Genomic DNA, 55,759 nt, shown 5'->3' with positions numbered 1-55,759 from the left:
GCCTCCTGTGCTAGCCGAGTGGAGATCGGCAGGCCGTATCGCTGTCGTAACTCGCGAATGAAGGCTGCGTCGCTCCGCCCTTCGCTCCTCTCACTTGACTTCTCGCGGACGAAAGTCCGCCATTTCAGACTCTCAGCGAATGACAAGCGCGGCTGCAACCAATGGTCAAAAACGCCGGCCTCATGGTCGAGCCGCATCCGATCAAATTTACCAATATCCACTTTCAAGAATCTGGCGGCTTCCTCACGGTTTATCTTGCCTTGACGCGAGAGCGAGAATAGGAAGCCGCCGTGCCTGCGCAGCACACCCCGCCGAAAGACGTCCCATTGCGGTCTAGGCGGCCAAGTCAGCGCGGCGACGCGCGCAAGCCGCCCTCGCCCTTCATCCGAGAGCTGGGGGCGCTCTGGCTTATCGGCACGGCGTGTCCACTGCTTGGCTTCCCCCGCGGGCGGCCGGGCAGTGTCACACCGCAGTTCCCAGTATTTGCCAGTGCTCAAATCAAAGAGTGCGGCAGCATCTTTGTGAAGAAAACTTTCCTCGGCTGCTCGGTGCAAAAGGTCGCTCTGGTGACGCAGATAGATCGCACGACGGTCGTTCGCCAGAATCTTGCCCTGACGGGACCGGCGCGCGTTTGCAAGATCTGACAACAGCGGATGATCGTCGGGCAATCGGCGCGCCAAGTCATTTGCTGGCAAGAAACAAGCAAGATATGCGTCGGGAAGCTTGGTGCCGAGTGTGCGCGCATGCTCCAAGGCGGCAGGCTCTGACCATGACCGAAGGCCATCCTCCGCGAAAGGATCGGCGCGTTCAAGCACGAGCCGCGTCTGCGCGGGTGAAAGAGGAAATTGTGCTCGGCGGGAGTCAAAGCGCCGCAAATAGCGCCTCAACGTCGTCCGTTCATTTCCATCGGGCTGCACGGAATCGCTTTGACGATACCGATAAAAGGAATCAATGAAAAACGAGCGCAGATGATCAGTGAATAGTTCCTCCACGCCGAGAGCCTTACCCAACTTCTTCAAATGTCTCGGTATGGTCTGGTAGTTGACTGGCTCTCCGTCCAACGTGATAAAGAAGCAACTTGAGCGCGCCGCAGGGCGTACGCGCTTCCACGCTAGAATAAGATGCAGGGCCGTTGGAGGAAGGGTCACAGTCTCTATTGCGTTCCCGATCGGAACGCAAATCGTTGGGGCTCCGTTGCAAAGCACCCTATCGAGCTCTATGCTGGCGAGACATGACGCGGGTAATCCAACGATAGCTTGCAGGGCTACCACAGCAGCCCACGCCTCCGGCTCCATATCTTTATCGCGAGTTGCCTGCGGCCAGAAGGCTTTGCGCAACAACATGCGGACGTCGCCAGCGAGCAATGCCCTTTGGCCGGCGAGAGGATGCCATGCGGACCAGCCGAATGGCTCACGCATGAGACCGGTTCGCCATTGGTGGACAAAGCCTCATCGGTTCGGGCTGGGAGGCACATACGTCTGAAGCAAGAGGCCGAACAGTCGCCATCGGCGATGATAGACGCCGAAGTGCCAACAGCTTCAGCCTGGCCGGATCGTACGATCGGACGGACGTGAGCCATGGCCTGAGGTGAACGTAGTAGGTCCAGAGCGTCATGGGAGAGGTCGAGAAGGCCTGCGACACCTCTCCCACGGACATGCCCGCTCGAACAGCGAAGGTGACGCCGGAATGTTTCAGCATGTGCGGTCGTGCATGGGGGAGACCAGCCAATTCCCGCACCTCTTGAAAGAGCACGGCCATTCGCTTGCCAACCTCCTTTGACGATTTCGCATCTACGTTGGCAATCGGAAAGCCTTCTTCATCGTGAATTATATGAACGTAGCGCCCAGGATACCGCTGCCGCATCAGTTCATCTTCTGCATGCCAGCGCGCGGCAAGCTCGCTCAATGACCCAATGAGCCATGAAGTGCCCTTGTCCTTACAAGTGCGATCGGCGCGCGCCCCCTGACGTTCGATGATGCCCAATTCGGGATTAATGTGGCCCAACATGAGATCTTGGAACCAGGTCAGCAGTAAGATATTCGCGTGCCTCGTTCCTCCGTATAGATAGATGATGATGAACCTTATGATGCACTCATATCGACCGCGCTTCCCATGATGCCCGATGATCTCGCCAGTCTCATTGTAGACCCGACCTCGCGCCGCGGAGATCAGACGGATGATTTCGGCGAAGGACAGGTGAGCCACAGCCGGCCTACGAACATGCGGTACCTTGATCTTGGTGGAATCGATGTTGTTCTGTTCGCAGTACCATCGTTCGACCATAATGAGCGTCTGAACGTGGTTTCTTGCCGTGGTTCGAGCGATGTAACGGATTTCGCGCGGATCGTCTTGAGCTGATTGCGACTTGATCTGTCGTGCGGAAGCCCACTCCAAGTACTGAACGCCTGTGCTCCAGCCTAACTCGGCCATCGTGTTATTGCCCATGAATTCTTCGAGGTGCTGAAGCTCATTGGCGATGGCATCGAAGCGCTCGCTGGACAGCGAGTCCGGGCGCAGTCCCGGTTTGTTGTGGAGAAGCCACGAGGCGAACATTGTGGAGATTGAGACATCGCGCTTGAGCACGCGACCGAGAATTTGTCGGACGCGCTTCTCAACCATGACGGAAAGTTTCGCATTGGCGCCGAGATGCTTCCTGTAGTCTTTAACTTCATCGACCAGATAGCCAGTGGTCTTGCGCTCCTTGCCGTCGGTCATCCAGATGAACTTGCCACGTGGGTAGAGATGCGGAGGCTGTCGCTTGCGACCGCGCCGATTGCTGTGAAGTTCGGACAACGCCACGGAGACGTCGGCAAGCGAGCGGGCTTGCGCGATGGGATGCCCTTGCCAAACCAATAAGCGCGTGATCGCCTCGACCCAATCAATTTCTCCTCTATCGACCTTCAGCACATTGGCTGGAATTAGGTCGCGAGGCGGCTGTTCCGGCATGCGCGGACACTGCTCGTTTAACGGGGAGGCGTATCTCTGCACCAACTCCATCTCGGTTGTGGACAGCAGTTGACCAATCGAGACGATGTTGCTTGGTGGGGCATTCAACACTTGTACTGGGGCGAAGCCTTTGATCCCGGAAAAATGGCGTCCCATTTCTCGTCACTCCCCGTTTCCGGCCGAGGACCTTGGTTTGGCCCCCGCGGCGCATTCCTTGAATTGGCTTAGCCGGTCGCGCTCGCTGTGCCGCAATCGGCCTTCCGGCATCCGAGTTAAACTGCTGGGGCGTTGGGGCGAGCACAATTGAGTTTGCTTGGGGCGGCGCTGTCTTATCTCTGAAAATGACAGCGGGGGCGCTTCCCCAGCCGCGTTGGTCTCTGGGAGGCGCACTCTGGAGAACCCCGAAAAGCAGGCAAGGGCTTCGAGACCATCTGTTTCGCTGAGGCCAACCCGAGCCGCGCGCGCCGACGCTGACGACGTGAGATGGCCGAGCAGGCGGGCCGTTTTGCCATTGGAGCTGGTTACCCGGGACGTTGGCGTCCCTGCCAGGGGTTTCCCTGAAAAAATTTGCTTCATTCCAAGTTACTCCTTGTCGCTTGCCGGTGGGCGTGCGCGAGTAGGCACAGACGCACGTGCTACACATAGTACCTATGGATAGTACTGTACTACAGAGGAGTCAAAGGACTATAGGATGAAAAAGGACCTCGAAAAGCGGTTGCGAGAGGCACGTGAAACCGGCCAGCCCTGGCATGTGGTCGGTTCCATCTTGCAAGAGTGGACCGCAACGCAGCTCCACGGCACCAACGTCTGGCCGGTTGCGACCAAGGCAACCGACCTATCTGAGCTCATGCTGCGTCGATACATCGCCGCCTTGGACCGTTTGGGCGAAATCGAAACTTCGCACGCACTTCCGCCAGCGTCGCTTCTTCCTCCTACCTTCGGTCCCACTGAACTCGCGATCCGGCTGTACGGCCGCGACCCTGTCGCGGGGTTGAAGGCTCTTCACGCGCTCAAGCAGCGCAAGATGACGTTGCGTGACCTTCGGGTGGAACTGCGAAAATCTGAAGGTCACGCGTACGAAGGCAATAGAGCCCGGGAGCGTACGGTTCTTGTCGCCACCTGCACCGAAGCGATCTCGATCCAAGCCAAGAAGCTCTTCGGGCGTGGCACAGTTGCGCAACGCCGGCCGTCCATTCAATACTTCAACACCATAGGATTCGAATTCCGCAACTCGCAAGGATTCATCGTCGGGGGGGCAGACCTGTATGTTGGATCGCCGCTGTACGGGTCTAATCCTCTCAGCACGATCGCTCAGTCGGTGCTGATGGCTACCTACTTGCCAGCGTATTACATCTTTCTCGGTCCGGAGCTGCGGATGAGCGACGCCGAACACGCAGTACGCGTGCTGGAAGTCCTGCAAGGCCGCTCTGTTGGAGTCGTACTGCTTCCTGAAGAGGGAGGCGCCGTGGTCCTCCGCCGACCCGAGTCCTCCCGAAAGGCGGATCGAGCCAAGGATTACCTTTCTATCTTGGAGCACCTCTCGATCGAGCGTGGGCGCACGGTCACAGGGGCGGCGTAGGTGTCGGACGAAAATCAATGGCGTCCCCCTCAAAGCCGACCTTCAGCCATCATGCGGCGGAATTCCGCAACGGAGCGCGGGGCACCGGTCTCGGTCTCGGGAGGAGGCTGATGCCCGGCCGGGGCGGCAGTTGCGGCATCCGCGCGCACAGTGCATTGGGCCATCTTCCTGATCGATGTCTTGCTCGTGAGGAGTTTGCCGGCGATTTCGGCGACTTCAAGCTTGCCGTCGCGCACGGCGGTTCGGAGCGAGGTGCAGGTCAGCGGGCCCATCGGCCAAAACAGGGCGGCCGCTTCACTCAGTGTCATTAGCTCGTCGTCGCTCCACTGGGACGGATCTGGGCGGGCGCACACCCGTGCTGGTGGTGCACCCATATTACGCTGCGTCATCTGAACCTCCCGAAGGATCATAAGCTGATTGAACCTCGTTTTTGCGCTGGGGACGGGTCTTTGCTAGACTACGACTGGCCGGGGGTTTGCGGCGGGCGCAGCCAGCGATGCCGGTCTTGCGCCGAGACTGTGCCGATTGATGATGATGTGCCAGCCACGAATCGGCCAGCCGCGTGCGCTGGACGCGAGCAAGGTGCGCGCGCCGCAGAGCATACGACAGCACCAGCGCGGCGCTGGCGTTTTCGAGCGCGCAGTTGAGCAGCAGGCTCATCGCGAGGTCCACGCGCCCCGAAACGCGGAACGGCTGCCTCAGGCGTAGTACAATGCCAACTGCGGCGCCGGCGTCGCCTGCAATTGCTGCCTGCCATTCGGGAAGGATCGATCCTATCTTGGAAATGCCGTCTGCAAGATTTGCGCGTCGACGGCGATCGAAATCTTCTGGCGGCAGCCTGCGCCAATAGCTGAAAGGGTCTTCCACGCCACGGCGCTGACGACAGCGACCTTGGCGCGAGGTGCATCCCTGCTTTCGCTGCATCGTATGAGCTCCCCAAAAGAAGTTGAAGCTAAGTCGGGCCATGCCATGCCAGGCCGGGCCACGCCCCGCCACGTGCGGTCCGTAAGGGCTAACTTGCCGCGATCTCTTCGACGCGAAAGCGCCCGTAGTCCGGACGACGGTCGCCTAGTCCGTGCGGGCCAGCGAGCCGGAAGAATTCGATCAACTCGCCTCGGTTGATCATCGAAGGCAGGTAGCTGCCATCAACACGCGCGCTCCATTCCGGAAAGCACGGGCGCGTCCTCGCTGTGAGTGCATCTCGCACGCGGACCATTTCGCGATGACGAAAGCGGGCGTCGGCCCAAAGCTCGCTCAGCGTTGTTGGGCCGTCGTATTCGAGCAGCGCAGGGCCGTCCGCCAGAAAGGCCGCTTTCGCGATCATCCCCTTCTTGCGCCGTCTTGCCCCCTCGACCAGCACCGCCTTGAGGCAATGTGGCGGCAGGCAGGGCCGGCCTTCAGCGAGCCACATGCCGCCGCGCCATTCTAATTCCGCGATGCGATCGTAATCGGCATCGGTCTTCACCCGCTTGGAGGTGACCGCGGCGAGTGCCTTCGTCATCGGATCAAGGGGATCGGCGAGCCTCGCCGAGTGCATCAGCATGGGGCCGACCCCGATAAGCTTCAATGAGATACGTTCGACGCTCATAAGATGTCTTCTCCATCGAACAGGGGTTTTGCGAGCTGCACCCAGTTCTCGCTCACCTCGGGGATTGAACTGGCCGCGTAACGGCGCGCCCGCAGCATCGACGTCACGCCAAGGTGGCATTCACTGCAAAGTGCGGTGAGATCACCGTCAACCTCACGGCCAAGACGCTCATAGGTGCGATGGTGGACCTCAATCCGCGCACCGGTCGCCGCCGCATTCGGACATAGACGGCAGGCGAAGTTTGCCGCGGTCAGCTCACGCAAGCGCGCCGGATTGTTGCGCCAAGCGGCGCTCGTGATGTAGGCGACATAGTCCATTGAACAGCTTAGCGCTCGGTACTTCTGTTCACGCCGACGGTCGTTCGGATCGGATGGGCTTTCAAAAGCTGATCGATTGCTGCGCGATTGAGATATCCGGTGGTGCGGAGCCGATCCGCCACGGCTTGCGCAGTATTGCGATTCTCCGTGATCAGGTCGCGCGCTCGCGCCATGCAGCGGTCGAGGCGCTGCCGGATCAAGCGGGTCATGGCGACATCGTGCGGAAGAATCTCGGTCACGCTGTTTGGAAAATGCACCACACCGAGTGCGCCGAACCCGAAGCGTAGCTCAAGGTCGATCGCAGCTTGTGTGGCGCGCGCAAAATCGGAATCCTCGCCGATGCCGCTGCCGGCTGTGACAGCGGATGGCCCCAAAATGATCTCCTCGGCGGCCCGCCCAGCCAGCAATGCGGTGATGTAGTTCTCAATTCCCGCTTCTGTCGCCCCGTTGGCTCGCAAGAGTTTGAAGCCGGTGGTGCCCCTGTGATCGAGAATTGCCAGCATCCTGGCTTCGAACACGGAAAGCGCATGCCCCACCACGAAATGGCCGGCCTCGTGAACCGCACAAACGAGCCGCGTTGTGTCAGGCATGACATCGCGGCCCGACCGGATCTCGAGCATCAAGTCATCGAGCGTTAGATCGCGTGCGGCGCGTCGCGCGCGTGACTTCGCACGCCGGACCCAGGCCTCGACGTCCGCCCCGGTCTTGCCCAACGCCAACAGTGTCGCGGGCGTCAGATCGATCCCGATGAGCAAGTCGGGTCCGATGTGATAGCGGAAGATCTCGACCAGGGCTTCGACGTCGGGGAGCTCAATTTCAATCGTCTGATCGAAGCGGCCTGCGCGCTTCACGGCTTGGTCGATTTGGTCGGGATGATTGGTGGTCGAGATCAGCGCGACACCGGGCCTTTCCTCCGATAACTTCTCTAGTAGCAAGTTTACAATCTGCAACCAGTATTCGCGGTATTCCGATCCGAGCTTTGCTCTATCCGAAATTCCGTCAAGCTCATCGATCAGGAGCACGCAGGGACTGAGCCGGCGCGCCTGTGAAAAAGAATCTTTGAGTGCCGAGAGCGTGCCTGACAAATAGGGGGCTGAGTTCCAATCAGCGACAGAGGTTGACACGAGCGGTACGTTCGCACTTTTTGCGACCGCGCGTGCGAACTGCGTTTTGCCAACGCCGGGCGGACCGACCAGCAGCAGACTTTTTTCGATGCTTTCCCAGGCGAGGCGTCCGGCGCGATATTCGCGCAAGTCGGCCGCCAGATTAAGGCCCCATTGCCGCGCCGCGCCGTAGCCCGACAATTCCTCCAGGCTAGGGCCACGGTGGTCGAAAAAGGACTTGGTGGCGATCGTCCTCTTCAGCCGCTCGATGCAATCGTCCGGATCTCGATCGGCACGGATCGCCAATGTGAGGTCCGAGAACTCGAGGGCTCGTACGAGTTGCTCGTCAATGGGGGCGGCGGGCGCGCGTCCGGTCACGGCTTCGATCACGAGCGCGATGGCGGAAGCGTCAAGCGCCGCCAGACTGAGATGATGGTCGGACGCACGAAGCAGATCGCGCGGCAGATGGCGGCGCGGGTCGGGAGCGACCCCGAATACGGGGACGCGCGCGTGCAGGGCGTCGGCGACGATATCGTTGCCGCGTTCGGCCTTGTGATCGTTTGCCGTGCCGTCCCTGGCGATCAGTAGGACTGGACGCGTATGACGGTCATTGAAAGTCCGCTCATCCAGCACACTTGCGCTCGCTCCGAACGCACAGGTTTCCAAGACACGCTGCACTAGCGCAACAGTTTCAGCTCCCAGAACCGCCAGCGATACGACCGGCGAACCGCGCCGCAGGTCCCGAGTCAGCTCCTGGATCGGCTCGATGGCGCGCGCGACAAGGATGGCAGCGGCAGCCAGATCGGCCCGGATCGACGACCGCGCGTCCGAGGCCGGTTTGGCCGCCAGTTCGTCGATCAACCGCTCGATCGGGTCGTCGGGGTCGCCGCTGCGCAGAAGCGGCCGCGACACAGCGCCAGCCTCGGTGGCCAACATGTCCAGGTACGCACGGCCGAGCAGGTCGCGTGGATGCTGTAGATGCAGGTTCATCGATCGCTCCGGTATGGCAAAAGGACGAGTGTTTCCGGCTCCGCGGTCGACGCGGAGTTCAACAGGGCGCGTGGCGGACCGGCATCCGGCCCGCCGGATTCAAGGCGTTCAGTGCTGGACTGGCGCGTCCTAGATCGGTCGCACCATGGTTTGCTCGCCGAGGAGGCCTTCGCGAACGTCGACGGACAGGAGACCTTCACAACTCAAGGCGCAGACGGCCGACAGAGGATGGCAGTCTGGACGCGCACGCAGATGCAGCTCGCGAACAGTTTGCGGGCCCTTTTCGCAAAGGGCCGCCCCGATGCGCAATCGATCAACAATCGGGACCAGATAATGCTGGTGGGACCAGACCTCGTGCACGTTGGAGTATATTGGCTCGCGCCTTATGTCGGCCGCATCCCGTTCCAGCAGCCGTAGCCCCGTTGCCGCCAGTTGCTCGGCAAGGCGCGCGTTTGCAGCTTCAGATCTACGCGGCCGAACCTGGCAAACGTCGAGCAGGAAGTCGCCGTCGAGTCGTCCCAGCACCACGCCCTTCAGCGTGGGCGGCGTGCCATAAGGGTTCGGAGCCGTCCGATAGTGGATCGCGCAAACCGCCGGATCAAGGCTCGCCTCCCTGAGCGCGTCACGCTGCAGGAAGCTTTCGAGGGGAATGGCGACGGTGCATTTCGCGCCGAGAAACAGGGATGGAGTCTCGTTGTACAGAAATTGCCTATGGAGAGCTGGGCCATGCATGACGCGGTGTCCTGAACACGTTGCTGCGGGGACGGATGGCTGTGTTCGGGACGACGATGATGATCGATGAACATGAGACGCTCCTGCTCTGCCGTTTGGCGACGGGCAATCCTGCGGCGGCCGACCAGCGCACGACGCTCGCCGCGATCGCTCTAACTGAGCGTCGCGGCCAGAGTGAGAAAGGCATAGACACGTGATGACGTCAGTTCCGGCGAAAGGTCGGCTCGCATGCCGCTATTGCGGCGACGGGAAGTTCAGGACGGCTGCTGCCAGACTTTTGATACGTTATATAGTATCGGAAAAAAATACGCCGAAGATATGGCGGACGAAGGCTCGTGCCACAAAAAAGATGCCAGCTGATGCCTCGACGGGCCGAGCTAGTGCTTAGGTACGGCGCGGCAGCCGGACAAAACCGTCATAATTGCAGCCGAGTATCTCGCAGTGGGCGCGGTACTCGGCCTGGCACTCGTTCTCGTCGCGCTGCAGGCGATAGAGGTCGTCGTCCTCGATCTCGATCTGTGGCGTCGCCTGTGTCGTTCGGACAATCCGGCCGAGGGACGGAACGGCACGCAGGCGCTGCGCGAAAGCATAGCGTTCCAGCTTTCTGAAGGCATTTTTGAAGGTGCGGGCGCGGCCAGATTAGCCCGGGGCGTGGGCTGCACGCTGCCAGAGATCATCTCGACGACCGAGCTCGCGCGTCACGCCGCGATGCATGGTAGCGACGTCGCCGCTGTTGGTCACCAGAGTGTCTGCGTCGAACCGGACCCGGTCGATCACGCGGCCATTTTCATTGACGACGACTTCAATCACATCGTCCTGGGGGCTGAAGGGGCCAGCTTCGAGCAGCCCGACCGTATTCGGTTCCCATTGCGCTGCATCGTGCGAACACTAGGGATACGGTATAAAGTATCAATGTACTGGATCAAAAAGGCCCGGTCATGGTAAATGACGGGGCTGCGCCTGGGCTGCCCCGTCTGGGCTTGTCCCGGCGTCCGCTGCGAATAGGGCGTCGAAGTCGACTTCGAGGGCGATTGCGATCTTCAGCAGCGAGTCCAGCGTGAGGTTGGCTTCACCAGCCTCGATTTGGCTGATCAGTGCCTGTCGCACGCCGGCCCGGTCGGCGAGATCACGCTGGCTCAGCCGCAAGGAAACACGCAGCTGTCTGATCCTGCGTGCCAGGCTATCCCGGAGCAAGGATTGGTTCTCAAGGAAGGACTCAGATTGCGCCACTGTCCGCTCCGAAGCATTCCGCCCATGGCTCGGGCCATCGGCAGCCACAGCCCAGTTTGCCACTTGAGACGGATGGTTACCATTGCGACCCGCAAGGATTCGCGCTCGCAAGGGTCCAGGGCGTCGGCTGCGGCAAAAATGCCTAATTTCGGGAAGCCGACCAGAGCAAATCGCGATGACGGGTCGCACAGCCCGATAGACCGTACTGGACGAACAGCTGCGGGGGGCCGCAGCGGACGGGTTAGCGGCAACCAACAAGTCGTCCGTACGTTGACGTTGGGCCAATTAGTTTGCGGAGCTGCTCATGGACGAAACGCAGATGCCGGCTGATTGGAAGGTCGGCCCAGCAGGTGGCCATTTCCTCGAGACCGGAGTATTCCGACTCGAGACGTTCTTCTACGAAAACGTCTGGCGATGGTGCGTCGTGTCCGGAACGGATGACGTAGAAGCGCAGGGTATTGCGGATGACCAGGAACGTGCAAAGTCGAATGCGGTGGCCTGGGCACGCGAGCGGTTGACTACTGCGCTGCGGCGGCTTCCCTAGCGCGCGCACCATTCGCCCATGGCAGCCTAGAGAGGGGAGGCAAACTATGCAATGGCGTTGCACAAATTGGCGTCTCCGAGCCACCATCGTCGGTTCGGCGGCGCGTGAGCGCCGCAATCATCCTTGAAATAAGCTGTCATGCGTTTTTAACATTGCAGTCAGTCTCCGGTGGTTACCATCATGGTCGCTATCACCATCCGCAACCTCTCCGAGAAGGCGCACCGCGCCCTTAAAGTCCGCGCGGCTCAGCACAATCGCAGCCCGGAAGCGGAAATGTGCGCCATTCTGGAGGCTGCCGTGTGTCCCGAAGGCCGGCTGCGGCTTGGCACCGCCCTTTCGGAGATGAGCCGGAAGATCGGCCTCACCAATGCCGATGTCGAGGCACTTGAACAGGGCCGCGACGCCCGCTCCGATCAGCCGATGCACTTCGAATGATCCTACTCGACACCAATGTGTGGTCTCCGAGGCGATGAAGCCCGATCCGCACCGAAGTCCGTGACTGGCTCGCTGGGCGAGACTATTCGGAAAAGCGTCGGTTGATTGTTGCCGTTGATGTGTTCCGCGACCGTCTGCAGAAGCTGCGGAAAATCCGCGCTGCCATGCTTGCCCGCGCCGGCAGACTCAATCTAAGCAGTAACGAGTCAGCAAGCTTCGTACGTAAGACGGTGATGGTAAAGTTGAACCGAAATCTGCCCACCAGCGGTCATGCAATCATCATCGATGGCGTTGTGAAGACCGAGTTCGCGACGAGAGATGGGGTGGAGGTCGGCGCGTGGGATCTGAAGCGGCGATTTCCGATGTTGGAGGTCAGGATCTACGATGCAGCGGCTCGCGCTGATCAGAAGGTTAGCGCCTCTTAGGGGCGCATTTTGTACGCGGAATAGTCCTTTGGGGTTCTGCGAGGAACAAATCCGGACGCATTGAAAAAGAGCCACTTCGGAGCGTGATTGGATCGGAATAGGGGGCTGCTCTTAGCCTGTCGCCTCGTGGGAGAATGCGTTACTCAGCTGCCTCCGAGAATTTTTGTCGTTTCGACTCTCGCTTGAGCCAGCGCTCCTCGCCATAGCGGGCCCGGTAAATCGAATCCTTCAGCGCATCGGCATTCAACAGGCCAGGATCTGCCGCGATCGCCGCCTGGGTTTGAGTTTCCAACCAATTTGTCCAAAAAGTCATGATTTGCTTCTTCTTTTGAAGCAGCGGGTCCAACGCGTAGCTCTCCGCGGTTACATCTCCTGCAGGGGCCCCTTCGGAGTGATCCAAGATTAGTTTGATTTCTCCGAGTGAGAGGCCGAATTCCCGCTCACCGTGACTTGCAAATCCTCTGCGCCAGCCGTGCGGGCTCATGTCCACACCGGGCATGAACTGCAAGGCATGATTGACGAAGCTTGGATCGGCGTAGGGGTTCTTGGTTTTCTTCCCTGGCTCAGCGCGAACCGGAAAGTAATAGGGGTATTCGCCCAACTTGAGTTTGTCGAGCTGCCTGATCGCTTTCGCACCAGCGCCAGTTAGGACCACGATATGGGGCAGGTGGGCTCGTCGTTTATTCGAGCGCTTGCGCATAAATGGAGGGATGCTCCAGACCAGATCGGCGTTTGGATCGTTCCAATCGGCCATCACCAGAAAGTCCATCTGGTAACAGCCAATGATTGCGCGGCGTCGCTGGAGAGAAAATGCAAGTAGCTGAACGGCCAGCGAAGCTCGTTCGCCCAGGGCGCCGGATCTTGCAATCGCTACCGCCCGCCCCATCGCCATGGGGGACGGTACATCTCTGCGGCGGTCCTCGCGATCCTTATCGAACAGCTGAATCACTGACGAGGTCGGTCTAGAGATCATCGGCTGCGGCCTTTCCGGAGGTTTCAGGCGAAGGAGGAAATTCGGGGCGACAGACGTTTGTCGCCGTCGCGTGTCATCGCCTAGGAAGGACCACATTGAGCTCACGATTCTGAGCACATGCAAGCCTTGGGAGTACGCTCGCTTGCAGATGTCGGCGACGCACTCGGCAATTTCCTCGCGGCTGATGGCGGCTACTTGTTTGCCGTTGAAGCGCGATAGCTCCGCCACGCTGGAGTGCCGCTTGCTACGGTCCAGTCGTCTCCGGCCTCCGAGCGTTCGCGCATAGTCGTCATACGTGTCCGGCGAGCGACAGTCCATGATGTGATCCATGAACTTGTCTACGGCCTCGATCCATTCCCATGAGAGCACTGGTCGCTCGCCGCTGACGCGAACCTGGTGGGCGATCGAGATGCCGGTCATGAATTCAGTTACGAGCTTCTCCGGATCACTCCCTCGACGGCACCAAGCTCGAACTTCGCTGGCTCTCTCTCGTGCGATTTCCGGAGCTACTTCCGAGTTGCCGATGATCCACCTGCGCTGTTTGCCAAATAGCCGGGCACGAACGGTCCACGTTGCGGCTTCATCGGTAATCCGGAATTGCAGGCCACGACACTTTGCGTCGGTGAGTTCGGTCCGCCTTCCTTCCTCGTGATCGCGAATCTTTTCCTTGATCTTCTTGACGGTGATTTCTTCCGCCCTTTTTTCCTTCTTTCTCTTGATTGCTGTGGTCGTCATCGGGGTCACACCGCCCCTAGCCGGGGTCACGCTGGGTCACGCAGAACCGGAAATCGTTGATCCCTCAAAACATCAACAGCGACGAGGAAAAATGCAAGGGAATGCTTGTAAATAATTGATAGCATTGGGCAGTGTTTTCAAAAACACTGCCCTATAATCACCTCGCGACAGGCCCAACACGCTGGGTCACGCTGACTCTTAATCAGCGGGTCCCAGGTTCGAGCCCTGGTGCGCCCACCACCTTTAAGCCCGCAAGGGCTTCTTTAAATTCTTCGATAGAGCAAAGCGCGTCTGGTGCGACGTTTTTGTTGGAGTGGACACGGCCGGTTTGCTATTCGGTGTTTCCCTAGTTTCCATATCTTCACCCATTCGATACAGCGCGCAGATCCGATGGGACAAGTCGGTCACGTGCTTGTCGTAGAATAGGAAATCGGAGCGGGCAAAACGGACGGTGTGTTCTGTCCGGCGCAGCAAGATACCGCTTGCTGCAGAACCAGAATGTTCCGGATCTGGGCCCGCGAAGCGCAATGGGCAGTTCGATGCGGCGGCCAGCGATCGCTGGCGGGGTCATGCGCAAAGATCCGTTATGCACGCACGATCTAGCCGGCTTAACCTCTTTCGCGTCAGCCGCGCTTTCGCTGAGAGGGTAACGTAAATTCCACGACCTCGTGCTTGTCGCACGGATCAGGTGGCTGATTTTTCTTCACGATCAGCTCGAGCTCGAGAGCCTCGAAGGCGAGCTCATCCGCCAAGCGCTTGAACAGCTCGCGCTTCTCTATGTCCGTCGCCCGCTGACTCATCAGCGTAAATTCTCTCGCGTCAGCGCGGACCTTTTCCAAACGTCCTCGGAGGTCCTTCATGTGTGCCGGCGTAGCTTTTAATATTATCCTCGGCCCGAACAATCAGTTTGCTTGTTCGGATTCACCGGGAGTCAACTGCCGAAACTCGATACTGGTTCGATGCGGACCGCCAAATTCGTCGCTCATCGTGCTGCGATATTTTGGCCATGCTCCATGACCCGGCCCCTGTTCAGGGACTGCGGGCTGAGGTCGGCCGTCCTGGCTGATGAGCTATCTCTGTCCGGCTCTCGCCCGATGATGCACAGAACGGGCATACCTGAAGGGGCATGAATGTTCGAAAGCGCACAGACGCGAGTGTTGCGCCCGACTAGGCTGCGAGCGATCCTGGGCGTTCGCGAAGCGCTCAGGGCCTGATGGCATCGGCGGATGCCAAATGTGCCGGCTGCAGCGAAACGGTTCCGTCCGCGAACGCAGTGTTGCCGGCTGCGTGCCGGGCATGAGGCAGGAATAAGCTCGGCAGATTAGATCAACGATGGTCGTTCTCGTGCGTAGTGTCCTTCTCATAGTGGGAATATGGCTGCTGGTGAACGTTCTGTTCGTTGTAGCTGTCCTGCCCTCGCGCAGACCGGCACCTACTCGGCACGCAGCAATTCCATCTCCGGCGACGATCAACACGACGGCCGGTCGCTCGGATGGTCGCGAACCACCACTCCTGCAGCGCGGGATGACTCCAGTTGCAATCAGAGTTCTTTTCGTCGTCCTCCTCCTTCCAGCCCTTCGAGCGTGGAATGCGGTTAGGCGGCACTTCAGAGAGCATCACGACTAGAGTCGGGCCATCGTGCGCTTGAGTTCTCGTCGATGTCTTCACTGCGCCGCGGGCCCCCCGAGCGATTCAGCGAGACCGTCAGCCGGATCGCAAGTGCGGTCGCTACGGCCAATGGCTCCAACCATAGTCATGACCCGCGTTAAAACGATAATGTGAAAATCTCAGATCGGGAAACAGCCGGCGCCAGCATTCCCAACCCAAAATGCCGCAATCGGCGCTCAATTTGTCTGGCGCTTTTGAGCTGAAGCCTGATCGATCAGGAAATCGTCCAAGTCTCGGCCGCTTCGAAGCTGCGGCCGCAGCCATCGCGGCTGCCTGCCACGACCCGACCATGTCTCCGCTGGGTTCTTCGGATTGCGATATTTGGGACGGACGGGCGGATATGGACGACGGCGCTTGTAATTGAGCCGTGTGACCTCGCTGGCCAGTCTAATGCTGCGCAGCCTTTCCTCCAAACGTGCTTTTTGCACCAACATTTTCTGAGTGAGTTTGGCGGCGACCTCTTGGTGAAGGGTCCAGAGCTCGTCAACGGAGAGCGAATTAAAATGCGCGGTGTTCATGGCTCCAATCCGAATCTTGGGCAGAAGGCCCGGGCACACAAGTCGGGAACCAGGGAGCAGGCAAGCCGCCAGTTAAATATTGATCGCACAATCCACATTTAAATCCGCTAGGTGGCAGGGAGAAAGGCGCGACGATGGCAATACCGCGATGGAGTATTTAATTCGTAGCGGGGGTGTCCACCTATCGCGACATCCACGAACTCATCCCTCGGCAAGTTTTGCTTTGGTGTTCGGGAACGGGCGCAACTATCGCAATCGACCGGGCGGCTACGCCGCGGATCGAGGCCCGGCGCAACTCAGATGACCGATGAATCCATCGGCCTATCCTTGTTGCAGGCATCCCTGGAGTGCTGGACCGGCATATAAATTAGGTGGCCAAGAATACCATTAATTCATCGCGTTGCCCGATTTAAGCCGCATGGGGGCCGTTGTCGCCGCTAAGGCTCAAGCGGGGGCGCACCCGGGAGTTTCCGATGTCCGGACATTTGCGATTGTACTTCGCCAGTTTGCTCCTTGTCGGAGGTTTTTCGGCGACGCCTGCGTCTTCCAATCCTCTAACCGACTTCTTCAATACTGCTACGTCCCAACCCACGGTAACCACCCCTCCGCCGCAAGCCGAATGCGCGCCGCGTCCCGGTACCTCGACCAGTGGCGGACAGCATTGGGTCTACCGAACGGACGGTCGTCGCAGATGCTGGTTCCTGGCCGAGGGCATCGCGACGGTGAAGAAACCCATTCGGGCTCCCGCGGCCAAAGACCGTAGCGCCAGTTTCGACGAGAACCGGACCACGCAGACCACGCGGAGCGTGATCGTTGATGCGCGCGCGGAGTTGCTGCGCTCTGCACCGCCCGAGCAATCCCAGACGCCTGTAACGGAAATGCAGGTAGCAGATGCCACTTCCGATCTCGGCACGGGTGCTACCCTGATGTCGGCGGCTCCCGTCGGAGATATTCCCCGCAACCAGCTCAAGCACGAACACTCCGTGCCGGATCAAGTCAACGTTGGGCAGTTTCTCGCCGCCGCGCCTGCCGACCCACCTCAAGATATGCCGCTGGGCCCGCGCACTGCAGAGGGGCACGACGAAGCGCGCAGCTGGACGGGCTGGCTCGGTGGGCTGCTGATGACGCTTGGTGGCCTCTCGCTCTTAAGCTCGAGCCACACGCTTCGGCACGCAGTGAGACTACGCCACTGAGGTGGCGACATACGAGGTACTGCCGCCGCGCGACCGACGGATTGAACGAGCACGTATCGCCGAACTGCCACACGTACAATGGTTCCGTTGCATCGCACTTAGTTTGGCGCTGCCTTAACCGGACATTCGGGTACGATGATCGTCACCTTTTTGGATCGGACGGCATCATGCGGTATAAGGTTTTCGTGGTGGACGGCAGCCGGCAAGTGATCTGCACTGCAAAGCTCGACTGTATTGACGAGCAGGCGGCGAGACGCCGAGCCGAGCAAATGCATGACGAGCACGACGTTGAGCTTTGGGAAGGCGATCGGCTCGTTGCGGTGTTCCGAAGTGCAACGTCGAGTGAAAGTCGGAGCTAACGCCCGACCCTGAATGGGCGGCCGGTCTCGCCGCCGAGTTCGTTCAAGTGTTGTGAGGCACCCCGTCCTGGCTGGTTGGCGACGCGTCGTAGCGACGTCATCGCCGAGGCTCGCTAGGCGCAGATGAAAGCCGCCCAGTCCTCTTTCAAGGTAGAGGTGGACGCGAGGAACGCGGGCAATCCGCGCATCGACCGCGCGAGTGAGCCGGGTTATCCTCGGATCCGGCGGGTCTCTAAACGGCTCTAGCTATGCCGCTCGCTTTGGTACGCCGCCTTCTGCCGATTGGTTTTGTTTCTAGATGTCGGAGCTTACTTCGAAGTTTCTCCACCTCTCTGAGCTCCTCCAGAAGCGCCTGGTGCCGTTCGCTCAGAACAGCACTAGAAGAAATTTGACGCGTACTCGACATCACATGCCTCAGAAAAGGACTTAACTAGGAAGTCGACGAAAACGGAAGACAAAGAACGCCCGACTGAAGCTCAATGAGCTAAGGCCGCGGCGGCCAGATGCTCCCAGTACTCTGCCTCTGCAAGCAATTTCCAGCTTCGCGCAGGTTGGAGTACAGCAGTCTGACGGCAAAGCAAGGCCATTGCGCGAAAGCGGCGGGCAGCTTCCATTCCAACCTCCCATGTTTTCTTTTCCCCAACATATTTTTTAATTTTGTGATGGAGTCATCATGATTATATACGATAACAAAATAATCGGTTGTTTTGCTTTTCTCCGCACCCAGGGCAGATGCGCCGGCTACCGAGCCCGTAACAATGATGACGGGTCCTGGCTGCGCGCTACGCTCTAGAGCGTACCACCATCCCGCGATGGTCCGCCTCGCAAGGTGGGGTCCAGGAGCCTCTATGATTGCGGCACACCGGTGCAACTGACGGGAATCATGCGGCTGCAAGGCAGCGATCAGTGCGATCGGAATCTTCGAACGGATCACCTCACCCGTCGTGACAGATGTGCTGCGTCGCGCCTTCGCACGTCGCGAAATTTGCTCCATGTGCGCGGGCCAGGGGCGCAGCATCCGGTCGATTATATCGCCCTCACATGATTACCTATTAATCTTATTATAGCGCTGCTCATCCGTAATAATCCGGTGATTGCTTACCGACTCCAGCCAGCGCTCTGCCCAGGATCCGATTGTTGGTTCGGCTATCGTATTTGATTTACGGCGCTTTTGTCGATTCTGAGATTGTTGTGACGGCTCGCTTCGCAGTGCGTCGATTTAAAATCGGAATGATATATTAAATGTTGACGCTAATAAGTATTTAATGAATAGTTTGTCGCTGGCGGGGCCGGAGATAAATCCGCAGCCGCTGAAGTTGCCAAGGTGTCTGAAAAATCCATCTTGAAAGAAGGGATTCCTCTATGTTGCATCATTTCATCGAGACCAAGGAAGCGTTGAAGCGTCTGCGGACGGACCAGGACGGCGTGGTGTCATTCGAGTACATCATCGTCGCGGTTTGCATCATCGGCGCAGTGTCAGCTGTGTTCGGCGTTGGGGCCGGCGGTGCGATCGGAACCGCGCTGACAGGCGGGATCACCGCGATCACCACCGCTTTTACTGCGGCAGTCTGATACGGCCGTCCGGCCAGAGGGGGGCATCGGAATGTGTCCCCCTCCGAATGTTATTTCTCTCCATTCTTATTGTTGCTGTGCCTTCCCACCCCCCTGAGGCATGCATGAGCTGGGTTTCTTCCATCGTCTCGATACTGGAAATCTCGTTGTTGCTGTATGTCGCAACGCTCGACGTCGCGACCCGCACGATCCGAAATGACGTCTGTCTCTTGCTGGCGCTGCTCGGGATCGCCCGTCAGCTTGCCAGCCCAATGCAACTTGCCGAATCCCTCATCGCCGCGACGCTCCTGTTCCTGCTGCTGCTCGCGCTCTACCAGCGTGGCGGGATTGGCGGAGGCGACGTCAAGTTACTGGTAGCTTTGGCCATTGGCCTGCCGCCGACGGGCTTGATTGAGTTGCTGGCGGTAACCGCGCTGGCCGGGGGCGTTCTTGCCCTGGTGCATCTGGTGATGCGCGTCCTGCCATATCCGAAATTGGCGCCGGTCGGTTCGTCGCTCGCACGGCGCGTCTACGCGATCGAGCGCTGGCGCCACGTGCGACACGCGCCCCTGCCTTACGGGGTGGCCATAGCGTGCGGTGGCATCTGGACCATCTCGAGCAGAGGATTTTGACATGTCATCCACGTTGCGCCTCTCGATCATCCTGGTGCTCTTGCTCGCAACCACCGCATTCGGGCTGATCGCCTACAACATGAACCTGCCGAAACAGGTTCCGGTAACGGTTACGGCGCAAGGGCCGGCGCCTCCTTCGACTGTCGGGTATTTTGTCGCGGCACGTCCGCTGTCGAAAGGTACATTGGCCCGCGAAGAAGATTTCGCCGTGCGCTCGGTGTCGCCTGAACGCCTTCCCGCAGGGGCGATCCTGGAAACACCGGACTCGAAGGCCGGACTTCCCGGCTCTCTGGTCCGCAAGTTCGTCGACGCTGGCAGTCCCATCACCTTGCAGGACGTATTGCGACCTCGGGATCGTGGCTTCCTGGCCAGCGTCCTGGCACCGGATAGCCGTGCGATCAGCATCAAGGTGGACGAGGAGTCTGGCGTGTCGGGGCTGATCAGGCCGGGTGATCATGTTGATGTCTTGTTGACCCAGGTGTTCGAGAAGGCAGATCCCGCGCGCCGGGCCCTGAGCGAGACCGTTCTAGGAAACGTTCGAGTCATCGCGATTGACCAGGAAATCATGCAGGGTGGCCGAACCGTAAGCTCGGTAGCCGGCTCGGTGGCCGGCAAGCAAGCGCAGACTGTATCGTTGGAGCTTGCCCCGGACCAGGTCAAGAAGATCACGGTCGCAAGGCAGCTCGGAACGCTTTCCCTGGCGGTGCGGGCCGCAGTCGAGCAGTGGGATACGGCGGACACTGGCGCCATGTCCAGCTGCGATGTGTCGCCGGAAATCGCCCGCCAAAATGCGATTGCTGGCCGGACTGCAGCGGTCGTTGTTCATTCCGGTGGTCAGATAAAGCAATACTCGGTCAGGAAACAGGAATCTGCCGATGGCGACGTTCCGATCAACTGCGACGGGTCGGAAGTGTCCCGCCGCGGGGCGACGATGGTGGTTCAGGCAGGCAAGTTGCTGGAGAAACGTTGATGAGCGTTAACATAGCGGCCATCAGTACGCCCGAAGAAGCGACGTCTGTTGTCGCCCGCAATCGCATCGTCTGCTTCGTCAATGACGAACTGAGTGCCGCGGCTCTGCGCAAGGGCCTTGAAGGCAGCAACATTTCGATCAAGCGGGGCACGATCCGCAATGCCATACGGATGCTCGAAACGGACACCGAACTATTCGCCCTGGTGACGGACATCAGTGGTATCGATGATCCATTTGCCGAACTGGAGCGGCTGGCCGGCGTCTGTCCGCCCGATGTCCGGGTGGCTCTGATCGGTGAAAGCAGGGAGATCACCTTCTATCGCGCGCTTATGGAGCTCGGCTTGACCGAGTACCTGCCGAGACCGATCACGCGGGACATGGTGCTGGACCAGCTGCGCCCAAAGCTGCTGGGCGATCGTGCGCCGGCGGCAACCGACCGAGGCGGGCATGTGATCTCGATCTGCGGCGCGCAGGGCGGTGCCGGCGCAACGAGCATCGCCATCAATCTCGCGCTGCAACTGGCGGAGACCACCAAGGCCAAGGTCGCGCTGCTCGATCTTCATCTTCAAGGCGGCGAAACAGCCGTGATGCTGGGTGTTCAGCCCGGACCAGGCCTGCGCATCGCCCTGGAGAATCCGATGCGGGCGGACACGTTGTTCCTCGAGCGCGCCGCAATCGCAGTCAACGAGCGGGTTAGCCTGATTTCCGCCGATGAGGAGCTGGACGCTCAGCTCGACATCACCGAAGCCGGCGTGAGGCACGTCCTTGGCCTGCTCCGCCAACGATTCAACTACATCGTTGTCGATGTCCCGGTCCCGTTTCCGTCATCCATCCATCCGGTGATCTCTCTTTCCCGGCACGTGCTGGTGCTGCTGGAGGCGGAGGTGACCGGACTTCGCAATGCCCACGCACTACGGACCGCCGTCACCAACATTGCCGGCAGGGATCGGGTCTTCACCTTGCTGAACCGTGCCAATCGCCCGGGCGGCCTTCCCAGGGCCGCGGTCGTCAAGGCGTTGGGGACAGAGCCTGACATGGTCGTACCCGATCTCGGGAAGGGCATGACCCAGGCGGTCAATCTCGGAATTCCCGCTCTGAAGCACGTATCTGCACTGCGACGCCATCTCGCGCCGATCGTACGGGAGATCACGGGGCTTGGCGCCGAGCAGAAGGGACGGCTGAGGAGGCTGCTGGGGCTATGAGAAAGTTTGGTAGGCGCGACGAGGAAACGCCGGTTCGCTTGCCTGCATCGACGCCGAGCTTGGCTGCAACGACGCCAAGCGTGCCTGCATCAACCTCAAGGCGCGACGAGGCTTCGATTGACCGGCCGGTGATGCCAGCTTCACTGCGCGAACGCGTCATCGAGCAGATTGAGCCATCGGTGGCCGCAACTGTTTCGCGTGACGTCCTTCGGCGCCAGATCGAGGAAATCATCCATGGCATCGCCAATGAGGAACGGCTCGAACTGTCGGGTCGCGAGCAGCTTCAACTGGCGGACGAGATTGCCGACGACATGACCGGCTATGGGCCGCTGCGTCCGCTTCTGCTCGATCAATCGATCAACGACATCATGATCAACGGGCCGAGCAACGTTTATGTCGAACGAGCCGGCAAGCTGGAGCGGATCGCGGTGCGCTTCCGCGACAATGATCACATCGCATCGGTGGCCCAGAAAATTGCCGCGCAAGTTGGACGGCGCATCGACGAATCCAGTCCGATGGTGGATTGCCGCTTGTCCGACGGCAGCCGCGTCAACATCATCTTCCCGCCGCTGGCGATCCACAGCCCCTGCATCTCGATTAGAAAGTTTCCGAGCCGCCGCCTGGATATCGCCGCACTGATCGAAAACGGCTCGATGACCGCAGCCGTCGGACAATTGCTGGAGATTGCCGCCCGGTGTCGGCTCAATGTCCTGGTCTCCGGCGGCACCGGGTCCGGCAAGACGACGCTGCTCAACGCCATGAGCCAGTTCATCGATCACAGCGAACGCGTCGTCACCATCGAGGATGCGGCGGAGTTGCAGCTCCAGCAGCCGCACGTGATCAGCCTGGAGACCCGGCCTCCCAGCCTTGAAGGCACGGGGCAGGTGACACAGCGCGATCTGTTGTGGAATGCGCTGCGCATGCGTCCTGACCGGATCGTCGTGGGCGAGGTGCGCGGCGCCGAAGCGTTTGACATGCTGCAGGCGATGAACACCGGCCATGATGGTTCGATCTCCACGGTCCATGCCAATAGTGCTCGCGACGCCCTGACCCGCATCGAGAACATGGTGCAGATGGGGCAGGTGAATCTGCCGTCGCGAGCCATTCGAACTCAGATCGTCGCTGCACTGGATCTCATCGTGCAAGTCGAACGCATGCGCGATGGGCAACGTCGCATTATCCAGATCAGCGAGGTGATGGGGCTGGAATCGGATGTGATCACCACCAATGACATCGCAACATTCGAATACCAGGAGGAGGACGACAATGGGCGGATCTCGGGCACTTACCGGGCCACCCTTGCAGTCCCGAAATTCAAGAGCCGTCTCGTCTATTTCGGGCTCGATCGCGCCTGGGCCGAGGCAGTGAGGCAGATATGATACCTGAGGCCGTGATCGTCGCTGTTCTGGTGCTCGCGATGTGCGCAGCCGTCGGCTCGTTATGGCTCGACGGCCGGGAGCGACGCATGGACCGCCGGCTGGCGGTCGCTCTACCGGCCTCCCATCCGGCCAGCCTGCCATCCATTCGCCGGGCGGAGACCGGCTCCCGATATCTGCTTCTCCACCGTTTGGCCAATTACAGGCCCGAGATGGTTCACGCCTGGCATCCGGCGTATGTGCTGCTTGCTGCCGCTATCGCAGTAGCAGCGATCTTCTACGCTAATCGCCTGCTGGGATTTTCCGTTTTCTACGTGTCTGTCGCGGCTGCGATTGCCGCCGTGGTAGTCGTGCGAGGTCTGTTTGGCTGGCAGCAACGTCGGTTCGCCAGTCAACTTTTCCGGCAGCTGCCTGACGCCATTCAGCTGGTGACGAGTACGGTTCGATCGGGTCTGCCTGTGCACGAAGCATTTCGCACCATCGCGCGCGAAATGCCGCAACCGACGTCTGGACAATTTGCAATCGTATGCAGCGAAATGAATCTGGGAAGACCTCCGGAGGAAGCCGTCGAAGGCGTCTATCGGCGAACGCAAGTGGCAGAGTATGCGATGTTTGCGGTGACACTTGCGGTTCAATTGAAGTCCGGCGGCAGCTTGGCCGAGACCTTGCAGACGCTGGGCGACACGGTGAGTCAGCGTGTTGCGCTCGCTGCTCGCGCCAAGGCGCTGGCGGGAGAAGTGATCTTTTCCTCGCGAGCACTCACGATCTCGCCCCTGATTGCCGGAGCATTGCTATACGCGGCCAATCCGCAGAACATCGATCTGCTGTTCACTGACCCGACCGGAAACAAGCTTCTGGCTTACGCGGTAGTCTCGGTGCTCATCGGGCATCTGGTGATAAGTTGGATGGTCAGGCGGGAAACAGAACTATGACTTTTGGTCTCGGGCTGGTGGCCCTCGCAGTCGTAGCTGGAACGGCGGCCTTCATGTTGATCATCCGCGAACTACACGTCCGTGCATTGGACACGCGGGTCTCAAACGCCGTGATGGGTATCCCTTACCGTTCAGCCCCCTTCAAAGACCTGACCGGTTGGTTCTCGTGGCTGGGCATGCGCTATCGACGCTTCTACGCCGAGGAGAATCTGGAGGAGCTACGAACGGTCCTCCACTCATCTGGTTTCAATCATCATAGAACCTTGCCGATCTGGATCGGCATCAAGATCGTCAGCATGTTCGCGCTGCCGGTCATTGCGCTGCTTCTGGCGCAACTTTCGGGAAGGAGACCTGCCGACGTGCTGGTCTTCACGCTGATGGGTGTGGTGATCGGAATCTTGGGTCCGCGATTGGCTCTGTCGGTGATGAAGCGGCGCTTTGATGCTGCCATTCGGCTGGGCACGCCGGATATGATCGATTTGCTGATCGTGTGCAGCGAGGCGGGAATGGGCCTGGAAAGCGGGCTGGGGCGTGTCGCCGAAGAAATGAAGTCGACCAATCCTGCCATGGCCTGGGTGCTGCACCGACTCCTTGATGATCTCCGGATACTGCCAAGTCGCGTCGAAGCATTCGAGAACTTGGCGGTCACTTCGGATGGTCTTCGCCGGTTCGGCACGATGATCAGCCAGAGCTTGCAGTACGGAACGCCGTTGGGCCAGGCGCTGCGCAGTATCGCGCTCGACCTGCGGCGGGAACGCATCACCAAGCTGGAAGAAAGGGCGCACAAGTTGGGCGCCAAGCTGACCATTCCGATGGTGCTGTTCCTGCTCCCAGCCATGTTCGTCATCATGGGGGGAAGTCCGGTTCTTCACCTCGTGCGTTCGTTCGCCAGCTTCGGAAAGTAGCCATGAGCACAATTGCCCTCTCCAAGAGCGGATCTTACGACCGGATCATGCGGCTGCTTGGCAGCTTGTGGTTCTTGTTGCTGGCTCTTTGCGTCGCCGTCAGGATTGGGGCGTCGCTGCACGATCCGTGGCCCTCGCTCTTGTCGAGCTTTTGCCTCGGCATCTTCTACATGCTCCTGGCGCTGTTGATCATGACGCGCTCACCGGCAAAGGCGCATGCCGATGGCCTGCTTCCAAGAATAGCTGCCTTCGTCGGCAGCTATCTGCCGTGGTCGATCAGCTTCCTCGGCAAAACCGACGACACGCTGCCCAACCTGGCATCGACGGCTTGCGTGCTGGTCGGCACGATCATGATGCTCGTCACCATCCGACATCTGGGTCGGTCGTTCAGCCTGGTGCCGCAGGCGCGCTCGGTGGTCCAGACCGGACCCTATCGATGGATCAAGCACCCGCTCTATGTCGCCGAAGAAATCGTGGTGCTGGGCGTCGTGCTGCAATACCTGACACCGGTCACGGTGATGGTCCTGGTTCTGCATATAGGCATTCAGGTCTGCCGAATCCTTTACGAAGAAGACCTGCTCCGGCGCAATTGCCCCGAGTATTCGAGTTACGAAGCATCACGTTGGCGAGTGATTCCTTACGTTTGGTGAGCGGCTATGCGTGGCCGGATTGTGGTGGACATGGTTCAGATCGCTGCGGCTCGGGTGACGCGATCGCACGTGGCAAGTCCCCGTGGAGGCAGGCGCGCGTATCGTAAAGGGTCCTTCGTCGCCGATCAGCGCGGCGCCGTCGCGTTTGAGACAGTCATCGTTTACATTTTCATGGTGTCGTTCCTGCTGATGCCGCTTGCCGACGTCGCTGCCGCGGGCTTCCGGTTTATCTCTGCGTGGTCGGCCTTGCGCTCATTCGGACAATACATTCAATACAAGAGTCCGCCCGACCCGGCGAACCCGGGGACCTGGGTGTCGACGCTGCAGACAACGGTCGCCGGGCATACCATCGGCAACATCCAGGTCATGTGCGGAAGCACAGCCTGCAACTCCGGCAACCTTGGTTTGACTCCCAAGTACTTTACGTTTTCGACGACCGTCACTTTGGCCCCGATTGTGTTGACGTCGGTGCTGTGCCCCAGCAGTTGCACGTACACGCTGCCTTACTCCGAACGTTTCCAGTAGGTGTTCTCATGCGCAGTCTGCTCCGTTCCAGACGAGGCTCGGCCGCATTCGCAACAGTCATCGTGCTGATTCCGCTCATCGGCGTGGTCGCACTCGGGGCCGAGGCGGGATCGTGGTACGTCACCAGGCAGCACGCGCAGAATGCCGCCGATGCAGCGGCCTACTCGGGCGCCCTGCGACTTGCATGCGACAATGCTGGTGTGCTCTGCGATACATCAGTGGATTATCAAGCAAAGGAATTCGCGGCACAGAACGGGTTCTGCAACACCGGCGATACGGCCTATCCGGGCACCAACTGTGCGCCAAGCCTTCCAACAGGAATCTCGCGGGCGGTGCAGATCGACATCGGCAGCTATAGTGCGGGTGCGTTCACAACGCCGCCCGCAGGAGGCGGCGGTAACGCCGTTCGCGCCCTCGTCACTCAGCAACAGCCGGCCTACTTGTCGGCAGTGCTGGGTTTGACGACCGTCAACATCCCCGCCCAAGCCATCGCTCTGGTCGAACTGCCGAGCAAGGTGTGCGCCTTGGCGCTCGGACCTGATCCGAACGGCGGCGGAGGGGCGCTTAAGATTGCCGGTAACGTCAGCAACAACGGCACGGGTTGCCCGATAATGTCGGATGCCAGTGTTCAGTTTGCCAGCACTGCCTCTTTCACCGGTTCGGGATGGGCCGTCTTGGGTGTAACCGGCTGTAGTCCAGCCAGCACCTGCGCCAATCCCGGCGTCACGTACAACTATTTCATGCCGTATGCCAACAATCCACTTAGCAAATTGGACAGCCAATCGTTCAATAGCTTGACCTCGAGCGGGAAGCCAAACGATTTGGCATGCAGTGGTACGTTGACGCCTAATACCCCGCCGAGCAGCACTAACCTGTACCGCAACCTAACGTGCACGACCGGGAACGCGGTAGATTTTAGTCCGGGCACGTACTTTTTCTACAATGGCACGATAAGATTCAATGGCGGAACCATCACTTGCAGTGCCTGCACACCCTGGCCACCGGCTGGCACAGGTTTAGGCGTCACTCTTGTATTACTCGGGGATTCCAGCATTTCCATCTCTGGCGGCGCTGTAGTTAATCTGTCCGCGCCTTACACCAACACTTTCTCTTCTGATCTGAACGGCGTTCTGATTGATGATCAAGCACCGAGCAAGAGCAGTAATCAGGTCACCATCAACGGTGGTTCGGTTAAGCTGGGTGGTGCGATGTATTTCCCGCACGTCGACGTGACCTGGAACGGAGCGACGCAAAGTACCAATACGACCTGTTCACAAGTGATCGCCAAAACTCTCACCATGGGCGGTGGCGGCTTCCTGAGCACGGATGGATGTAATCCGGTCACCGTCCCTTACACCCAAGTTGTCCGCTTGGTGCAGTGATGAGAAAGCTCGATCAGCGGGGCATCGCATCGTTCGAGTTCATCCTCGCCTTTGTGTCCCTTTTTATGTTGATCTTCGCCATCTTCGATCTCGGACGCTATGCGATCACGATGCAGTCCTTGCGGACGCTCGCGAGCGCCGGGGCCCGAGCGGTCATGATCAACTGCTACACGCCTGCCTTGCTTCAAAGCCCGCCTCAGTCGCCGTCAAGCTGCGCGGGCGATCCCATGTCCACAACCGCAAAGCAGACTGCCGCGCCGTTCCTGTATCGCGGCGGTCTCACGCCGACGCTGAGCGTGGCATCCAGCGGCACCAATTTGACAGTGACCGCTTCTCAAGCCGGCTTCACCATGCTGATGCCGATATGGGGTACGACGCTCAATGCACCGAGCGCGTCAACGCAAATTCCCTTCTAGGCAAAATATGGCAACGTGCCTTACCCATCTTGGCCGACATCGCCTCGGGTCGGCGCTCGAGCTGGACAAACCCCTCGGAATCGAACTGCGCCAAAGCAATCTGAGCCTGGCCAAGTGCCGTTTGGAGACGACGAGCCGACGCCGTTCGATCGTGAGCCACGACGGAATCGCGCAAACGTGGTCGTGCTGCAGCAGTTCTGAACGGAGCTGCAGAGAGAAATGATGCGCGCCCGCAACATTGGAAAGTTTTCTTTGCCACTTGAGGCTGTGCGGTAAGCGTCTCTTCTTGCACGCAGGCAGCATCAAGGACGATGATCTTGGAAACGCGAAGTAACGAATTGTAGTCGGACATCTTGTAAGCTCTGCGGCGTGGTGCGCAGAGGGGAACTATTGGGGATATCGAGCACGTAGATTTGCGGGGGAGCCGCGGATCGCAGTTGGGGGGACTCGAATGGGTGGCGGTCGCATTTCGGGTAAGATAAGGAGGCTTCTCGCCTTCAGCGTGATGGGTCTTGGCGCGGCGCTCGCCTCCTTTGCGTCCGCTGACCCCGCGACAGCGGCAGACCGGCGGGGCTCCTCCGGCGGCGGCGTCTTCGTCAGCGAAATGAACGACGTCCAGCGGGTCAAGGTGGTGGTCAACAAGTCACGCACCTTCAAGGTCGATACGGCTTTCGCAACTATCGTGGCCGGCTCGCCCGACATTGTGGACGTGAAGTCGCTCAGCGATCACCTGATCTACGTCCAGGGCAAGCAGACCGGCACCACCAACGTCATCCTGCTCGACTCCTCGATGAAGCAGATCGGCATCCTCGACGTCGAGGTCGTGATCGATACCACCAATCTCCAGCAGAACATCCGCAGCAGCACTGGCGGGCACGGGATCCGCGTCTCGGCTTCCGAGGGCCAGGTGGTGCTTAGCGGAACGGCGGCCGATGCGGTTACGGCCGAGCGGGCCATGGCGATCGCCACGAGCACCGTTGCGAAAGGCGGAGTCGTCGTCAACGCAATGAGTGTCGCGGCGCCGCAGCAGGTGATGCTGGAGGTGCGCTTTCTCGAGGTGAGTCGGGAGGCTGGCCGCAACCTAGGCGTCAATCTGTATGCGGCAAATGCCAATGGCACCAACGTCGGCAATACCGGCCTTGGTTCAACTACAGCCGTCGGGCGGGCGCCGATCGGCGGCATCAATAACATCACCAGAGTGCCCACCACCGGCAGCAACACTAGCGCCCTTACCACCAGCAGCACTCCTGTTGGCGCCAATCCTGCTGGCAGCCTTCCGATACTCGGAACTTTGGGGACGCTCGCCGGTACAGCGGGAGGTATTGCGCCGGCCCCGTTCGGAAGCTTGTTGACCAGCATTATCAGGACCACCAGCGGCGGCTCGGTGGACTTGTTGATCTCGGCGCTGGAAACCAAAGGATTGGCGCGCCGGCTGGCCGAGCCAAACTTGACCACGTTGTCCGGCGATGCCGCGCGCTTCCTCGCCGGCGGCGAGTTTCCGGTACCGATACCGACCCAGACCTCGAATGGCTTTCCCACGATCACGATCGACTACAAGAAGTTCGGTGTCGAACTGGCCTTCGTCCCCACCGTGCTCTCGCGCGGCGTGATCAACCTTCGGGTCGAGCCGTCGGTCAGTGAGCTTGATTTTGCCAATGCGGTGACGATCCAGGGGACGACTGTTCCTGCGCTGACCCGCCGCGACGCGCGCACCACGGTTGAGTTGCGCGATGGCCAGAGCTTTGCGATCGCCGGCCTGCTGCAGACCCGGAATCGCCAAGACGTTTCGCAACTGCCATGGATCGGCTCCGTGCCGGTGATCGGAAGCCTGTTCAGCAGCAAGTCGTACCAGCAGGAGGAAACCGATCTCGTCATCATCGTGACGCCGCGCCTAGTCGCGCCGGCCGCACCCGGTCAGCAATTGGCGTCGCCGCTCGACTCCCGCCTTCCGGCCAACGACGTCGATTTCTTCCTCAATGGCCAGATGGAAGTGCGCAAGCGTTACAATGACTACGTCAACTCCGGCGGCGACGTTAAAGGACCCTATGGTCACATCATCGCTCCCGAGGTCACTGCGACCATTCCGGCACCGGCCGTTGCGAACCAGCCGGTCGTAAAAACGCTCAACTGAGAAGGAAGCGGGAGATGACCATCAGGTATCTGGCTCTGTTCGCACCGCTGCTGCTCGGGGGATGTTACGGGGTGGCCGGTCATGACGAGGTGGACCGCTATTTCCAGCGTTCAGACACCATCACGATGAGTGCCGGCAATGCCAAGGAGGTCAACGCGGTCACCCACACAATCCATCCATGGCCGCGAAACGTCGGTGATCGCAGGATCACGTACGACGCCCGGCGCGTGGGCGCCGCCGTGACTCGCTATGGCAACACGAAACAGCCGGTGGATCAGCTTCCCGACATCGGCGATGCGACGAAACAAATGGGCGTGCGGACTGCCCCAACCCAGAACGTCAACATAGAAGGATTGGGGGCTGGATCGACTGCTGGAGTATCAGTGCCGGTTGGTGGAGTAGGCGTAGGCGGCAGGTAACGATTTTTAGTGCGTGGTTTTGGCGATTTTGTTTGCGAACGGCGCAGTGAAGTTGCTGCGACGTGCGGGGGACCAAGGGGTTATGCGACGTATCATCTTCATGCTGACCTGTTGCTGGTTGGGGATCGGCCTTGCGGGGTGTGATCATACGCTGAGGCAGGCTGCCGTCGTCGCTCCCGTCGAGTCGCCTGGGGGGGACCCCGTGCAGGAGCCGACGGACGTCAAATATTATCCCTCGGACGAGCCGGTACGGCTGGGCTTGGAGCATTTCAACCGCGGCAGCTACGGGTTAGCCAATCGCTATTTCAGGGATGCGGTCGAGAAATCGCCGAAGGACGTGACGGCCTGGGTTGGACTCGCGGCGAGCTATGATCGGATACGTCGCTTTGATCTCGCCGATCAGGCCTATGCCCAAGCGATCCGGCTGGGCGGCGAAACCGTGCAGGTCCTGAACGACCAGGGATATTCGTACATGCTGCGCGGCAATCTGAGTGCGGCGCGCCGAAAGTTCGAGAAGGCCTATTCGCTCGATCCAGGCAACCCGGTTATCGCCAATAACCTCGAGCTTCTCAATGGCAGCCGGCGGTTCATTGAAAGACCACCGAACAACCAGCCTTAAGAGGGCGATCGACTACTGCGATCGCGGCCAGTTCTCGTCAATTGGGCCCAATTACAGCATCAGCGTGACGGCTGCCGCTGCGGACGATGACAACAACGCCATTGCGAACGGTAAATCTCGCGCCGAGCAGCTTCCGCACCTTGTCCGTGATCGGAGAGGAAAAGGGAACGGTTTCTCCCACGACGGGATCGCCGACCTTTGTCGTCTCAGTCGCGGGGCCAGCAACTGGTGCAGGCTTGATATAGTCTCGGACAAGCTGAATCTCTTCACGTGACAGGATGAGCGGAGCCTGGTCGCGTTGGATCTCCGACGGCGGTTTGGGTATTCCACGGCTTGCCTTTTCGCGCATCTCGTTCGTGCTTGCGATCTGATCGAGCCTGGCTACGCGTAGCTTGAGTGCGATGATATCACGTTGCAGTGTTGCGATCTCCAATTTGCGCGCGTTGACCTGCATGAAAACAATGATCGCGCAAACGCAACTCACGACGAAGCCGACGCTCAGCAGTGCGATCAACCAGCGCTCGAAGTTTCCCGTCGACCCCCCGGTCGTTCGGGGGAGTTGATCGCGCTGGAGATGGCGCCGCCAGATGCGACGTGCTCGGTCGATCCAATTGGTAGAGCCCGTTACACCGGTCCCCGCCCGGCCCGACCCAAAATGCGCGGGTGACGAGGCGGCTTTCTCTCGGGCCGGTTCAACGGACGACGACGTGTCGACTTGCTCAAGCCCAAGATTGTCGGCGACGCGATCCGCCGTCGTCAGATGCGCGGCAGGGTGGAACGGATCCATCTGCTTATCGAGCCGGCCCATCTCCGCTCTCCATGCAGCCATCTATCAACTTCGCCAGTTCCGCCGACGCGGCAGAATGAGGGTACCCGAGGATTCGATCAATCGGAACGGAAAAGGCTCCAATCCGCCGCGTGAGCCGCTCTAACGGTAGCTTGCAAGAGACACGGCGCCAACCAGATGCCAGAGCCTACCCCGCGGATGCTCCGACCGCGCGGATGTTAGCCGGTGAAATGCAGCACTTTGATCGTGCGACGAACGCCCACTTTCAGTCGGATAAGCCCGGTCGTGCGACCAGCAAGTCATTGATTGTTCTCAACCCAAGGCTGACTCTTAATCAGCGGTCCCAGGTTCGAGCCCTGGTGCGCCCACCAAGTTCTTCAAGGACTTGCCCTCGCGAACCGTTTGAGACGACCGAACTCAAAACGGTTTTTGAAACGGTGATTTTGGCGGGCCATTCTCGGCATTGTGATCTACTTTACCCGCCGAGGCGGAGGCGAAGCCGACCCGAAGGCCGCCCGACAGAACCGCTTTCAACGTTCTGTCTGGATTAGAGCCGGCCGACATAGCCGGCATCTTCCCACTTCGTTTCTTTGTCGTCGGCGACGCATGGGGGCAGCTGCGCCGCGCTGCGAGTATGTAGAGAGACCGGCGCATCCTGGCCATGGCAACCCCACCTCACAGTAGGATTGTCGCTGCGAGTGGCACCAGTCATGCCGTCAATGCCGCTCGCGCAACGATTCCTGTCCTCTCGTCAGGCTCGGCGCCGTCGAGAAAGACTTTCACCGCGGTGCGAGCGCGCAAATCGATGTCGGAAAGCGTTGGTACGTCGCCGAGCTGAAGCACGGCCTCCAGATGGACGTTTCCATGGAGCATCCCAAGAAACTGGCGGGCGCCGGCTTCGCAATGTGCTAGATCGATTTCTCCGGCCTGCTTCGCTTTTGCCAGAATTTTCGTAAGGACCGCGATGGCTGGCGTAGGTCCATGTTGCGCGTAGGCCCGTGTCGCATCGGGGTAGCGGTCCGCTTCAAGTATGGCTGTATAACAGACCTCCAGCAACGACGGCGTCATCATCGTTTCGAGGAGATTGCGCCCAATGATGATGAGTAGTTCCCTGAGTGGCAAGGAAAGCTGGTCGGCACTGACACTCAGCGCGTTGGACGAGTAATGGCTGACGACTTTGGTGAACTGGTCGACGAGAAGTTGCTGCACGTTCTCGCGCCGCGTTGACCTTTCGCGCAGTAGCTGCCGGTAGAGACCGTGCGGTGTCCATGTCCAGCTCGGTCGGCCGAGCAAGAACGCCGAGAGAACCGCGCAGTTCGACCAACCGCGAAGCTGGCTCGCTGTGCCCGGGACCGCTTCGCGGACCCGCAGGATATCGCCCGTCGCACCCCACCGAAGAAATCTGACGGCATCGGCCGGTGGCAGGATCGTCACCATCATGCGCGTCCACCACGGCTCAACGAGCAGCCAACTCCCCGTGCTCGTGGGCCGCATGGCAAAGACATGCTTATGCCTGTGATGGACGAAGCGATGCCACCATTGCCGTCGAAGGCCGGGCACGAAACAGACGATCCAGTCGGCGGGGTCGACTGTCACCAGGGACCCATTATCGTCGATGCTGTTCGCCAGGTCCGCCGGGACGTCGCCGACAACCTTCATTCTTGAAGGGCTCTCGCTCGGGCCAGACCATCTTGACCGGCCAATATCATTGGCTGCGCTCATCGCTTCATGCTCCTCGTGCTCCCACATCCATGAATGAAGCTTTCGATACTGGCTCTGACGCGGTCGGCGGCTGGGGCTTCGAGGCTGATTGCCGGAGTCAGCATCAGCGCCTGGTAGAGCGGTTCTCTCAGTAGTCCCAGCAATTGCTCGGCGTATAGCTGAGCGTCCGATATCGACAGGATCCCCCGCTCATTTGCTGCGGACAGAAACTCCCGTAGCTTGAGTGTGACAATCGCTTGTCCCGCCTCGTGCACCCGCTTCTTCAGCGCAGGATTGCGTGCACCCTCGGTCATCATCATCCGAACGAAGCCGACCAGGGTGGTCGAGTATTCCTTCCAGGCAACGCGGCCGAACGCGATGAGTGTCTCGCGTGCATCATCTACGGTGCCGGGGTGCGCTCTCCTCACCAACGGCTGCGATATGAGGGAGGCTTTGTGTTCGGCGATCGCGACGATGAGCTCGTCGACGCACTTGAATGCCGATAGAATGTCTTCCTTCGAGTATCCGCTTCGGTCCAAAATACTATCGAGGTCAGCGGGCGCGCCGCTCGGATGGGCGAGGGCCTCGCTGACCGCCAGCACGATCTCGGCGCGAGGGTCTGGCCTCGACACGGCATTGGCTTGGCGGGAGGGTTTCGACGCGGGGTATGTCATGTACGGCTCCTCGGTTCGGGCTAACTGCGCCGCGCGCTTCTTCGCGTGCAGGGCAAACGCGATCTTGATGGTGACCAGAACCGGCGCAGCGATGACGAAAAGAAGAGCGATGGCAGCGAACGCGGTGTCGAAAGCGATCACCGTGGATTGACCGGTGAGGGCTCGACCCAACAGACCCATCGCAGTCCGGCCGGCGGCCACGCTGTCCATTCCTCGTGCTGCGAGCATGGCACTCGTCGTTCCCAGCCGCTCGCTGACCGCGGGAAGGCCTGCGGTAACACTGGCGCTGAGCACCGTGGCATTGGTGGTGACATTGTGGTCGATCATGGTCTGGAGCCCGGCTACCCCCATGAGGCCACCGAGTTGGCGCCCGGCGTTGAAAAGACCGATGCCGGACGCTCGATTGCGGTTGTTGAGGTCGCTGAAAGCGATAAGGGTGATCGACAGGAAGAGGAAGCCAAGTCCAAAGCCGCGTAGCTGGATGGCGGCCATCATGTCGTCGGCGCCACTTTCGGTGGTCGAGCCGGACAGCATCCACATCGCGGCCATGATCATCAGGATGCCGAACGGCACGGTGACGATCGGCGGGGCGCCGCGGACCTGCATGAGGAAGGCAGCAATGAGGAGCGCGCCGACGAAAAGCGCGCCGCTCGGCAATAGGAGCTGGCCGGCCTCACTTGGCGTGAACGCGAGTACGGACACGGCAAACGACGGGATCAGATACGCGCTGCCGAACAAGGCGGCACCGGCGACGAAACTGACGATGAAGGCGAAGGAGAAATCGCTCGACCGGAACAGGGTGAAATCGAACAGGCCTTGGCTTTTGGCCATCGCTTGTTGGCCGAGAAATGCCAGCAAGGCGGCTGCGCCGATCACGGTCAGCCACACGATGCGAGGCTCCTCGAACCAACGCCATCGGCTGCCTTGGTTGAGAACATAGGTGAAGCAGAAGAATGTGACTGAGATCAGCAAGAAGCCGACCCAGTCGAACGGAAGGCGCGCAGCCGCAACGGGCCTGGGGCCGTCTGCGATCACGAGAAGTCCGATAGCGGCGAGGGCTACCGGAACAACGCCGAAGAAGATCCATGCCCACGACTGGCTGTCGATCAACCATCCCTGGAGCGCCGGAGCGATGGTCGCAGGAGCGACCACGGACCCCATCGCAAACAGAGCCTGAAGGATCGGCTGGTAGGATCGCGGATAGGCGAGAAAAATGATCGACTGTCCCGCGACAAGCAAGGTGCCGCCGGAGAAGCCCTGTATGATGCGGAGTGCGACCAGCAGATCTAACCGATACGTGATGGCGGCGATGCCGCAGGCCGTGCCCATGACCAGCGTCGAACCGATGATCAGGCGGCGCGGACTGGTGCGTGTCATGAGCCAGGAGGCGGCCATGAACCCGACTAGCTTCGTTGCGGTGTATCCGATGTCCAGCCAGGCGAACTCGTCGGGAGTCGCATGGGTGTCGCCAATGATGTCGTTGCGCCCGAGCGACAGGACGGTGCTTGCGATCGCCTCCGTCAGAGTGGCGAGCACGATGCCTGCGACAAGAATGCTTCCTGCCGCGCGCCTGTCGTAGCCTGGCGTGGCGTCGGCGATCGCGGTCATGTGCCGCTTCCTCGATCTATTTCGACACGCGCCGACAGGCCAGGCACGACGCGGCCGGGCAATGGATTTCTGTCGAAGCGGATTTTCACAGGCACCCGTTGAACGACACGAATGAAGTTCCCCGTCGCATTGTCAGTGGGGAGCAGGGTGAACGCAGAACCGCTGCCGGGCGCAAAGCTGTCCACCACACCTTCAATTGTCTGGTTCGGATAGCCGTCCACCTTGATGCGGGCGCGCTGACCGGGCCGGATATGTTCGATCTGGCTTTCCTTGAAGTTCGCCACCACCCACACGTCCTTGACCGGAACGATGTCGAGCAAGGAGGTGCCCGGCGCGACAAGCCGGCCGACGCGAACCTGGCGGTTGCCGACGACGCCGTCGACCGGCGCATGCACCACGGTGTGGTCCAGATCGATCTGGGCGAGGTCGCGTGCGGCGTGCGCTTGCGCCACTGCAGCAAGTGCAGCTTCGCGCTGGCTGGCAAGGACGGCGATGCGTGCCCGCTGGGCCTCCACCGTTGCCGCCGCCGCCGATACGCCCGCCTCGGTTCTCGATAACGCCGCATCGCTTTCATCGACCTGCGCCTGGCTGACCGCGTTGGTGCGGATCAGTTCGCGGCGGCGATCGGAGGCCTTCCGCGCCAGATTCATCTCGGCCACGCTCGCAAGTCTTTGAGCTTCGGCCTGCCGTATCAGGGCATGCTGGAGTTGGATCTCCGCATCGACATTGGTGAGGCGGGCTTGGGCGGCTTCGACATTGGCCTCGGCTTGCGCCAGGCGTGCGCGGTAGTCGCGATCGTCGATCCGGAACAGGACGTCGCCTGCACGAACGGTCTGGTTATCCTGAACCTCCACGGCCGTGACGTAGCCTGCAGCCTTCGGCGCGAGCGAGGTCATTTCGCCGCGAATATAGGCGTTATCGGTGAATGTCTCGTTCGAATGGGCATACGCCCAGCCACCAGCCACAAGCACGACAGCGCCGAGGCACAGCACCAAGCCGACCGCCTTCTTGTTAACATGCACCACGATACCCTCCTGCAACGGTTGTTGTCGCTGACAGCTCTGCCAATTCACTCACGGTCCGGCCGCCATCGGCGGAGATCGCGGTTTCCCCGCAATTCGTCGCCAAACCTAGTTGCGCACCGTTATGGCCTTCTTGTATGTCGCGGGGTCATCGAGGATCTTGACCAAATACTCGGCCACGTCCGCGCGGGTGGCTGTTGAGGTGATGTTCCAGCGCAGATCGGTCCCGGCCCTCAGGTTTCCGCGAGCACGCTTGAATGTCAGCGTCGCCGGTCGAACGATCGTCCAATCGCAGTCACTCTCCCGGACAGCTGCCTCCTGCGCCTCCTTGTCTGCCATCACCTCCTTGAGTGCGAGCTTGACCATGAAGCCTGCGCCAAAACTCCCGGTGTGGTAGCTCTCACCGACACTCACCGAGCTCTCAACGATGAGTCGACTCTGGCCTGGAGGCATGGCGGCCAGAATGTTCTTGGTTCCCACCGAGCAAACCGGGACACCGGGCTGGCGTCGACCCAGATCCTCCTTCGCCTGAGGTACCATCCCCAACGTGCAGATCACCGCATCCGCACCTTGGACCGCAGAGGCCACCGAGGCTGCATCCATTGCATCGCCCTCGACGATCCTGAGATTCGGATGCGTCAAGGGCATGCGCTTCGGGTCACGGACAAAGGCAGTGACGACGTGACCCGCGGACAAGGCGGACTCAACGACGAGCCGTCCTGTCGACCCCGTTGAACCAAAGACAACGACGTTCATCACACTCTCCCATCGCGCGGCTTCGAGGCGCGATCGCCGTGCGGAGGGTCCGTGAAGCCAGCAGCATCTTTGCGCGGACACTCAGGTTGCGCCGGGGTCATCAACGGGAGCGGGCACTCACCGTGGCGGGTGGCTTCCTTGATATGCATGTGCACGCAGAAGGCGCAGCCGTTGACTTGCGAGGCGCGCACGGTCTCGTGTTTCATCGAGGTCGAGCTCCAAGAGGATTTTGGGTGAGCGGGCCGCGCTCCGGCGCCGGCAACGCGGCCCTTATCGAATGAAGCGCCTACGAGGCGCCTCTCGATCGAACTGTGCGATCAGTAGTCCCAGAAGACCGGGACCCAACGAAAGGCGTCGCCGTCGACTGCCACATGCCCGACGGACGGGAACGGCAGGTGAGTGGCCACCAGCAGTCCACCGGTCTCAGCCAGTTCCCGCAAAAGACTGATACGAACGCGGGCCGACTCCTCGGGATCGTGTTCGAAGCCGTTGTACCAGTCGGGGTGCTCGAACCCGACCGCGAACACGAGGTCGCCGGCGAACGTCAGCCGGTCGCCGCCGGACGCCACGCGGACCACGCTGTGCCCGGGGGTGTGGCCGCCGGTGCGAGTGACGATCACTCCCGGTGCCACCTCGTACTGCTCCTCGAACGGCCGTAGCTGGCTGCGGTACTCTTTCACGAACCGCTTGGCGGTCGATCGAAGCGCGTCCGGGAAACCCGGCGGCATGGCGACGTGGGAGAAATCGGGCGCCTCCCAGAACTTGACCTCGGCGGCCGCCACGTGGATCCGCAGGTCCGGACGTAGCTGTTCCTTGACCCCTTCGACGAGCAGCCCACCGATGTGGTCCATGTGCATGTGGGTCAGCACCACGTCGGTCACGGACGCAAGATCGATGTCGGCGGCCTCCAGTCGCTTGATCAATTGCCCGGCGCGCGGCAAGTGCAAGTCCGGGTCGAGCCCAAGCCCAGCATCGACGAGTATGGTCCGGTCGCCGCTACGCACCACGACCACATTCAGCGCCCAATCGTAGGCGTCGGGCGGCAGGAACATGTCTTTCAGCCAGGTCGCCCGGACGGCCGGGTCGATGTTGTGTGCCAACATTGCGGTTGGGAGCGGTAGCACGCCGTCGCTGACGACCAGCACGTCAATGTCGCCGACCTGCACCGCGTAGCGCGACGGAACCAATTCCTTGGACCCCGGTCCACTGCGGTGTGAGGTGTTGGCAAGGCTCGTGTCTACGTCCATGTTCGATCTCCTGTTTCATGTTCAAGGCTACTGGCTGGTCTCGGTTGAGCTGGCCGCGCAGCCAGCGAGAGGCGCGGCCCATTTCGCGTGAAGCCTAGAAGAAGCCACTCACGTCAGTCACACGCTCCGGATCGGCAGAGGCCAGCGCGGCGGCACGCTCGGGCTGCGGCGGATAGATCCAGACGGTGTTGATCTCCTGCTTGGTCTTCTTGGCGACCTCGCCGACCATCGCCACCTTGCGTTCCCAGCCAACGGTGAACAGCGCACCGGCTTCGCCGAGGTCGAGGCAGGTGACATAGCCCTTCTGGTGATAGGGCTTGGTCGGAACGCCCAACAGTTCGGCGGCGGCGTTGTTGCCGGCAAAAGCGCCCATTCGCGTGGCGTGCTGACACGACATCAGCGCGTAATTGCCGATATCGTCGCTTGCGGCCCTGGCGGCATCGCCGGTAGCGAAGACACCTGGCACTGATGGCACGCGCAAATCCCGGTCGACCAGTAGGCGGCCGAAATTGTCGCGCTCGGCCGGGATCTGCTGGGTCAACGGTGCCGCGCGAATACCTGCCGCCCAGATCACGGTCTCGGCCTCGATGTGCTCGCCGTCGGAAAGCGTGACGCCGGATTCGTCCAGCGATGTAATTCCGGCGCCAAGCCGGGTCTCCACGCCGAGCTTGCGCAGGGCCTCTTCGATGACAGGACGGGGGCCTTCGCCCATATCAGGCGCGATCGCCTTGTTGCGGTCGACGATGATGACGCGCGTCTTGGCGTCCTTGCCGAGGATTCCGCGCAGTCGCGAGGGCATCTCGGTGGCCGCCTCGATGCCGGTGAAACCGCCGCCGGCAACGACAACCGTGTCACGCCCGTTCGCCGCCGGCCGTTTCGCCAGGCCGCGCAAATGCTTGTCGAGGGCGACTGCATCATCGAGCGAGTCGACGCTAAATCCGTGCTCGCTAAGGCCCGGAATGTTCGGACGGAATAGCCGGCTGCCGGTCGCCACCACCAGCCGGTCGTAGGAAAGGGTCTTCTTCGCACCCTTGGTGGCGACGATGCCCACCGTGCGGGATTTGGCGTCGATGGTTTCGGCGCTGCCTTGCACGTAAGTAACATCGACGGCCTTGAGCACATCCAGCAGCGGCGCCGTCAGGGTCTCGGGCTTCGGTTCGTACAGCCGCGGCCGGACCACCAGCGTTGGCTCTGGCGCGACCAGCGCGATCTCGAGCTCCTCGGGCGAAACGCCCTGGATATCGCGCAGGCGGGCTGCGGAAAGTGCGGCGTACATGCCGGCGAAGCCGGCTCCTATGATAACAAGTCGCATGTGATCTACTCCTTGGTTTGATTTTCTCGGTAGTGCACCGCCGCTTCTCTTTGGCGGCAAGCATCCTCCGATCGACGTCGACGCGAACAGGCGGACAGAAGACCGGCGGACCTATGGTAGGCAGTTCGGTTCCGAAGACATCGGCATGGGGTTTTCACAAGCCGCGCGGCAGCCTCCGAAAGGGGATGCCCAGCCACGGTTAAGGGTCACGGGCAAAGCTGGGCTCGGGCCCCAGTTCTGGTAGGGGAGCTGGGCGCCTACTTTGGACATGATGGAAATCACGGGACTGGTCCGTTGCACGGCCTGCGCTGGAATTTCCACCTCCTCCCCCGCTGCTGAAGTGAAGCGAACTCCCAATGAAAGTCCGTACACGAGTGCGGTCACGAAGCCTTTTCGGCGTGAAGTGATTGCAAGCCGGTCGACCAAGTTCTTCCTGAGCATGTTGTCTCCGTCTGCCGGGGCGTGGGGCACCCTCATGATCTAGCGGACCGAAGATGCGACTGCGCCAGAGCGATTGCTGTACCTGCAGAGCGATTGCTGCTAACGCACGCGGCGTTGCGCTAGGGCTTTCGCCCAGCCAATCGCTGAACGCCACGGCGGGGCGTACGAGGACCGCGTAGCCGAGCTCCGCCGCCAGCGACAAAAAACCATGCGTCGGCGACTTGCAGCATGTTCATGGTGATCGAGCGGTACTGTGGCGCAGCCGAACGGACGGCGAGATCCCGGTGCTTTCCTTGAAGGCTCGGCAGAAGTGGAAGCTCGACAGGCCCGCCTCGCGAGTGAGACATCGGTATCGATGTCCGCGCAAGTGTTCGCCGGTGCGGCGGCATTGCCATCGGCGACAACGCGTCAATGACCGGCTGGATCGCGGTCCAAGAGATCGCAGGGGATGCCGTGCCGGACAACGCGCTCGACTGTTGTCTGCGGATTACAGCATCATGTTTCAAGAACCCGGGAATACCCATGGCGAGGTTGAGCCCGGTCGATGAGTGTCATCGTGCGAGAACGCGCCGCTCCAAACACCGCCGATATCCCACTCACCGCTAGAACCGCAGTGATGCCGTGGGGGAGAGCCATGGACGTGGTCGGCCATAAGTGCGACTGCGTCGTGGACATTTCCCGCTGTGGGGAAAAGCTTGTTACGGTAGAACGAATGCCGTCAACGCTTGTGACGTCTCCAGTCGCTTGGCGTTTCGCCGGTCAGTTTCTTGAATGCCGCGGCGAAGGCGGTCTGGGAGGAGTAGCCGAGGGCCGCCGCGATCGAGACGACGGATTCATCGCTATCGCGCAGCATGCTCATGGCCTGCTCGAGCCGGTACTGGCGCAGCCAGGCATGAGGCGAAAGCCCGGTGCTTTCCTTGAAGGCACGGCAGAAATGAAAGCGCGATAGACCGGCATCCGAAGCCAGCGCCGCGAGCGAGACGTCCGAATCGCTGTCCGAGCGCAAGCGGTCGGTGGCACGGAGCAGGACCTTCGGCGAAAGCCCGCCCATTGTTGGCTGGATCGTCGTTGGCGAGCCGGTGTGCGCAGCCAGAAGACGCGTGGCCAGGAGGTCTATTAATTGGTGCCTGAACAGCGTATCCAGCGCCTCATTGCTCTCCAGGACATCCGTCGCGCTCAAGATCAATCGGGACGTAATGGGGTCGTGATGCGCCGTTCGCTCCACGAGGTCGATCGGTGTGGCGGTGTTGGCTTCGTCAGCGACGCGCTTGAGCACTGCGTGAGGAAGATAGAGCTGAACGACATCAACAGGTTTCGGAATATCCCATCGTGAGCTTGATCCTTCCGGAATGATTATCAATACACCGGGCCGAAACGTTCCGATCGCAACCGATCTGCCTGTCCGACGCTCCATGCGCTGCATCGAGCCGTTGTAAGCCATGATGACGTGATGGCTCATAGGCTCGACGACGTCGTGCAATGGCTCATGTTTCCAGTGAGCGATCGCGCTCCCAGAGGGGTCCAAAGCCATGCTGAGTGGTTTGGTGTGAAGCACGCGTGCCATCTCAACATCGGCAGGACGGCGGTCGGCAACCTGCAAATAACGCTGCTGCGCGCCGGAAGCGTCTGGCTGATTTTGTTGATGTGAATGATCGCGCAAGATTGGCTGGCTCATGAACCTGTCCTAGCTTCGAGGAGCATCGTTGAGCGTTCGGCGCGCGTTCTAAGCGGGTACAGGCCCAGCGTCTTTCTCAAAACTCCCGTGCTTTGCCTGATCCTGCTGTAAGCTGATGCTAGGCGCCCGCGCCGCGATTAAAGTCGCAATCAGCGCGGCGGACGGTGGCGGTTAACTGCTGTCGAAATAGGCAATCGACGCCGGGAGCCGTCGTAAGCGGCAGCGAATGGACAAAATCGCTGACGTTCTCGAGCAGACATCGAGCTTTGTGTCACGAAACTGCCACGACGAAACTGGACGACCGTGCGCTAGCGTCAGATAATGGTTCACGAAATCACGTGCGGGCGCTTGTCAGTCCAACTTCGCTGAGAGAGTTATCCTATGACCCAGGCGAGCGCCTTCGGCCGGAAGCTCGGGCGGTTTTTGCATCTGAAGGATGCGCCGCCCTCGCTGATAACGAGTTCGCTGCGCGGGGTGGAGCTCGCGGTCACCGAAACCCGGGATGACAATCCAGTGCCGGGTCTTTCCGGTTCCTTTACCGCGGAGGATGCTTTCGTCGTCAGCCTCAAACTTCACGATTATCCCGACTGCGAACTCTGGGAAAATGGCAAGTGCGTGATGAAAGCGGATGTTCCCGCGGGAGCGACCTATCTGTACGATCTCAAGCGCGATCCGCGCTACGTGATCGACAAGCCGTTCCACTCCCTGTTTTTCTATTTGCCGCGCTCGGCGCTCGACGCTCTCACTGAGCAGCCCCGCATGCCGCGCGTCGGTCAGCTTGCCTGTGAACTCGGCGTAGGCCATGACGACACGGTCGTCCGTCATATCGGCGCGTCATTGCAACAAGCGCTGCGTCGACCAGACGAGACGAACCAGCTTTTCATCGATCACATGATGCTCGCGCTCACCGCACACGTCGCCCAGGCCTACGGCGGGCTACGTCCTTGCACTGAACCGAATCGCGGCGGCCTTGCGCCGTGGCAGGTCAAGCGCGTCTGCGAAAGGCTGGAGTCCGATCTCGGCGGAAAGCTTTCGTTGCAGGAAATCGCGGCCGAGTTCGATCTTTCGATCAGCCACTTTTCGCGCGCGTTTCGCATCTCCACCGGCCTGCCGCCGCACCAGTGGCTGCTGCGCCAGCGTGTGAAGGCGGCCAAGCAACTGATGACGGTTCGCGACCTGTCGCTGTCGGAAATTGCAATATCGGCCGGGTTCGCCAATCAAAGCCACTTCACGAGGGTGTTTTCGTCTGTGGTCGGCGTCAGCCCGGGAACGTGGCGCCGCGAGGCGCAGGGTGCACCGGAAAGCAAGAAGTGATCGGAGCCCCGGCAGAAGCCTTTTCGCTCAGCGACGCGTTGCCTGCGAGATAGCGTAAGCGGCGCGACGCAGCGCAAACATCTCGTCCAACGGATGACCGATTCCTTCGGCCAGAGTTGCCGGATTGAACACGGGTTCGTCGCAGGCATCATTTTCTTCGACACCAGTGATCACGATCGTTCCCAGCCGTACCGCTTCGCGTCCGTCCTCATCGGGCCATCGGACGGTCACGTCCATGACCGGGTCGCCCGGACGGTCCAGCAGCGCCATCACACTGAACCTCATATCGCGAGTCGCGATCCGGGATTCGAGGTCGTGCAGCAGCTCGGTGGGTTTTGCGTTGGCTGCGGCCCTGCGCCTCGCCGCCTGTTCGCCGACTGGTGTGACCTTGAACTTGATGAACCTTGTCTCGCCTCTTGAATTGGTCGCGGGAAACGCGTGCACGCCCCAATAGGTTGTTGAGGCAAAGCTTGCGGCAGGCGGATGCGCGGCGATGTAGCTTGCCTGATGCAGCGTCTCGGGATTGGCAACTGAAAATGTCTCGACCATTTCCAGATCCGGCTTGCCGTCGGGTCCTGGAGTACGTGCTCGAAGGAAAGCCAGCATCTGGTCGGGGGTCCTCGCGAAATGAACCGGGGCACTCTGGGTTAAAATATCCGAGCGCTCGCCATCGCTGCCAAGCCGGAAGCTGAATCCGCGCAATAACAGGTAGTTGGTGTCTGGGCCTTCCGCCACCGAGAAGCGCGCCAGGAGGCGCGAAGGCTTGGTGAAGCTACAGGATTTCGTGATCTCCTTCGCCTGGTCCGATGGGGTATAGGTGCCGCGAACGCATCGGCCATTGGCAAAGCTCGCACGTGACTTTGGCGGAAGGCCGGCAACCGTCTTCATGGCGGCGACTATGGATGCGGAGCCGGCAAGGCCGCGGGGGAACTTGGGCAGGACGGGACCTCGTGATCTAGAGTTGGTAAATCTTGGGCAGGACAACTTGGGCGTCTTTCCCGAATCCTTCCCGCCTTGTCTGTTTCTGCGACAAAGCTTGCCGACGGCAGCATCCCCGATGCGTACCGTTCGCAGGACCTCAGTTCGCTTCTGGTCCGGAGCTGACGCGAACGCTGCAGCTGGCGAAGCCCGCCTTGAGGGGAGCAGACGAGCAGCCGCTTACGTTCTGACGCTTAGCAATCGCGGAGCTCTCTCTGGACAGAGAACCTTCAAAAGACGATCGGCCACTCTTACCTAGGGCGTCAGCTCGACCACTGCGTTGGGGCTGCCCAGTCCGGTGCTGCACCACCGCCAATACACCTTCAGAAGCGAATTTTGGCCAAGGCTGATGCTTGGTCCGCCATTTCGGGCCAGGACCACGCATGTAGTGCAGCTCGGGCCGGTAGCTATCGCGTAGGTCCAAAAATAGGTTCTGAAGAATGCTGGCGATGTCGGACACGGTCACAGCCGTCTTCGAGCAAAAAACAGACTTTGCGGACCAGCGCGCAGAAGCCGGTGCGATCACACGAGGACTGACAATGTTTTTCCAGATCATCGTTTTTCTCCGTCCGCTTGGATGTCGGCCGATGATTTAGCGGATCGGGTCTGCTGCTGCGCCAGAGCGATTGCCGTACCTACAGAGCGATTGCTGCTAATGCATGCGCCCGGCCAATCGGTCGGGCCTCCGCAGGTTCCGCGAGAGCTTCAGGCACACCGTGACCTCGGCCAAGCGGCTCCCGATGAATCTGCTCGATGCCTTGCGAGCGCTCGAACATTTCAAGCGTGCTGCGGGATCATCTCGGGGAGTTCGTACCCGCCTATCTCAAGCTGAAGCATGAGGAGTGGAACGACTACGCACGCCATCTGACCCAATGGGAGCGAGACAACACTCTGGACTGTTGAGTTGCAACAGGTGTTCAGCACTGGCGCGATGGGAAGCCGGCACGCGCCGTATCACACACAGACGATCTGGAGGACCAGGTACCAAACCATTTGCTCGTCAACGAACCATCATTGTCGGTCCAGGGGATCGGTGGCAATTGCGGCAGGTACGATGCATATGGCATCACTTTCGCAAGCGTCACCCTGCCCGGGTACCGTGCGAGAAAAGCCTTGTTCATTCCGCCGTCGAATCCGCTGTAGATCGGGGCAACTGGCACGTTGTCTTCAAGCAATTGCGCGTACGCGCGCTCGTCGGCGCGCCGCTTTTCCAGCGCCCTTCGCGCGATTTCCGGATTGACGACAAAGGGAGGGCATTTCTCGATCGGATTGAACACGAGAGGGTGCGGCGAATTCGGGGAAGGTTGCGCATCGAACACATAGCGGCGGTTACACACATCCACTTTGGGTTCGAGCTGTGTCGTCTCGAAATGATCGTTGCCGACCTTGAGCATTTCCCAGAAGGGCAGGTTGGGATTGTTTCGATGGCGCGCCAGATTCACCGGTGTCAGGCGGAACGGATAGGCTTGGACCTGGAACGATGTTCGGCCGCCGCGGAATGAGTCACGCGCCAGCGAATAGATCTCGCTGATCTGTTCGTCCGTCATGGCATAGCAACCGCTCGACCAGCAGTCGCCGTGGATCATGAGGAAGCTGCCGTTTCGCTTGTTTGCCCTGTCGAAGCTGTTCGGATAGCCGAGGTTGATCGAGAGATAGAAATTGGAGTTGGGGTTCATCAACTCAGGCGTAACTGTATAAAACCCTTCCGGAGCCTGTCGGTCGCCCTCGTACAATTTCGGCCCGAGATCGCCCGACCACCGGCAGATCGGATAGGTCTTCAGCAATTGGAAACGGCCGGCCGTGTCCTGCTTCCAGACTTCGAGCTCTGCCTCGTCCTTGAAAAGACGCACAAGGATAGGGGAATATTTCGGCATCTTCTTCTGTTCGAGCAGCGCGAGCAGCTCGGCCGGCAATTCCTGCGTCGCCTTGGCGGGCAACGGCTTGCTGCTTTCGCCAAAGCATGTGGCAGGTGCTAAGGCAGCGGCAAAAGCCGCCGCCAGCACAATTGCGTGTCGGACCATGGCGCATATCACTGCTGTACCTCCAGCCCGTCGCGCGCCGCTATTTCTCAAATCCGACGAACATCGTAGCCTCCTCGACCGACTTCCGCTCTGACACCATCGCATTCGCCGGAAAAGTCTCGTCATTCTACCCCCGATGTCGCCGAACCACCGGACGCTGCTTCAGCAGTTCGACGCCGCGCCGGCAAGCACGCGAAGGCGCAACACAAGTCGTTCGATTGCAAGACTATGGATCAATCGGACGACATCGTCTACGGAGTGAACGACCTCGAGGCAATGTGCTCTCCGCAAGCCTCGCCGGTTCGGCAGGCTCGGCTGAACTCGACGAGAGGTGATCGCGCTGGTGCACCGTGCCTCGCCGGTACCTCCGGCAGGCGCCAGGCGATCCATCACGGCGCCTGTACGCTTCAGCGCGCGATGACACATCATGGTTCTGCTGCAAGATGGTCCCCGCTCCGGGCGAAGGCACGCGCTGGCGCGACCACCATTACTACAAGATGGCTGTCTCAGCGCGGTTTTCATCTCGACGAACCGGCGTCGTCGCTAGCGACTAGCGCAGCACGACTTCTTGATCTGTCCAGCGAAGATAATGCCGCGGTGCAGCGCCTAGCTCGCGCTTAAACATGGCGGCGAATGCGCTCGGGCTGTCATAGCCCACGTCCAGCGCTACGCATGTGACGGGTTCGCCTGCGCCCAGGCGTGCCAAAGCTTCCAGGAGCCGCACGCGTTGTCGCCACATTGAAAAGCTCTGACCGGTCTCGCGGCGGAACAGCCTCGTCAGCGTTCGCCGGCTGAGGCTGTATTTGTCTGCCCAGTCGTCGAGCGTAAGGTCCGAGGAGGGGTCGCCAAGCACTGCCTTACAGATCGCCGCAAGGCGGGGGTCCGGTGGCACCTGCACGTGAAGCGTCACCTCCGGCATGTGTGAGATCTCGGCGAGCAGGAGTTCGAGAAGCTTGCCGTCGCGTCCGTCCTGGTCGTAGGTCTGCGGCATCCGCACCGCCTCGTCCATCAGGGCTTCGACGAGCGAGGATGCACGAATCAGGCGGCACGTCTCCGACGTTCCTCGTCGGCGATCAGGCGTGACATAGATCGTCTGGGCCTCGACTTCACCCCAGGCGCGCGACTGATGTACAACGCCAGCCGGAATCCATAAACCATGCCCGGGTGGAACCACGAAATGACCGCGCTCGGTCATCATCGCCGTGACGCCGGTGATCTGCAGGATGAACTGGTCGCGCCGATGCGCGTGCCGCGTGCTGGTGCTCTCGTTTGGATAAGTTGCGGTCATCGCGGCGACCGGCCGCGCGATCGTCTGAAGTTGTCCGGCATAGTTGGCGGCCGCTGCGGGGCCCTCCTGTTTGCTGCAGGTGCGCAATTCGCCAGTCACATCTCGCCGCGCTACGACTTTCACGTGTCGTGAACTCCCGATCCAAGTCCTTTTCTGCAAGGCTCTTATGCATCTTCCGGGCCAGATATGGCCCGATCGCGATGGTTCTTGTCCCCGATCAGGTAGCGCGGGACAGGGCGTTTGGCAACAATGCTCGCGCCGGCCAGATTCGTCAAAGCCGAATACGGCATCTGGCGAGGTCCTTCTCACGCCGATATGCGACACGGAGAGCTCGATGAACAGACGCGAATTCACCCAGGCCATGCTGGCCGCCGGCGCCGCTATCCCCTTCGGCATCACGCGAGCGGCCGGCCAGACCCGCGGTGGAACACTCAACACCATCATCCAGCCCGAGCCGCCGCTGCTGGTCACCGCCTTCAACCAGCAGCAGCCGACGCTGACGCTCGGCGGCAAGATCTACGAGAGTCTTCTCAAATATGGCGCTGACCTCAAGCCGATGCCGGGCATGGCGCAGTCCTGGGAGATTTCGCCGGACGGGCTGACCTATACGTTCAAGCTGTTTCCCAACATCACCTTCCACGACGGCAAGCCGATGACGTCCGAGGACGTCGTGTTCAGCTGCATGAAGGTGTTGACCGAGACGCATCCGCGCGCGCGGCAGAATTTTGCGCGCGTCGCTTCGGCCGAGGCGCCCGATCCGCTCACCGTCGTGTTCAAGCTGAAGCAGCCCTTTGCGCCGTTCCTCGGCTGCTTTGACTGCACCTCGGCGCCGATCGTGCCAAAGCACATCTATGAAGGCACCGACTACCGCAAGAACCCGCTGAACGACAAGGCGATCGGCACCGGCCCATTCAAGCTGAAGGAATGGGTGCGCGGCTCGCATGTCCATCTGGTGCGCCATGAAGGATACTATCTGAAGGACCAGCCGCACCTGGATGAGATCATCTACCGCATCATCCCGGATTCGGCATCGCGCGCGCTGGCGCTGGAGAACGGCACGGTGCAACTCGCGCAATGGACCGACGTCGAGTTCTTCGACGTGCAGCGCTTCAAGGCGCAGAAGAACCTCGAAGTCACCACCAAGGGCTATGAGTATTTCGCGCCGCACCAGTGGCTCGAGATGAACAACCGTATCGCGCCGATGAACGACAAGCGCTTCCGGCAGGCGGTGATGCACCTGATCGACCGCGACGCGCTCGCCAAGCGGGTCTATTTCGGCAGCGCCAAGGTGGCGACCGGGCCGATCTCGTCCAAGACGAAATTCTACGACGGCAAGGTCAAGCGCTACGACTATTCGATCGACAAGGCCAAGGCGCTGCTCGACGAGATGGGGCTGAAGCCCGACACCAACGGCAAGCGCGCTGAGATCAAATACATCGTGCCGCCTTACGGCGAATCCTATCAGCGCGCCGGCGAGTTCTTCCGCCAGAGTTTTGCCCGCGTCGGCATCGATCTCGTCCTCGTCGGCACCGACATGGCCGGCTGGGCCGAGAAGGTCGGCAACTGGGACTATGAGATGACCCAAAACCTGCTCTACCAGCTCGGCGATCCCGCGCTCGGCGTCTCCCGCACTTACGTGTCGTCGAACATCAAGAAAGGCATCCTGTTCTCGAATACCGAAGGCTATTCCAACCCTGAGGTCGATAGGCTTTTCGACGAGGCCGCGGTCACGCTCGACGAGGCCAAGCGACTGGAGCTTTATTCAAAGGTGCAGCAGATCCTGGTCGAGGACGTGCCGGTCGCCTGGACGCTGGAGCTCGAATATCCCATCATCTACGACAAGGCGTTCAAGAACATCGTGTCGACCGGCATCGGCTCGCACGAAACCTTCGGGTCGGTCTACAAATCGTGATCCGTCTCGGCAGCGCGGCGACGATCGGGCTGATGGCACTGAGCCGGATTGCCCAGCTCGTCGCCGTCATCCTCGTCATCGCCACTTTCAACTTCGTGCTGGTGCGGGCCGCCCCTGGCGATCCCGCCCAGGTCATGGCCGGCCAATCCGGCGCGTCCGATCCGAAGCTGCTGGAAGATCTGCGCAAGGAATATGGGCTCGACAAGCCCTACGCCGTGCAGCTCGCAAGCTATCTCGGCCGCGTCGTCAGGCTCGACCTCGGCTATTCCTACCGCCAGCGCCGCGCGGTGGTCGATCTCATCCTGGAAAGGCTGCCGGCGACGCTGCTGTTGACGGTGACGGCCTTCTGCCTCGCGCTGCTGATCGGCACGACCCTCGGCGCGCTCGCGGGGCTGGCGGCGGGCAGCGTGCTCGATACGGTCTTCACCGTGCTGTCGCTGGTGCTTTATGCGACGCCGGTGTTCTGGCTGGGGCTGATGCTGGTGCTGGTCTTCTCCGTGACACTCGGCTGGCTGCCGCCGTTCGGTTACGAGACCATCAACGTCAAGCTCTCGCCGCTGGAGCATGCGCTCGACATCGCCAAGCACATGATCATGCCGGTGACCTCGCTGGCGGCGATCTATCTCGCGATCTATGCCCGGCTGATGCGATCCTCGATCATCGAGGTCGCCCAGCAGGACTTCATCAAGACCGCGCGCGCCAAGGGCCTGTCCGGGCCCAGCATTGTGGTCGGCCACATGCTGCGCAACGCGCTGGTGCCCGTCGTCACCGTGGCCGGCATGCAGGCCGGCGCGCTGGTCGGCGGCGCCGTGGTCATCGAGACGGTGTTCGCCTGGCCGGGCCTCGGCCGGCTGACCTTCGATGCGCTGCTCCAGCGTGATTATCCCGTGCTGCTCGGCATTTTTCTCATTCTGTCGATCGTGGTCATCGTGCTCAATCTGCTGACCGACCTGATCTACAGGCTGATCGATCCCCGCATGACGACAGGAGCTGCGTGATGGATGCGGTTCGCGCCTTCCTGCGTCATCCTAGCGGCATGGTCGGCCTCGTAGTGCTGCTTGTCGTGGTCGTCATCGCGCTCATCGCGCCCACCGTCTTTCCGGTCTCGCCCTGGGAAATGGTCAGCGCGCCGTTCACGCCGCCCGGCGAGGACGGCCTGCTGCTCGGCGGCGACACGCTCGGCCGCGACGTTGCGGCCGGCGTTGCCTATGGTGCCCGCGTGTCGCTCGTCATCGGCATCGCCTCGGCCATGGCGGCTATGGTGATCGGCGTCACGATCGGCGCAATTTCCGGCTATTTCGGCGGCAAGGTCGATCTCGTGCTGATGCGGGTGACCGAGCTGTTTCAGACCATCCCCGCTTTCGTGCTTGCGATCCTCTTGGTCGCGACCTTCAACCCGTCGCTGCTGACGATCATCCTGACCATCGGTGCCGTGAGCTGGCCGCCGCTGGCGCGCCTCACCCGCGCCGAGTTCCTGCGTCTGCGCAATCGTGAATTCGTCGAAGCCGCGCTGTGCCAGGGCGAGGGCACCTTGCAGATCGTGCTCGGCCATATCCTGCCCAATGCGATCTCGCCGATCCTGGTCGTGACCTCCCTGACGGTCGCCACCGCCATCCTGCTCGAAAGCGCGTTGTCCTTCATGGGCCTTGGCGATCCCAATCTGATGTCCTGGGGTTTCATGATCGGAGCCGGCCGCACCGTCATCCGTAATGCCTGGTGGATGAGCGTGTTTCCGGGGCTCGCGATCCTCATCACCGTGCTTGCCATCAACCTGTTCGGCGAAGGTCTCTCCGATGTGCTCAATCCGCGTGTATCGAGGCGCCGGTCATGAGCGAGGCCGTGCAAGCCAAGGCACCCGTTCTGTCGGTCGAGGGGCTCTCGATCGCGCTGCCCGAAGGCGGCGATCGCCCGTTCGCGGTCGAGAACGTCTCCTTCCAGGTCAAGCCCAACGAGGTCGTCTGTCTCGTCGGCGAGTCCGGCTCGGGCAAGTCGATGATTGCCCATGCGGTGCTGTCGCTGCTGCCGAAGAGCGTCAATATTGCCGCGGGCGCCGTGACTGTCGCAGGACAAGATCCGGCAAAGCTCGACCGGCAGGCGCTGCGACGCCTGCGCGGCGGCGAAGCCGCGATGATCTTTCAGGAGCCGTTGTCCTCGCTGAATCCGCTCAAGCGGGTTGGCAGGCAGATCGAGGAGATGATCCTCACCCACCAGAAGCCGGTGCCGTCGGCAATTGAGGTGCACGAACGCGTGCAGCAGCTCCTGACGCAGGTCGGGCTGCCAAATCCAAAGCTGCTTGAGAAGAGCTATCCGTTCGAGCTGTCCGGCGGCCAGCGCCAGCGCGTCATGATCGCGATGGCGATGGCCAACCGTCCGGCACTCCTGGTCGCTGACGAGCCGACCACAGCGCTCGACGTCACCACCCAGCGTCAGATCCTGCGCCTGATCGACGATCTCCGACGCGACCGCGGCATGGGCGTGCTGTTGATCACCCATGATTTCGGCGTCGTTGCCGATGTCGCCGACCGCGTCGTGGTGCTTCGTCACGGCAAGGTGGTGGAGCAGGGGACGGTCGAGGAAGTCCTGCGCAGTCCTAAGGCTGACTACACCCGCGAGTTGATCGATGCCGTTCCGAAGGCGCGGCTCGACGAGATCCGCCGCACCGCGGTCCATCCTACACCGCTGCTCGAAGTTATCGGTCTTGAGAAGACATTCCGGGTCAAGCGCGGCCTGTTGCAGCCGCCGCGCGAGGTCGTCGCGGCCGACGGCATCTCGCTGACCTTGTACGAGGGCGAGACGCTCGCCGTCGTCGGCGAATCCGGGTCCGGCAAGTCGACGCTCGGGCGCATGATCATGCGTTTGACCGAGCCGGATGGCGGTGCCATCCGCTTCAACGGCCAGGATCTGCGCCAGCTCCGCGGCGAGGCGCTCCGCCAGGCGCGAAAACAGCTCCAGATCGTGTTCCAGGATCCGTTTGCGAGCCTCGATCCGCGCCAGAAGGTCGGCGATGCCATTGCGCGCGGACCAATGGCCTTTGGCACGTCGCGCACGGAAGCGATGGAGCAGGCGAGAAAGCTGCTGGTGCGAGTTGGCCTCAACGCCGTCGCCGCCGATCGTTATCCCCACGAATTCTCTGGGGGCCAGCGCCAGCGCATCTGTATTGCGCGCGCACTGGCACTCAAGCCGCGCGTGCTCATCGCCGACGAAGCCGTGTCGGCGCTTGACGTTTCCGTCCAGGCTCAGGTGCTGGCGCTGCTTGCCGAGCTCCGGCAGGAGATGAAGCTCGCCATGATCTTCATCACCCACGACCTGCGGATCGCCGCCGAGATCGCCGACCGCGTCATCGTGCTCCAGAAGGGGCGCATCGTTGAAGAGGGCGCGACCGCGGACGTTTTCACGGCCGCTCAAGCCGCCTACACACGCGAGCTGCTCGATGCGATCCCGGGCCGCGATTTCTTCGACCAGCCGGGCTTTGCCAGCGTGACCGGCGCACTACCGACAGCGAGGATGAGTTCATGACCGACAGCCGTCCCCTTCCAGCCGGCGCGCGCGAGCGCATCGAGGCCGCTGTGGATGCCGCCTTCGACGAGCAGATCGACACCACGATCGCGTTCACGGCAATCCCGAGCACGCGCGCGGCGGAGGCGCCCTGTCAGGACATGTTCGCAAAGCTGTTGCGCGATCGCGGCTACGAGGTCGATGACTGGGTCATCAACCAGGACGATCTGAAGGCGCTGCCGGGCTATGGTCCGGTCGAGACCGATTTCTCGCGTGCCCGCTCCGTCGTCGGCACCTGCCGGCCGGCCAGGGAAGAGGGCCGCTCACTGATCCTTCAGGGCCATTGCGACGTCGTGCCGGCAGGTCCGCTCGACATGTGGGAGCGGCCACCGTTTCAGCCGGTGGTCGAGAACGGTTGGCTCTATGGTCGCGGCGCCGGCGACATGAAGTCCGGTACAATCTCGGCGCTCTACGCGCTCGATGCGATCAAGGCCGCGGGCTACAGGCCCAAGGGCCGCATCCACCTGCAATCGGTGATCGAGGAGGAGAGCACCGGACTCGGCGCGCTCTCCACACTTCAGCGCGGCTATCGTGCCGATGTCTGCATCCTGCCCGAACCGACCGACGAGAAGCTGATGCGTGCCCAGGTCGGCGTGATCTGGTTCCGCCTGAAAGTGCGCGGGATACCAGTCCATGTCGCACGCGCCGGCACCGGCTCAAATGCGATCAAGGCTGCAATCCACCTGATCCAGAAGCTCGAAGGTCTCGAGGCCGAATGGAACGAGCGCGCGAAGACGCACCCCTCGTTCAAATCGGTCGAGCATCCGCTCAACTTCAATCCTGGAATCATCAAGGGCGGTGACTGGGCCTCCAGTGTGCCCGCCTGGTGCGATGTCGATTGCCGCATTGGTGTGCTGCCCGGCTGGAAGGTCGCCGACGCCCAGGCCGAGATCGTGGATTTCGTAGCCAAGGCGGCGCGCTCGCATCCATTCCTCGCCAACAATCCGCCGGAGATCGTCTGGTCCGGCTTCCTGTCGCCGGGCTACGAGGCGACGGAGATTCAGGAAAGCGAGGCGGTTCTCGCTCCGGTCTACGAGCATGTGTTCGGCCGCAAGCTGACCAGCTTCTCGTCAACCGCACTGACCGATGCGCGCTTCTATGGTCTCGATTTTGGCGTGCCTGCGTTTTGCTTCGGCGCCACGATGGAAGGCGCGCACGGCTTCAACGAGCGCGTCGATCTCGCCTCGGTCAAGCGCGTCACCAAGGCGCTTGCGCTGTTCACCGCGAGCTGGTGCGGCATCGAGGCCAATTAGCCGAAAGAAGGAAACTCACCGCAAAAAGGGAGGTTCGCGATTGGGCAGCAAGGGTGCAGGCGGCAAGCCGCCGGTCAAGACGCAAGAGGATCTGCGCGCGCATTTCGGGCAGCTCAGCCCGCTCGCCGAGAAGAAGGTTCTCAGCCATCTCGACAGGTTCTGTCGCGACTTCATCGCGCTTTCCCCGTTCCTCGTCCTTGCCACCAGCGATGGCAACGGTCATGCCGATGCAAGCCCGCGCGGCGACGCGCCGGGCTTCGTCGCCGTGCTCGACGACAAGACGCTGCTGATTCCGGACCGGCGTGGCAACAACCGCGTCGACACCTTCGGCAATATCATCGCTTCCCCTGGCATCGGCCTGATCTTCCTGGTGCCGGGGATCAACGAGACCCTGCGCGTCAATGGCCGCGCCGAGATCTCGCAGGATGCCGAGCTGTTGACGCCGCTCGCGGTGCAGAACGTGGTCCCAATCATCGGGCTGAAGATCCATGTCGAGGAGACCTATTTTCATTGTGGCAAGGCGCTGATGCGCTCGAAGCTCTGGAATCCGGCTGCTCAGGTCGAGCGCAACAGTTTCCCGACGCTCGGCCGGATCATCGCCGAGCAGACTGTCGCCATCGCGGTCGAAGAGGCCGAGAAGACGATGGAAGAAGGATACCGTACGAGGCTCTACTGAGAATGACCAATCTGATCTAGCGGTCCGCCCTGCAGAAGGTTTCGACGATACGCTACATGCTCGCAGCCTGGCGCCCGTGAAATGTCTGCGAGGTAGGTAGCGAGCGGCAGCACTGAGCGCACAGACGCGACGAATCCGAACGGAAGCGGCATCGTCACGCTGCGAGGAAGAACCCGATGGCCGATGCCACGCTGTTGCCGCCGGCGCGCATGCCCGGAATGGCAACGAGCACTGCGCCGACGAGCAGAATGAGAACTGCAATGAGTTGCCGCTGGGACGGCACGCGCCGTGCGACAAGCAATCCTAGCAGAATGGTGAAGATCGGCAGCGAGCCGTTGGCGAACGCTCCCCCGTATGCCGCCGACGCCCCCTTCAACCCAAAGTACATCAGAATGCTGTATAGCGCGCCGGGACCACAAATTGACATCGACAGGATTGCGTGCAGCGGCAGGTGGCGCGGTCACCAGGCCTTGGCGAACGGAAGAACCAGGGCG

The 55,759-nt window shown here is 60.9% G+C and carries 56 protein-coding genes and 3 pseudogenes (2 of these 59 only partly in view); 30 read left to right on the top strand and 29 right to left on the bottom strand.

The features are described from left to right. A protein-coding gene (locus I6F36_RS24275) for a hypothetical protein (protein WP_225172326.1) crosses the window boundary here: on the bottom strand, positions 1 to 1,019 show its 5' portion. It extends 946 nt beyond the left edge of the window; 1,019 of the gene's 1,965 nt are visible here — the first part of the coding sequence; the start codon lies at positions 1,017 to 1,019; the stop codon falls past the left edge of the window. Between the two features lie 391 nt (positions 1,020 to 1,410). Next, positions 1,411 to 3,102, bottom strand: coding sequence for a hypothetical protein (locus tag I6F36_RS24270; RefSeq protein ID WP_225172325.1), 1,692 nt, complete (start codon positions 3,100 to 3,102; stop codon positions 1,411 to 1,413). 535 nt (positions 3,103 to 3,637) lie between these two features. Between I6F36_RS24270 and I6F36_RS24265 the strand changes: the two genes are divergently transcribed. Then, positions 3,638 to 4,525 carry a hypothetical protein gene (locus tag I6F36_RS24265; protein ID WP_225172324.1) on the top strand — a complete coding sequence of 296 codons (888 nt, stop codon included), beginning with the start codon at positions 3,638 to 3,640 and terminating at the stop codon, positions 4,523 to 4,525. Between the two features lie 29 nt (positions 4,526 to 4,554). Here I6F36_RS24265 and I6F36_RS24260 read toward each other — a convergent pair whose 3' ends face one another. The 6 genes from I6F36_RS24260 to I6F36_RS24235 form a co-directional block, all read right to left on the bottom strand. Further along, positions 4,555 to 4,914 (bottom strand): hypothetical protein, encoded by a 360-nt coding sequence (locus I6F36_RS24260; protein WP_225172323.1) that lies wholly within the window; start codon positions 4,912 to 4,914, stop codon positions 4,555 to 4,557. Beyond that, complete coding sequence (locus I6F36_RS24255) at positions 4,901 to 5,449, bottom strand: hypothetical protein (RefSeq protein WP_225172322.1); 549 nt, start codon at positions 5,447 to 5,449, stop codon at positions 4,901 to 4,903. The genes I6F36_RS24260 and I6F36_RS24255 overlap by 14 nt, the downstream gene beginning before the upstream one ends. Positions 5,450 to 5,537: 88 nt before the next feature. Continuing rightward, positions 5,538 to 6,113, bottom strand: a complete 576-nt coding sequence (locus I6F36_RS24250; RefSeq protein ID WP_225172321.1) for a hypothetical protein — start codon at positions 6,111 to 6,113, stop codon at positions 5,538 to 5,540. Beyond that, positions 6,110 to 6,430 carry a hypothetical protein gene (locus tag I6F36_RS24245; RefSeq protein WP_225172320.1) on the bottom strand — a complete coding sequence of 107 codons (321 nt, stop codon included), beginning with the start codon at positions 6,428 to 6,430 and terminating at the stop codon, positions 6,110 to 6,112. The genes I6F36_RS24250 and I6F36_RS24245 overlap by 4 nt, the downstream gene beginning before the upstream one ends. Positions 6,431 to 6,438: 8 nt before the next feature. Further along, on the bottom strand, positions 6,439 to 8,523 hold the full coding sequence (locus I6F36_RS24240; protein WP_225172319.1) for an AAA family ATPase: 2,085 nt from the start codon (positions 8,521 to 8,523) through the stop codon (positions 6,439 to 6,441). A 129-nt stretch (positions 8,524 to 8,652) separates the two neighbouring features. After that, positions 8,653 to 9,255 (bottom strand): hypothetical protein, encoded by a 603-nt coding sequence (locus tag I6F36_RS24235; protein WP_225172318.1) that lies wholly within the window; start codon positions 9,253 to 9,255, stop codon positions 8,653 to 8,655. Between the two features lie 56 nt (positions 9,256 to 9,311). Here I6F36_RS24235 and I6F36_RS24230 point away from each other — a divergent pair, with 56 nt between their 5' ends. Continuing rightward, positions 9,312 to 9,452 (top strand): hypothetical protein, encoded by a 141-nt coding sequence (locus tag I6F36_RS24230; RefSeq protein ID WP_225172317.1) that lies wholly within the window; start codon positions 9,312 to 9,314, stop codon positions 9,450 to 9,452. Positions 9,453 to 9,696: 244 nt separating this feature from the next. After that, a complete protein-coding gene (locus I6F36_RS24225; protein ID WP_225172316.1) occupies positions 9,697 to 10,200 on the top strand; it encodes a hypothetical protein in 504 nt (167 codons plus the stop codon). On the opposite strand, the gene I6F36_RS24220 is transcribed toward I6F36_RS24225, so the two are convergent. After that, positions 10,192 to 10,485 carry a helix-turn-helix transcriptional regulator gene (locus I6F36_RS24220; protein WP_225172315.1) on the bottom strand — a complete coding sequence of 98 codons (294 nt, stop codon included), beginning with the start codon at positions 10,483 to 10,485 and terminating at the stop codon, positions 10,192 to 10,194. The two genes, I6F36_RS24225 and I6F36_RS24220, sit on opposite strands and share 9 nt — an antisense overlap. A gap of 304 nt (positions 10,486 to 10,789) precedes the next feature. Here I6F36_RS24220 and I6F36_RS24215 point away from each other — a divergent pair, with 304 nt between their 5' ends. The 3 genes from I6F36_RS24215 to I6F36_RS24205 all read left to right on the top strand — a co-directional run bounded on the left by I6F36_RS24215 (position 10,790) and on the right by I6F36_RS24205 (position 11,889). Then, entirely contained in the window at positions 10,790 to 11,029 is a 240-nt protein-coding gene (locus I6F36_RS24215) for a hypothetical protein (protein WP_225172314.1), read from the top strand. Between the two features lie 180 nt (positions 11,030 to 11,209). Then, positions 11,210 to 11,464, top strand: a complete 255-nt coding sequence (locus I6F36_RS24210; protein WP_225172313.1) for a plasmid stabilization protein — start codon at positions 11,210 to 11,212, stop codon at positions 11,462 to 11,464. 101 nt (positions 11,465 to 11,565) lie between these two features. Further along, positions 11,566 to 11,889 (top strand): hypothetical protein, encoded by a 324-nt coding sequence (locus tag I6F36_RS24205; RefSeq protein WP_225172312.1) that lies wholly within the window; start codon positions 11,566 to 11,568, stop codon positions 11,887 to 11,889. Positions 11,890 to 12,028: 139 nt separating this feature from the next. Here I6F36_RS24205 and I6F36_RS24200 read toward each other — a convergent pair whose 3' ends face one another. The 3 genes from I6F36_RS24200 to I6F36_RS24190 form a co-directional block, all read right to left on the bottom strand. Then, positions 12,029 to 13,597 (bottom strand): integrase family protein, encoded by a 1,569-nt coding sequence (locus I6F36_RS24200; protein WP_225172311.1) that lies wholly within the window; start codon positions 13,595 to 13,597, stop codon positions 12,029 to 12,031. Positions 13,598 to 14,220: 623 nt separating this feature from the next. Continuing rightward, positions 14,221 to 14,457, bottom strand: a complete 237-nt coding sequence (locus I6F36_RS24195; RefSeq protein ID WP_109142896.1) for a hypothetical protein — start codon at positions 14,455 to 14,457, stop codon at positions 14,221 to 14,223. Positions 14,458 to 15,441: 984 nt separating this feature from the next. After that, positions 15,442 to 15,783 carry an H-NS family nucleoid-associated regulatory protein gene (locus I6F36_RS24190; RefSeq protein WP_074448231.1) on the bottom strand — a complete coding sequence of 114 codons (342 nt, stop codon included), beginning with the start codon at positions 15,781 to 15,783 and terminating at the stop codon, positions 15,442 to 15,444. A gap of 722 nt (positions 15,784 to 16,505) precedes the next feature. Between I6F36_RS24190 and I6F36_RS24185 the strand changes: the two genes are divergently transcribed. The 12 genes from I6F36_RS24185 to I6F36_RS24130 all read left to right on the top strand — a co-directional run bounded on the left by I6F36_RS24185 (position 16,506) and on the right by I6F36_RS24130 (position 27,876). Then, complete coding sequence (locus tag I6F36_RS24185; protein WP_225114734.1) at positions 16,506 to 16,976, top strand: hypothetical protein; 471 nt, start codon at positions 16,506 to 16,508, stop codon at positions 16,974 to 16,976. A gap of 1,721 nt (positions 16,977 to 18,697) precedes the next feature. After that, positions 18,698 to 18,907, top strand: coding sequence for a hypothetical protein (locus I6F36_RS24180; RefSeq protein WP_036008144.1), 210 nt, complete (start codon positions 18,698 to 18,700; stop codon positions 18,905 to 18,907). A gap of 104 nt (positions 18,908 to 19,011) precedes the next feature. Continuing rightward, positions 19,012 to 19,518: a prepilin peptidase gene (locus I6F36_RS24175; RefSeq protein WP_050996277.1), complete on the top strand. Its 507-nt coding sequence runs from the start codon at positions 19,012 to 19,014 to the stop codon at positions 19,516 to 19,518. 1 nt (position 19,519) lies between these two features. Next, on the top strand, positions 19,520 to 20,488 hold the full coding sequence (cpaB, locus tag I6F36_RS24170) for a Flp pilus assembly protein CpaB (protein WP_192893116.1): 969 nt from the start codon (positions 19,520 to 19,522) through the stop codon (positions 20,486 to 20,488). Then, positions 20,488 to 21,690: an AAA family ATPase gene (locus I6F36_RS24165; protein ID WP_225172385.1), complete on the top strand. Its 1,203-nt coding sequence runs from the start codon at positions 20,488 to 20,490 to the stop codon at positions 21,688 to 21,690. Before cpaB ends, I6F36_RS24165 begins: the two co-directional genes overlap by 1 nt. Continuing rightward, on the top strand, positions 21,687 to 23,069 hold the full coding sequence (locus tag I6F36_RS24160) for a CpaF family protein (RefSeq protein ID WP_036008135.1): 1,383 nt from the start codon (positions 21,687 to 21,689) through the stop codon (positions 23,067 to 23,069). Before I6F36_RS24165 ends, I6F36_RS24160 begins: the two co-directional genes overlap by 4 nt. Beyond that, positions 23,066 to 23,998, top strand: a complete 933-nt coding sequence (locus tag I6F36_RS24155; protein ID WP_036041903.1) for a type II secretion system F family protein — start codon at positions 23,066 to 23,068, stop codon at positions 23,996 to 23,998. The genes I6F36_RS24160 and I6F36_RS24155 overlap by 4 nt, the downstream gene beginning before the upstream one ends. Continuing rightward, positions 23,995 to 24,903 carry a type II secretion system F family protein gene (locus I6F36_RS24150; protein WP_036031699.1) on the top strand — a complete coding sequence of 303 codons (909 nt, stop codon included), beginning with the start codon at positions 23,995 to 23,997 and terminating at the stop codon, positions 24,901 to 24,903. The genes I6F36_RS24155 and I6F36_RS24150 overlap by 4 nt, the downstream gene beginning before the upstream one ends. A 47-nt stretch (positions 24,904 to 24,950) precedes the next feature. Beyond that, on the top strand, positions 24,951 to 25,553 hold the full coding sequence (locus tag I6F36_RS24145; protein WP_225143698.1) for an isoprenylcysteine carboxylmethyltransferase family protein: 603 nt from the start codon (positions 24,951 to 24,953) through the stop codon (positions 25,551 to 25,553). Positions 25,554 to 25,583: 30 nt separating this feature from the next. Then, positions 25,584 to 26,078 carry a hypothetical protein gene (locus I6F36_RS24140; RefSeq protein ID WP_225114733.1) on the top strand — a complete coding sequence of 165 codons (495 nt, stop codon included), beginning with the start codon at positions 25,584 to 25,586 and terminating at the stop codon, positions 26,076 to 26,078. A gap of 8 nt (positions 26,079 to 26,086) precedes the next feature. Next, the gene (locus I6F36_RS24135; protein ID WP_225172310.1) at positions 26,087 to 27,460 is read left to right on the top strand and encodes a pilus assembly protein TadG-related protein; all 1,374 of its coding nucleotides are present in this window, start codon (positions 26,087 to 26,089) and stop codon (positions 27,458 to 27,460) included. Next, on the top strand, positions 27,460 to 27,876 hold the full coding sequence (locus I6F36_RS24130) for a TadE family protein (protein ID WP_225150331.1): 417 nt from the start codon (positions 27,460 to 27,462) through the stop codon (positions 27,874 to 27,876). Before I6F36_RS24135 ends, I6F36_RS24130 begins: the two co-directional genes overlap by 1 nt. On the opposite strand, the gene I6F36_RS24125 is transcribed toward I6F36_RS24130, so the two are convergent. Beyond that, positions 27,839 to 28,228 carry a hypothetical protein gene (locus tag I6F36_RS24125; RefSeq protein WP_146207697.1) on the bottom strand — a complete coding sequence of 130 codons (390 nt, stop codon included), beginning with the start codon at positions 28,226 to 28,228 and terminating at the stop codon, positions 27,839 to 27,841. The genes I6F36_RS24130 and I6F36_RS24125 overlap by 38 nt on opposite strands. Positions 28,229 to 28,327: 99 nt before the next feature. Here I6F36_RS24125 and I6F36_RS24120 point away from each other — a divergent pair, with 99 nt between their 5' ends. From I6F36_RS24120 to I6F36_RS24110, 3 genes are all read left to right on the top strand, one after another. Beyond that, on the top strand, positions 28,328 to 30,007 hold the full coding sequence (locus I6F36_RS24120; protein WP_036031691.1) for a type II and III secretion system protein family protein: 1,680 nt from the start codon (positions 28,328 to 28,330) through the stop codon (positions 30,005 to 30,007). Positions 30,008 to 30,021: 14 nt separating this feature from the next. Continuing rightward, positions 30,022 to 30,426 (top strand): hypothetical protein, encoded by a 405-nt coding sequence (locus I6F36_RS24115; protein ID WP_036008116.1) that lies wholly within the window; start codon positions 30,022 to 30,024, stop codon positions 30,424 to 30,426. A gap of 202 nt (positions 30,427 to 30,628) precedes the next feature. Continuing rightward, on the top strand, positions 30,629 to 31,045 hold the full coding sequence (locus tag I6F36_RS24110) for a tetratricopeptide repeat protein (RefSeq protein WP_036008114.1): 417 nt from the start codon (positions 30,629 to 30,631) through the stop codon (positions 31,043 to 31,045). A gap of 37 nt (positions 31,046 to 31,082) precedes the next feature. On the opposite strand, the gene I6F36_RS24105 is transcribed toward I6F36_RS24110, so the two are convergent. The 10 genes and pseudogenes from I6F36_RS24105 to I6F36_RS24060 form a co-directional block, all read right to left on the bottom strand. After that, complete coding sequence (locus tag I6F36_RS24105) at positions 31,083 to 31,853, bottom strand: hypothetical protein (protein ID WP_109145690.1); 771 nt, start codon at positions 31,851 to 31,853, stop codon at positions 31,083 to 31,085. Positions 31,854 to 32,540: 687 nt separating this feature from the next. Then, positions 32,541 to 33,491 carry a TetR/AcrR family transcriptional regulator C-terminal domain-containing protein gene (locus tag I6F36_RS24100; RefSeq protein WP_225172309.1) on the bottom strand — a complete coding sequence of 317 codons (951 nt, stop codon included), beginning with the start codon at positions 33,489 to 33,491 and terminating at the stop codon, positions 32,541 to 32,543. Between the two features lie 59 nt (positions 33,492 to 33,550). Then, positions 33,551 to 34,207: a TetR/AcrR family transcriptional regulator C-terminal domain-containing protein gene (locus I6F36_RS39715; RefSeq protein ID WP_225172384.1), complete on the bottom strand. Its 657-nt coding sequence runs from the start codon at positions 34,205 to 34,207 to the stop codon at positions 33,551 to 33,553. 30 nt (positions 34,208 to 34,237) lie between these two features. Beyond that, positions 34,238 to 35,815 (bottom strand): annotated as a pseudogene (locus I6F36_RS24090) (DHA2 family efflux MFS transporter permease subunit); the annotation flags it as partial. Then, entirely contained in the window at positions 35,812 to 36,840 is a 1,029-nt protein-coding gene (locus tag I6F36_RS24085; protein WP_225172308.1) for an HlyD family secretion protein, read from the bottom strand. The pseudogene I6F36_RS24090 and the gene I6F36_RS24085, both read right to left, overlap by 4 nt. Positions 36,841 to 36,945: 105 nt before the next feature. Beyond that, on the bottom strand, positions 36,946 to 37,593 hold the full coding sequence (locus I6F36_RS24080) for an NAD(P)-dependent oxidoreductase (RefSeq protein WP_225150340.1): 648 nt from the start codon (positions 37,591 to 37,593) through the stop codon (positions 36,946 to 36,948). Further along, positions 37,593 to 37,799: a carboxymuconolactone decarboxylase family protein gene (locus I6F36_RS24075; protein ID WP_225142614.1), complete on the bottom strand. Its 207-nt coding sequence runs from the start codon at positions 37,797 to 37,799 to the stop codon at positions 37,593 to 37,595. The genes I6F36_RS24080 and I6F36_RS24075 overlap by 1 nt, the downstream gene beginning before the upstream one ends. A gap of 111 nt (positions 37,800 to 37,910) precedes the next feature. Further along, positions 37,911 to 38,840, bottom strand: coding sequence for an MBL fold metallo-hydrolase (locus I6F36_RS24070; protein ID WP_225172307.1), 930 nt, complete (start codon positions 38,838 to 38,840; stop codon positions 37,911 to 37,913). A 94-nt stretch (positions 38,841 to 38,934) separates the two neighbouring features. Beyond that, on the bottom strand, positions 38,935 to 40,152 hold the full coding sequence (locus tag I6F36_RS24065; RefSeq protein WP_225172306.1) for an NAD(P)/FAD-dependent oxidoreductase: 1,218 nt from the start codon (positions 40,150 to 40,152) through the stop codon (positions 38,935 to 38,937). A 1,159-nt stretch (positions 40,153 to 41,311) separates the two neighbouring features. Next, the gene (locus I6F36_RS24060; RefSeq protein WP_225114641.1) at positions 41,312 to 42,157 is read right to left on the bottom strand and encodes an AraC family transcriptional regulator; all 846 of its coding nucleotides are present in this window, start codon (positions 42,155 to 42,157) and stop codon (positions 41,312 to 41,314) included. 492 nt (positions 42,158 to 42,649) lie between these two features. Here I6F36_RS24060 and I6F36_RS24055 point away from each other — a divergent pair, with 492 nt between their 5' ends. Further along, the gene (locus tag I6F36_RS24055) at positions 42,650 to 43,582 is read left to right on the top strand and encodes an AraC family transcriptional regulator (RefSeq protein WP_225148541.1); all 933 of its coding nucleotides are present in this window, start codon (positions 42,650 to 42,652) and stop codon (positions 43,580 to 43,582) included. 27 nt (positions 43,583 to 43,609) lie between these two features. Here I6F36_RS24055 and I6F36_RS24050 read toward each other — a convergent pair whose 3' ends face one another. Then, positions 43,610 to 44,470: a catalase gene (locus tag I6F36_RS24050; RefSeq protein ID WP_225172305.1), complete on the bottom strand. Its 861-nt coding sequence runs from the start codon at positions 44,468 to 44,470 to the stop codon at positions 43,610 to 43,612. 530 nt (positions 44,471 to 45,000) lie between these two features. Between I6F36_RS24050 and I6F36_RS24045 the strand changes: the two genes are divergently transcribed. Together I6F36_RS24045 and I6F36_RS24040 are read left to right on the top strand one after the other, a co-directional pair. Continuing rightward, the gene (locus tag I6F36_RS24045) at positions 45,001 to 45,156 is read left to right on the top strand and encodes a hypothetical protein (protein WP_225130242.1); all 156 of its coding nucleotides are present in this window, start codon (positions 45,001 to 45,003) and stop codon (positions 45,154 to 45,156) included. Between the two features lie 114 nt (positions 45,157 to 45,270). Further along, positions 45,271 to 45,463: pseudogene (locus tag I6F36_RS24040) on the top strand (type III glutamate--ammonia ligase); the annotation flags it as partial. A 14-nt stretch (positions 45,464 to 45,477) separates the two neighbouring features. On the opposite strand, the gene I6F36_RS24035 reads toward I6F36_RS24040, so the two are convergent. The 3 genes and pseudogenes from I6F36_RS24035 to I6F36_RS24025 form a co-directional block, all read right to left on the bottom strand. After that, a complete protein-coding gene (locus I6F36_RS24035) occupies positions 45,478 to 46,581 on the bottom strand; it encodes a murein L,D-transpeptidase family protein (protein WP_036029291.1) in 1,104 nt (367 codons plus the stop codon). 40 nt (positions 46,582 to 46,621) lie between these two features. Further along, a pseudogene (locus I6F36_RS24030) lies at positions 46,622 to 46,705 on the bottom strand (nitroreductase); the annotation flags it as partial. A gap of 426 nt (positions 46,706 to 47,131) precedes the next feature. Beyond that, positions 47,132 to 47,992: a helix-turn-helix domain-containing protein gene (locus I6F36_RS24025; RefSeq protein ID WP_109142911.1), complete on the bottom strand. Its 861-nt coding sequence runs from the start codon at positions 47,990 to 47,992 to the stop codon at positions 47,132 to 47,134. Between the two features lie 211 nt (positions 47,993 to 48,203). Between I6F36_RS24025 and I6F36_RS24020 the strand changes: the two genes are divergently transcribed. From I6F36_RS24020 to I6F36_RS23995, 6 genes are read left to right on the top strand one after another with little or no spacing between them, the layout of a single operon-like run. Beyond that, positions 48,204 to 49,781 carry an ABC transporter substrate-binding protein gene (locus I6F36_RS24020; protein ID WP_225133261.1) on the top strand — a complete coding sequence of 526 codons (1,578 nt, stop codon included), beginning with the start codon at positions 48,204 to 48,206 and terminating at the stop codon, positions 49,779 to 49,781. Then, positions 49,778 to 50,779 (top strand): ABC transporter permease, encoded by a 1,002-nt coding sequence (locus tag I6F36_RS24015; RefSeq protein WP_225114620.1) that lies wholly within the window; start codon positions 49,778 to 49,780, stop codon positions 50,777 to 50,779. The genes I6F36_RS24020 and I6F36_RS24015 overlap by 4 nt, the downstream gene beginning before the upstream one ends. Further along, entirely contained in the window at positions 50,779 to 51,612 is an 834-nt protein-coding gene (locus I6F36_RS24010; protein WP_036008084.1) for an ABC transporter permease, read from the top strand. Before I6F36_RS24015 ends, I6F36_RS24010 begins: the two co-directional genes overlap by 1 nt. Next, on the top strand, positions 51,609 to 53,297 hold the full coding sequence (locus I6F36_RS24005; RefSeq protein WP_036008080.1) for an ABC transporter ATP-binding protein: 1,689 nt from the start codon (positions 51,609 to 51,611) through the stop codon (positions 53,295 to 53,297). Before I6F36_RS24010 ends, I6F36_RS24005 begins: the two co-directional genes overlap by 4 nt. After that, entirely contained in the window at positions 53,294 to 54,589 is a 1,296-nt protein-coding gene (locus tag I6F36_RS24000; protein WP_036008078.1) for an ArgE/DapE family deacylase, read from the top strand. Before I6F36_RS24005 ends, I6F36_RS24000 begins: the two co-directional genes overlap by 4 nt. Positions 54,590 to 54,629: 40 nt before the next feature. Continuing rightward, positions 54,630 to 55,265, top strand: a complete 636-nt coding sequence (locus tag I6F36_RS23995; RefSeq protein ID WP_036008074.1) for a pyridoxamine 5'-phosphate oxidase family protein — start codon at positions 54,630 to 54,632, stop codon at positions 55,263 to 55,265. A 154-nt stretch (positions 55,266 to 55,419) separates the two neighbouring features. Here I6F36_RS23995 and I6F36_RS23990 read toward each other — a convergent pair whose 3' ends face one another. Next, entirely contained in the window at positions 55,420 to 55,698 is a 279-nt protein-coding gene (locus tag I6F36_RS23990; RefSeq protein WP_338076614.1) for a hypothetical protein, read from the bottom strand. A gap of 27 nt (positions 55,699 to 55,725) precedes the next feature. Next, a protein-coding gene (locus tag I6F36_RS23985) for a hypothetical protein (RefSeq protein WP_157784018.1) crosses the window boundary here: on the bottom strand, positions 55,726 to 55,759 show its final stretch. Its footprint extends 158 nt past the window's final position; 34 of the gene's 192 nt are visible here — the last part of the coding sequence; its start codon lies off the right edge, out of view; the stop codon is at positions 55,726 to 55,728.

This window comes from Bradyrhizobium sp. BRP19 (genome assembly GCF_020194195.1).
GTDB classification, from domain to species: Bacteria; Pseudomonadota; Alphaproteobacteria; order Rhizobiales; family Xanthobacteraceae; genus Bradyrhizobium; species Bradyrhizobium yuanmingense.
This window is presented reverse-complemented; position numbering and strand designations above follow the sequence as displayed.

Coding starts and splice junctions, on each gene's coding strand:
- I6F36_RS24270 (WP_225172325.1), bottom strand. CDS start 3,102: ATGGGACGCCATTTTTCCGGGATCAAAGGCTTCGCCCCAGTACAAGTG.
- I6F36_RS24265 (WP_225172324.1), top strand. CDS start 3,638: ATGAAAAAGGACCTCGAAAAGCGGTTGCGAGAGGCACGTGAAACCGGC.
- I6F36_RS24260 (WP_225172323.1), bottom strand. CDS start 4,914: ATGACGCAGCGTAATATGGGTGCACCACCAGCACGGGTGTGCGCCCGC.
- I6F36_RS24255 (WP_225172322.1), bottom strand. CDS start 5,449: ATGCAGCGAAAGCAGGGATGCACCTCGCGCCAAGGTCGCTGTCGTCAG.
- I6F36_RS24250 (WP_225172321.1), bottom strand. CDS start 6,113: ATGAGCGTCGAACGTATCTCATTGAAGCTTATCGGGGTCGGCCCCATG.
- I6F36_RS24245 (WP_225172320.1), bottom strand. CDS start 6,430: ATGGACTATGTCGCCTACATCACGAGCGCCGCTTGGCGCAACAATCCG.
- I6F36_RS24240 (WP_225172319.1), bottom strand. CDS start 8,523: ATGAACCTGCATCTACAGCATCCACGCGACCTGCTCGGCCGTGCGTAC.
- I6F36_RS24235 (WP_225172318.1), bottom strand. CDS start 9,255: ATGCATGGCCCAGCTCTCCATAGGCAATTTCTGTACAACGAGACTCCA.
- I6F36_RS24230 (WP_225172317.1), top strand. CDS start 9,312: ATGATGATCGATGAACATGAGACGCTCCTGCTCTGCCGTTTGGCGACG.
- I6F36_RS24215 (WP_225172314.1), top strand. CDS start 10,790: ATGGACGAAACGCAGATGCCGGCTGATTGGAAGGTCGGCCCAGCAGGT.
- I6F36_RS24210 (WP_225172313.1), top strand. CDS start 11,210: ATGGTCGCTATCACCATCCGCAACCTCTCCGAGAAGGCGCACCGCGCC.
- I6F36_RS24200 (WP_225172311.1), bottom strand. CDS start 13,597: ATGACGACCACAGCAATCAAGAGAAAGAAGGAAAAAAGGGCGGAAGAA.
- I6F36_RS24195 (WP_109142896.1), bottom strand. CDS start 14,457: ATGAAGGACCTCCGAGGACGTTTGGAAAAGGTCCGCGCTGACGCGAGA.
- I6F36_RS24190 (WP_074448231.1), bottom strand. CDS start 15,783: ATGAACACCGCGCATTTTAATTCGCTCTCCGTTGACGAGCTCTGGACC.
- I6F36_RS24180 (WP_036008144.1), top strand. CDS start 18,698: ATGTTGCATCATTTCATCGAGACCAAGGAAGCGTTGAAGCGTCTGCGG.
- I6F36_RS24175 (WP_050996277.1), top strand. CDS start 19,012: ATGAGCTGGGTTTCTTCCATCGTCTCGATACTGGAAATCTCGTTGTTG.
- cpaB (WP_192893116.1), top strand. CDS start 19,520: ATGTCATCCACGTTGCGCCTCTCGATCATCCTGGTGCTCTTGCTCGCA.
- I6F36_RS24165 (WP_225172385.1), top strand. CDS start 20,488: ATGAGCGTTAACATAGCGGCCATCAGTACGCCCGAAGAAGCGACGTCT.
- I6F36_RS24160 (WP_036008135.1), top strand. CDS start 21,687: ATGAGAAAGTTTGGTAGGCGCGACGAGGAAACGCCGGTTCGCTTGCCT.
- I6F36_RS24155 (WP_036041903.1), top strand. CDS start 23,066: ATGATACCTGAGGCCGTGATCGTCGCTGTTCTGGTGCTCGCGATGTGC.
- I6F36_RS24150 (WP_036031699.1), top strand. CDS start 23,995: ATGACTTTTGGTCTCGGGCTGGTGGCCCTCGCAGTCGTAGCTGGAACG.
- I6F36_RS24145 (WP_225143698.1), top strand. CDS start 24,951: ATGCGGCTGCTTGGCAGCTTGTGGTTCTTGTTGCTGGCTCTTTGCGTC.
- I6F36_RS24140 (WP_225114733.1), top strand. CDS start 25,584: ATGGTTCAGATCGCTGCGGCTCGGGTGACGCGATCGCACGTGGCAAGT.
- I6F36_RS24135 (WP_225172310.1), top strand. CDS start 26,087: ATGCGCAGTCTGCTCCGTTCCAGACGAGGCTCGGCCGCATTCGCAACA.
- I6F36_RS24130 (WP_225150331.1), top strand. CDS start 27,460: ATGAGAAAGCTCGATCAGCGGGGCATCGCATCGTTCGAGTTCATCCTC.
- I6F36_RS24125 (WP_146207697.1), bottom strand. CDS start 28,228: ATGTCCGACTACAATTCGTTACTTCGCGTTTCCAAGATCATCGTCCTT.
- I6F36_RS24120 (WP_036031691.1), top strand. CDS start 28,328: ATGGGTGGCGGTCGCATTTCGGGTAAGATAAGGAGGCTTCTCGCCTTC.
- I6F36_RS24115 (WP_036008116.1), top strand. CDS start 30,022: ATGACCATCAGGTATCTGGCTCTGTTCGCACCGCTGCTGCTCGGGGGA.
- I6F36_RS24105 (WP_109145690.1), bottom strand. CDS start 31,853: ATGGGCCGGCTCGATAAGCAGATGGATCCGTTCCACCCTGCCGCGCAT.
- I6F36_RS24100 (WP_225172309.1), bottom strand. CDS start 33,491: ATGAAGGTTGTCGGCGACGTCCCGGCGGACCTGGCGAACAGCATCGAC.
- I6F36_RS39715 (WP_225172384.1), bottom strand. CDS start 34,207: ATGACATACCCCGCGTCGAAACCCTCCCGCCAAGCCAATGCCGTGTCG.
- I6F36_RS24080 (WP_225150340.1), bottom strand. CDS start 37,593: ATGAACGTCGTTGTCTTTGGTTCAACGGGGTCGACAGGACGGCTCGTC.
- I6F36_RS24075 (WP_225142614.1), bottom strand. CDS start 37,799: ATGAAACACGAGACCGTGCGCGCCTCGCAAGTCAACGGCTGCGCCTTC.
- I6F36_RS24070 (WP_225172307.1), bottom strand. CDS start 38,840: ATGGACGTAGACACGAGCCTTGCCAACACCTCACACCGCAGTGGACCG.
- I6F36_RS24065 (WP_225172306.1), bottom strand. CDS start 40,152: ATGCGACTTGTTATCATAGGAGCCGGCTTCGCCGGCATGTACGCCGCA.
- I6F36_RS24060 (WP_225114641.1), bottom strand. CDS start 42,157: ATGGCACGCGTGCTTCACACCAAACCACTCAGCATGGCTTTGGACCCC.
- I6F36_RS24055 (WP_225148541.1), top strand. CDS start 42,650: ATGACCCAGGCGAGCGCCTTCGGCCGGAAGCTCGGGCGGTTTTTGCAT.
- I6F36_RS24050 (WP_225172305.1), bottom strand. CDS start 44,470: ATGAAGACGGTTGCCGGCCTTCCGCCAAAGTCACGTGCGAGCTTTGCC.
- I6F36_RS24045 (WP_225130242.1), top strand. CDS start 45,001: ATGCTGGCGATGTCGGACACGGTCACAGCCGTCTTCGAGCAAAAAACA.
- I6F36_RS24035 (WP_036029291.1), bottom strand. CDS start 46,581: ATGGTCCGACACGCAATTGTGCTGGCGGCGGCTTTTGCCGCTGCCTTA.
- I6F36_RS24020 (WP_225133261.1), top strand. CDS start 48,204: ATGAACAGACGCGAATTCACCCAGGCCATGCTGGCCGCCGGCGCCGCT.
- I6F36_RS24010 (WP_036008084.1), top strand. CDS start 50,779: ATGGATGCGGTTCGCGCCTTCCTGCGTCATCCTAGCGGCATGGTCGGC.
- I6F36_RS24005 (WP_036008080.1), top strand. CDS start 51,609: ATGAGCGAGGCCGTGCAAGCCAAGGCACCCGTTCTGTCGGTCGAGGGG.
- I6F36_RS24000 (WP_036008078.1), top strand. CDS start 53,294: ATGACCGACAGCCGTCCCCTTCCAGCCGGCGCGCGCGAGCGCATCGAG.